54 protein-coding genes and 1 other annotated feature (2 of these 55 cut by a window edge) are annotated in these 57,671 nt (G+C 50.7%); of the genes, 24 read left to right on the top strand and 30 right to left on the bottom strand.

The window, feature by feature from the left end; all coding sequences use genetic code 11:
• The 3 genes from LCH85_11170 to LCH85_11160 form a co-directional block, all read right to left on the bottom strand.
• On the bottom strand, positions 1-909 hold the 5' portion of the coding sequence (locus LCH85_11170; protein ID MCA0352544.1) for an RtcB family protein. Its footprint begins 414 nt before the window's first position; 909 of the gene's 1,323 nt are visible here — the first part of the coding sequence; the start codon lies at positions 907-909; the stop codon falls past the left edge of the window.
• A gap of 154 nt (positions 910-1,063) precedes the next feature.
• Positions 1,064-1,435: a response regulator gene (locus LCH85_11165; protein ID MCA0352543.1), complete on the bottom strand. Its 372-nt coding sequence runs from the start codon at positions 1,433-1,435 to the stop codon at positions 1,064-1,066.
• 34 nt (positions 1,436-1,469) lie between these two features.
• Positions 1,470-2,723, bottom strand: coding sequence for a DUF3095 domain-containing protein (locus tag LCH85_11160; protein ID MCA0352542.1), 1,254 nt, complete (start codon positions 2,721-2,723; stop codon positions 1,470-1,472).
• A gap of 137 nt (positions 2,724-2,860) precedes the next feature.
• Here LCH85_11160 and LCH85_11155 point away from each other — a divergent pair, with 137 nt between their 5' ends.
• The 7 genes from LCH85_11155 to LCH85_11125 all read left to right on the top strand — a co-directional run bounded on the left by LCH85_11155 (position 2,861) and on the right by LCH85_11125 (position 8,796).
• Positions 2,861-3,607: a sortase gene (locus tag LCH85_11155; protein ID MCA0352541.1), complete on the top strand. Its 747-nt coding sequence runs from the start codon at positions 2,861-2,863 to the stop codon at positions 3,605-3,607.
• A gap of 10 nt (positions 3,608-3,617) precedes the next feature.
• On the top strand, positions 3,618-4,286 hold the full coding sequence (locus LCH85_11150; GenBank protein MCA0352540.1) for a hypothetical protein: 669 nt from the start codon (positions 3,618-3,620) through the stop codon (positions 4,284-4,286).
• A gap of 29 nt (positions 4,287-4,315) precedes the next feature.
• Complete coding sequence (locus LCH85_11145; GenBank protein MCA0352539.1) at positions 4,316-4,987, top strand: hypothetical protein; 672 nt, start codon at positions 4,316-4,318, stop codon at positions 4,985-4,987.
• A gap of 29 nt (positions 4,988-5,016) precedes the next feature.
• Positions 5,017-6,336 carry a YvcK family protein gene (locus LCH85_11140; protein ID MCA0352538.1) on the top strand — a complete coding sequence of 440 codons (1,320 nt, stop codon included), beginning with the start codon at positions 5,017-5,019 and terminating at the stop codon, positions 6,334-6,336.
• Between the two features lie 117 nt (positions 6,337-6,453).
• Positions 6,454-7,632 (top strand): DNA double-strand break repair nuclease NurA, encoded by a 1,179-nt coding sequence (locus tag LCH85_11135; GenBank protein ID MCA0352537.1) that lies wholly within the window; start codon positions 6,454-6,456, stop codon positions 7,630-7,632.
• Positions 7,633-7,701: 69 nt separating this feature from the next.
• Positions 7,702-8,286 (top strand): hypothetical protein, encoded by a 585-nt coding sequence (locus LCH85_11130; GenBank protein ID MCA0352536.1) that lies wholly within the window; start codon positions 7,702-7,704, stop codon positions 8,284-8,286.
• 9 nt (positions 8,287-8,295) lie between these two features.
• Positions 8,296-8,796, top strand: a complete 501-nt coding sequence (locus tag LCH85_11125; protein ID MCA0352535.1) for a hypothetical protein — start codon at positions 8,296-8,298, stop codon at positions 8,794-8,796.
• 59 nt (positions 8,797-8,855) lie between these two features.
• Here the strand turns inward: LCH85_11125 and LCH85_11120 are convergent, their stop codons facing one another.
• From LCH85_11120 to LCH85_11110, 3 genes are all read right to left on the bottom strand, one after another.
• Complete coding sequence (locus LCH85_11120) at positions 8,856-9,929, bottom strand: adenylate/guanylate cyclase domain-containing protein (GenBank protein ID MCA0352534.1); 1,074 nt, start codon at positions 9,927-9,929, stop codon at positions 8,856-8,858.
• A gap of 74 nt (positions 9,930-10,003) precedes the next feature.
• A complete protein-coding gene (locus LCH85_11115; protein MCA0352533.1) occupies positions 10,004-11,815 on the bottom strand; it encodes an ABC transporter ATP-binding protein/permease in 1,812 nt (603 codons plus the stop codon).
• Between the two features lie 188 nt (positions 11,816-12,003).
• Entirely contained in the window at positions 12,004-13,752 is a 1,749-nt protein-coding gene (locus tag LCH85_11110; protein ID MCA0352532.1) for an ABC transporter ATP-binding protein/permease, read from the bottom strand.
• 348 nt (positions 13,753-14,100) lie between these two features.
• Positions 14,101-14,344 (top strand) — a binding site (T-box leader).
• Between the two features lie 46 nt (positions 14,345-14,390).
• Here LCH85_11110 and trpS point away from each other — a divergent pair.
• A complete protein-coding gene (gene trpS, locus LCH85_11105) occupies positions 14,391-15,377 on the top strand; it encodes a tryptophan--tRNA ligase (GenBank protein MCA0352531.1) in 987 nt (328 codons plus the stop codon).
• 188 nt (positions 15,378-15,565) lie between these two features.
• Here the strand turns inward: trpS and LCH85_11100 are convergent, their stop codons facing one another.
• The 8 genes from LCH85_11100 to cdaA all read right to left on the bottom strand — a co-directional run bounded on the left by LCH85_11100 (position 15,566) and on the right by cdaA (position 23,200).
• Entirely contained in the window at positions 15,566-17,179 is a 1,614-nt protein-coding gene (locus LCH85_11100) for a hypothetical protein (GenBank protein ID MCA0352530.1), read from the bottom strand.
• Positions 17,180-17,219: 40 nt separating this feature from the next.
• A complete protein-coding gene (gene trpB, locus LCH85_11095; GenBank protein ID MCA0352529.1) occupies positions 17,220-18,419 on the bottom strand; it encodes a tryptophan synthase subunit beta in 1,200 nt (399 codons plus the stop codon).
• Between the two features lie 10 nt (positions 18,420-18,429).
• On the bottom strand, positions 18,430-18,972 hold the full coding sequence (locus LCH85_11090) for an SH3 domain-containing protein (GenBank protein MCA0352528.1): 543 nt from the start codon (positions 18,970-18,972) through the stop codon (positions 18,430-18,432).
• Between the two features lie 55 nt (positions 18,973-19,027).
• Positions 19,028-19,651, bottom strand: coding sequence for a ribonuclease HII (locus LCH85_11085; protein ID MCA0352527.1), 624 nt, complete (start codon positions 19,649-19,651; stop codon positions 19,028-19,030).
• Positions 19,652-19,726: 75 nt separating this feature from the next.
• A complete protein-coding gene (locus LCH85_11080; GenBank protein MCA0352526.1) occupies positions 19,727-20,377 on the bottom strand; it encodes a methyltransferase domain-containing protein in 651 nt (216 codons plus the stop codon).
• Positions 20,378-20,458: 81 nt separating this feature from the next.
• Positions 20,459-20,815 carry a 50S ribosomal protein L19 gene (gene rplS / locus LCH85_11075; GenBank protein MCA0352525.1) on the bottom strand — a complete coding sequence of 119 codons (357 nt, stop codon included), beginning with the start codon at positions 20,813-20,815 and terminating at the stop codon, positions 20,459-20,461.
• A gap of 205 nt (positions 20,816-21,020) precedes the next feature.
• Positions 21,021-22,400: a hypothetical protein gene (locus tag LCH85_11070; GenBank protein ID MCA0352524.1), complete on the bottom strand. Its 1,380-nt coding sequence runs from the start codon at positions 22,398-22,400 to the stop codon at positions 21,021-21,023.
• Positions 22,397-23,200, bottom strand: coding sequence for a diadenylate cyclase CdaA (gene cdaA / locus LCH85_11065; protein MCA0352523.1), 804 nt, complete (start codon positions 23,198-23,200; stop codon positions 22,397-22,399). Before cdaA ends, LCH85_11070 begins: the two co-directional genes overlap by 4 nt.
• Positions 23,201-23,455: 255 nt before the next feature.
• Between cdaA and LCH85_11060 the strand changes: the two genes are divergently transcribed.
• The 4 genes from LCH85_11060 (at position 23,456) to LCH85_11045 (ending at position 27,926) form a co-directional block, all read left to right on the top strand.
• Positions 23,456-24,898, top strand: a complete 1,443-nt coding sequence (locus LCH85_11060; GenBank protein MCA0352522.1) for a circularly permuted type 2 ATP-grasp protein — start codon at positions 23,456-23,458, stop codon at positions 24,896-24,898.
• Positions 24,899-25,068: 170 nt separating this feature from the next.
• A complete protein-coding gene (locus LCH85_11055) occupies positions 25,069-26,013 on the top strand; it encodes an alpha-E domain-containing protein (GenBank protein MCA0352521.1) in 945 nt (314 codons plus the stop codon).
• 8 nt (positions 26,014-26,021) lie between these two features.
• The gene (locus LCH85_11050; protein MCA0352520.1) at positions 26,022-26,942 is read left to right on the top strand and encodes an ADP-ribosylglycohydrolase family protein; all 921 of its coding nucleotides are present in this window, start codon (positions 26,022-26,024) and stop codon (positions 26,940-26,942) included.
• Positions 26,943-26,969: 27 nt separating this feature from the next.
• On the top strand, positions 26,970-27,926 hold the full coding sequence (locus LCH85_11045) for a transglutaminase family protein (protein MCA0352519.1): 957 nt from the start codon (positions 26,970-26,972) through the stop codon (positions 27,924-27,926).
• A 43-nt stretch (positions 27,927-27,969) separates the two neighbouring features.
• Here LCH85_11045 and LCH85_11040 read toward each other — a convergent pair whose 3' ends face one another.
• Both LCH85_11040 and LCH85_11035 read right to left on the bottom strand, forming a co-directional pair.
• Positions 27,970-28,599: a hypothetical protein gene (locus LCH85_11040; protein MCA0352518.1), complete on the bottom strand. Its 630-nt coding sequence runs from the start codon at positions 28,597-28,599 to the stop codon at positions 27,970-27,972.
• A gap of 111 nt (positions 28,600-28,710) precedes the next feature.
• Positions 28,711-29,625, bottom strand: a complete 915-nt coding sequence (locus LCH85_11035; protein ID MCA0352517.1) for an ADP-ribosylglycohydrolase family protein — start codon at positions 29,623-29,625, stop codon at positions 28,711-28,713.
• 167 nt (positions 29,626-29,792) lie between these two features.
• On the opposite strand from LCH85_11035, the gene LCH85_11030 reads away from it, so the two are divergent.
• The 7 genes from LCH85_11030 to LCH85_11000 all read left to right on the top strand — a co-directional run bounded on the left by LCH85_11030 (position 29,793) and on the right by LCH85_11000 (position 40,028).
• Complete coding sequence (locus LCH85_11030) at positions 29,793-30,272, top strand: hypothetical protein (GenBank protein ID MCA0352516.1); 480 nt, start codon at positions 29,793-29,795, stop codon at positions 30,270-30,272.
• On the top strand, positions 30,272-31,609 hold the full coding sequence (locus LCH85_11025) for a hypothetical protein (GenBank protein ID MCA0352515.1): 1,338 nt from the start codon (positions 30,272-30,274) through the stop codon (positions 31,607-31,609). Before LCH85_11030 ends, LCH85_11025 begins: the two co-directional genes overlap by 1 nt.
• Positions 31,606-32,988: a VWA domain-containing protein gene (locus tag LCH85_11020; protein ID MCA0352514.1), complete on the top strand. Its 1,383-nt coding sequence runs from the start codon at positions 31,606-31,608 to the stop codon at positions 32,986-32,988. Before LCH85_11025 ends, LCH85_11020 begins: the two co-directional genes overlap by 4 nt.
• Positions 32,989-33,004: 16 nt before the next feature.
• Positions 33,005-34,123 carry an AAA family ATPase gene (locus tag LCH85_11015; protein ID MCA0352513.1) on the top strand — a complete coding sequence of 373 codons (1,119 nt, stop codon included), beginning with the start codon at positions 33,005-33,007 and terminating at the stop codon, positions 34,121-34,123.
• Between the two features lie 4 nt (positions 34,124-34,127).
• Positions 34,128-36,809 carry a DUF5682 family protein gene (locus LCH85_11010; protein ID MCA0352512.1) on the top strand — a complete coding sequence of 894 codons (2,682 nt, stop codon included), beginning with the start codon at positions 34,128-34,130 and terminating at the stop codon, positions 36,807-36,809.
• Positions 36,810-37,056: 247 nt separating this feature from the next.
• Positions 37,057-38,727: an acyl-CoA dehydrogenase family protein gene (locus LCH85_11005; GenBank protein MCA0352511.1), complete on the top strand. Its 1,671-nt coding sequence runs from the start codon at positions 37,057-37,059 to the stop codon at positions 38,725-38,727.
• A 215-nt stretch (positions 38,728-38,942) separates the two neighbouring features.
• Positions 38,943-40,028, top strand: coding sequence for an STAS domain-containing protein (locus LCH85_11000; GenBank protein ID MCA0352510.1), 1,086 nt, complete (start codon positions 38,943-38,945; stop codon positions 40,026-40,028).
• Here the strand turns inward: LCH85_11000 and LCH85_10995 are convergent.
• The 4 genes from LCH85_10995 to LCH85_10980 form a co-directional block, all read right to left on the bottom strand.
• A complete protein-coding gene (locus LCH85_10995; GenBank protein ID MCA0352509.1) occupies positions 40,025-40,822 on the bottom strand; it encodes a nitroreductase family protein in 798 nt (265 codons plus the stop codon). The two genes, LCH85_11000 and LCH85_10995, sit on opposite strands and share 4 nt — an antisense overlap.
• Before the next feature lie 15 nt (positions 40,823-40,837).
• Positions 40,838-41,593: an SCO1664 family protein gene (locus tag LCH85_10990; GenBank protein ID MCA0352508.1), complete on the bottom strand. Its 756-nt coding sequence runs from the start codon at positions 41,591-41,593 to the stop codon at positions 40,838-40,840.
• A 172-nt stretch (positions 41,594-41,765) separates the two neighbouring features.
• The gene (locus LCH85_10985) at positions 41,766-42,368 is read right to left on the bottom strand and encodes a DUF3090 domain-containing protein (GenBank protein ID MCA0352507.1); all 603 of its coding nucleotides are present in this window, start codon (positions 42,366-42,368) and stop codon (positions 41,766-41,768) included.
• Between the two features lie 37 nt (positions 42,369-42,405).
• Positions 42,406-43,077: an MSMEG_4193 family putative phosphomutase gene (locus LCH85_10980; protein ID MCA0352506.1), complete on the bottom strand. Its 672-nt coding sequence runs from the start codon at positions 43,075-43,077 to the stop codon at positions 42,406-42,408.
• 264 nt (positions 43,078-43,341) lie between these two features.
• On the opposite strand from LCH85_10980, the gene LCH85_10975 reads away from it, so the two are divergent.
• The 3 genes from LCH85_10975 (at position 43,342) to LCH85_10965 (ending at position 47,023) form a co-directional block, all read left to right on the top strand.
• Positions 43,342-45,942 carry a lipid transporter gene (locus tag LCH85_10975; protein ID MCA0352505.1) on the top strand — a complete coding sequence of 867 codons (2,601 nt, stop codon included), beginning with the start codon at positions 43,342-43,344 and terminating at the stop codon, positions 45,940-45,942.
• A 220-nt stretch (positions 45,943-46,162) separates the two neighbouring features.
• Positions 46,163-46,441 carry an HU family DNA-binding protein gene (locus LCH85_10970; protein ID MCA0352504.1) on the top strand — a complete coding sequence of 93 codons (279 nt, stop codon included), beginning with the start codon at positions 46,163-46,165 and terminating at the stop codon, positions 46,439-46,441.
• Positions 46,442-46,558: 117 nt separating this feature from the next.
• Positions 46,559-47,023, top strand: coding sequence for a GyrI-like domain-containing protein (locus LCH85_10965; protein ID MCA0352503.1), 465 nt, complete (start codon positions 46,559-46,561; stop codon positions 47,021-47,023).
• A gap of 129 nt (positions 47,024-47,152) precedes the next feature.
• Here LCH85_10965 and LCH85_10960 read toward each other — a convergent pair whose 3' ends face one another.
• Entirely contained in the window at positions 47,153-47,659 is a 507-nt protein-coding gene (locus LCH85_10960; protein MCA0352502.1) for a hypothetical protein, read from the bottom strand.
• A 73-nt stretch (positions 47,660-47,732) separates the two neighbouring features.
• Between LCH85_10960 and LCH85_10955 the strand changes: the two genes are divergently transcribed.
• A complete protein-coding gene (locus LCH85_10955; GenBank protein MCA0352501.1) occupies positions 47,733-48,188 on the top strand; it encodes a redoxin domain-containing protein in 456 nt (151 codons plus the stop codon).
• 38 nt (positions 48,189-48,226) lie between these two features.
• On the opposite strand, the gene LCH85_10950 is transcribed toward LCH85_10955, so the two are convergent.
• From LCH85_10950 to LCH85_10910, 9 genes are all read right to left on the bottom strand, one after another.
• Positions 48,227-48,547, bottom strand: coding sequence for a hypothetical protein (locus LCH85_10950; GenBank protein ID MCA0352500.1), 321 nt, complete (start codon positions 48,545-48,547; stop codon positions 48,227-48,229).
• Positions 48,548-48,573: 26 nt separating this feature from the next.
• Positions 48,574-48,906, bottom strand: coding sequence for a hypothetical protein (locus LCH85_10945; GenBank protein ID MCA0352499.1), 333 nt, complete (start codon positions 48,904-48,906; stop codon positions 48,574-48,576).
• Positions 48,907-48,963: 57 nt separating this feature from the next.
• Positions 48,964-49,647, bottom strand: a complete 684-nt coding sequence (locus tag LCH85_10940) for a response regulator transcription factor (GenBank protein ID MCA0352498.1) — start codon at positions 49,645-49,647, stop codon at positions 48,964-48,966.
• A complete protein-coding gene (locus tag LCH85_10935) occupies positions 49,628-51,676 on the bottom strand; it encodes a HAMP domain-containing protein (GenBank protein MCA0352497.1) in 2,049 nt (682 codons plus the stop codon). Before LCH85_10935 ends, LCH85_10940 begins: the two co-directional genes overlap by 20 nt.
• A gap of 181 nt (positions 51,677-51,857) precedes the next feature.
• A complete protein-coding gene (locus LCH85_10930; protein MCA0352496.1) occupies positions 51,858-52,667 on the bottom strand; it encodes a sulfate ABC transporter permease subunit in 810 nt (269 codons plus the stop codon).
• A complete protein-coding gene (gene cysT, locus LCH85_10925) occupies positions 52,664-53,503 on the bottom strand; it encodes a sulfate ABC transporter permease subunit CysT (protein ID MCA0352495.1) in 840 nt (279 codons plus the stop codon). Before cysT ends, LCH85_10930 begins: the two co-directional genes overlap by 4 nt.
• The gene (locus LCH85_10920; protein ID MCA0352494.1) at positions 53,500-54,537 is read right to left on the bottom strand and encodes a sulfate ABC transporter substrate-binding protein; all 1,038 of its coding nucleotides are present in this window, start codon (positions 54,535-54,537) and stop codon (positions 53,500-53,502) included. The genes cysT and LCH85_10920 overlap by 4 nt, the downstream gene beginning before the upstream one ends.
• Positions 54,534-56,432: an ATP-binding cassette domain-containing protein gene (locus LCH85_10915; GenBank protein MCA0352493.1), complete on the bottom strand. Its 1,899-nt coding sequence runs from the start codon at positions 56,430-56,432 to the stop codon at positions 54,534-54,536. The genes LCH85_10920 and LCH85_10915 overlap by 4 nt, the downstream gene beginning before the upstream one ends.
• A gap of 398 nt (positions 56,433-56,830) precedes the next feature.
• A complete protein-coding gene (locus LCH85_10910; GenBank protein ID MCA0352492.1) occupies positions 56,831-57,400 on the bottom strand; it encodes a DinB family protein in 570 nt (189 codons plus the stop codon).
• Positions 57,401-57,580: 180 nt separating this feature from the next.
• Between LCH85_10910 and LCH85_10905 the strand changes: the two genes are divergently transcribed.
• On the top strand, positions 57,581-57,671 hold the 5' end (the start) of the coding sequence (locus LCH85_10905; GenBank protein ID MCA0352491.1) for a glycosyltransferase family 2 protein. Its footprint extends 647 nt past the window's final position; the window shows 91 of its 738 coding nt (coding positions 1-91); it begins with the start codon at positions 57,581-57,583; its stop codon lies off the right edge, out of view.

Here is a 57,671-nt window from a genome sequence, read left to right as displayed (position 1 = left end):
GGCGATTGGTTGGAGTTTGGTGCGTTGGGCAAATAAGCGGTGGATAACCTCATGATTAGCTTGGGCAAAGGCTCCGGCTAATTCCATCGCGGCCCAATATTCCTGGCCTGCCTCGCTATCCAAATCAAGCCATTCATACATTTTGGGCACGTTGGCTTGGCGTGCAGTTTCTTGCACGGCGATGTTGCTATAGTGCTTGGCGATCGCATAGCCAACCCCGCGTGAACCGCTATGGGTCAGCAAGCCGATAAATTGGCGCGGCAAATCGTTTTCGCCAATTCGTTCGCCAACGACGATATTGGCAAAGTGGTTGCCGCTGCCGCTCGTGCCAAGTTGCGCGATGGCTTTTTCGCGCAGGCTGCGGGTTTGAGCGGTGATATTCCAGTGTTTAATGCCCAAAATAGGGTGATCTGGCCCGCGTTTGCGACTTGCGCCTGAGCCAAACACCGTCACGTCAGCCAAATCACGAAATAATTGCTCGCGCTGGCGTTGGATTTCCATGGGTGCTTCAGCAAAAATCGTGAGATGCATGCGGCAGCCGATATCGACCCCAACCATCATGGGCGAGACGGCGTTGTGAGCGGCAAAAACCCCGCCAATTGGCAAGGCAAAGCCTGGGTGAGCGTCGGGCATCAACGCTCCTTGGGCGGCAATTGGCAGGCGCAAGGCCAACAGCAATTGCTCCAAAGCAGCGGCTTCAATATCAACCCCAATTTGGCCATAGGCCTTGTAGGGTTGTGGTTGCTCGTTGATTCGAGCTAATTCGGTGGGCTTGCCAAATTCGGCCTCGACTTGGGCCACAATTTGCAAATCCTTGGAGCCGCTTTTTTTCAGGGCGGCGGCATACTTGGCAATGGCCGTAAAGCGTTTATCGCCACGCCATGGCTTGAGCAAAACGTTGAGTTTCATAAATTTGAGGCTCAGTTCTAGGCCAGCGCGTTAGGCTACCGGCGATTATTCAATCTACAACCACTATACTGAAAAGCGACATGCTCAAGCATCAGGCCGAATGTTGACCTAGGCTCAGTCTAAATCCTGAGAGCCAGCCAGCCCATAGCCTTGGTTAGTGGGTTTTGCCATAGCGCAAACGCAGCATGGTGTTGAGGTATTCGATGAAAACGGGGATGTCAAAGGGTTTCGAGAGGTAGGCATCTGCGCCAGCATCGGCTCCACGCTGAAAATCAACCTGTTCAGAGCGCACGGTCAGCATCATCACCGGAATGCTATAGCTCATTTTGATGCGGCGGCAAACTTCGGTGCCTTCGAGCATGGGCATATTCACATCAAGAATTACTGCATCGGGGCGTTGGCTCACAACTTTTTGCAATGCTTCCAACCCGTCACGCGCAATCGAAACCCGATGGCCTTCCAGTGCCAACACCTGTTGAACTAAACGAATAATATCTTGATTGTCATCAACCAATAAAATGTGCATACGGCCTCCAAAAAGTGCAATGGAGCCATTATACTCAGCATGTCCCCCACGATGGTGATGAAGTATCCCCCAAAAGTCCTGTTTTTGGCTGTGACACAGTTTTGGTTGTAACAGGTGGTTCGAGATAATGGCTTTGCTGTTTGAGTTGATCAGCAGCTTTGGCATAGCCGCCGTTGTTGCCATCGATAAAATGTACTTGGCGACCCATCCGTTCAAACACGATACAGGTCATCAAGGCACTATCGGAAACATGCAGGCCATAGTTGAGCCGCCCAGCCGCCCGTTCAGCATTCAGAAATTGTTCAAGCTGCTGGCGTTGCTGAGGCGTTCCAGCAATTACCATGCGCAGCATCGCATCGTATTTGCGATAATCGGTGCTGGCTTGCAAAATCTGCGGATATTCGGCCCAATCAGTTAATTCGGTTTTGGCTCCGGTTGCCAGTAGCAATTTGCCCAGCACATTTAGCCACCAAATATTATTGAGATAGCGCAATTGTTGGAGTTTGCTGGAACCACCACGCAAGCGGGCTTCGCCCCACAGATCTTGAATCCGCAAGGTTAAGCTTAGCTGTTGCACATCGACAGGGTGATGCGAATCGTCAGCTCCGTAGATGGCCTCAATCTGCTCGATAACTTGGCGATTGATCGCATTACGCTGGTCGGTGGTATTGGCTTCGGCCCGAACTAAGAGCGAAACCGTTTCGCCATAACGGCTTGGAATTTCTTGCCAGCGACATTCGAGTCCATCGAGCAAGCCTGGCTGATCGCTTGGCTGGGCTGCTAGCAAATATTTCGCACCAGCTACGGGATCTTTGATCGTTTGTTCGACGAAGGTCAAACCATCGCCGTTGATCATCGCTTGAGCATAATTGTCCGAGGCGGCGAATTTGGCAATTTCCAGCTGATAGCGATGGGCATAGACCTCGCTGACTGGCATAATGCCCACCCGCAAATGTAAATTGTAAATCGATTCGCTCAGATGTTGGACTGCTTGCAGCGCTGGTTTGGCTTGCTCAACTAACCAAGGTGGCAATAACACGGTTGCCCCATCGCCGCCGAACACAAACGGGATATCGAGGTTGGGTTGCAAATTGAGCAAGGCCACAATCGTGCTAGCGCCAATAAAATTCACATCTTTGTAGCGCCCCTCGCCAATCGCCTTGGTCGATTGCTCAATATCACTCACCACAATAACCCAATCGTCAGGGACGCGATGGTAGCAATTGGCATCGGTAATTTGGACAAAATCGGTGATAATGGGTAAGGTTGCATAGAAGTTGTGCGGCATCGATAACCTCGATTATGAAAGGGTTTCCAACTGGATTTGGCCGTTCGCTAAAGCATCATATTACATAATAAACATTACAATAGAGTTTACGCAATCTACGCCAATTGGATGGATTGTTGAGCAAGGAGTTTTCTGGCATGCGTTGGATGTTGTTAATTTTCGTCGGATGGAGCTTAGTCGCCTGTGGTGGTACGACCAACAATCCCAGTGCAACGGCGGTTGCTAGCCTTGAGCCAACTACCCAAGCGGTGGTGGCAAGTGTTGTGCCAACAAATACAATTGCAGCAACGCCAGCTGCTACGCCAACTCGTTTGCCCACTCAAACCGTTGCGCCCGAAGTTACCAGCAAGCCAGTTGAGCTAGATACGCCAACCTTGAGCGATCAAAATGCTCCGCCAACCGCTGCGCCGCAGCCAACCGCCGATGCTAGCAGCGCTCCGAGCCAACCTGTGCGCATGGTGATCGACGCGATTGGGCTGGACCTTGCGCCAATTTCGGTGGGCTTGGATCAACGCAATGTGCCGATTGTGCCCAAACACGATGCAGGCTGGTATAACCTGAGTGCCCAGCCGGGGCAAGGCGAAAATGTGGTGTTTTGGGGTCATGTGCTGCGCTGGAAGGATGCACCGAATGTTCCAGCACCCTTTGCGCGGGTCAAAGATGTGGCAATTGGTGAGACAATCACGGTTTATAGTGCTGATGGGAGTGAATATCGCTATCGGGTAATTGAACAAGTGTGGGTCACGCCTGATCAAGTTCAATATATTTTGCCAGTTGGCTCCGAGCGCCTAACTCTTGTTTCATGCATTGGCGATCAAGTGATTGTTGAAGGCAATTTAGAAATGAGCCATCGCTTGATTACGATCGCCGAGCCAATTCGCTGAGGTTGTGCCTATGTCTGAGAGCCTGCCAAATCTGCATGTGCCAGCAGTTCAAACGCTGGGCGAGCGCTATAGCAAACTGCGGTTATGGTGGTTTATGTTTGCCGTGGTGTTCGTCGGCGATTTTTGGGCCATGATGGCAATCTTCCTGATCGACAAATTGACTGAGCAATCAAGCCTTCCGGTGCTTTGGCAACTTGGCTCACAACGGCTGAGCTTCGATAGTATTGCTTTGGCCTGTTTGCTATTTGCAGGTTTAGGCTGGCTCATGGGCTGGATGTTGCGCAAAGTTGCGGTGTGCCAAGTGCGGTCCGTCGTTTTGGCGGCGTTGATTGGCTATTGGGCGGCCTATATTTTGTTTAATTGGCCGCCCAGCCAACACCTGATAACTAATATTCCCCATACGACCTATTATCGGCATATGCTGATGGCCATGCTCACGCCAATTGGTTGTATTGCTGGGCCAATTGCCTTGGTGATGCGACCAACCCGTTGGGCTTGGGTTTGGCTGCTCAGTCAATTGGCGCTGGGGTTTTTAATTGCCAGCCTTAGCTATCTTCTAATGCGTTATGCTTTTGAGCATTCAATTCCCTTTTTCGGCGTTAGCATCATGGCGGGCTATCCACTTGTTCTGAGCATTTGGTTTAGCTATTATTTACGTCGCCAAATTGTGCCCTTCTAGCAGCCATTTGGGCTACCAAGGTTGTGCCGATGTCAGAAAACCGGTCAAACTTTCATGTGCCCTCAATTCAGACCTTGGGCGAGCGCTATGGCAAGGAGCGGCTCTGGTGGTATATGTTTGTGGTGTTATTTGTTGGCGGGTTTTGTGGCCTAATGGCCATGGTGGCACTTACCGCGCTCAATCATTCCACGCGAACAGGGGTGCTCTGGCGCTTAGGCGATCAACGAATTAGCCTCTTTGGCATTGGAGTTGGCTCCACTATTTTTATCAGTTTTGGCAGCTTGATTGGCTGGCTGTTACAGCGGGTTGCGCGTTGCCAGATTCGCTGGATTATCGTGGCTAGCCTCTTGGGCTATTGGCTAATCTTTATCCTCTTTAATTGGCCACCAAGTGGGCGTTGGATCACGAATCTGGGTCATACGACCTATTATCGGCATATGCTTAGCACAATCTTGATTCCGATTGGTTGTATAGCTGGACCAATTAGCCTGCTGATGCGCCCAATTCGTTGGTCAGGGGTTTGGTTAGGCAGTCAACTTGGAGCTGGGTTTGTGATTGCCAGCGTTAGCCATTTGCTGGTGATTAATGATTTGGATGGGCTTGGATTGACGTTTTTTATGCTTTCGTTACTGTTTATCTATCCAATTGGTTTGGGGTGGTGGTTTAGCTATTATTTGCGTCGCCAAATCGTGCCCTTCTAGCCGTCATTTGGGTCTATAATTGGAAAACTATGAAACAATCTGTACCTGCATCTGCCCGCAAATTATTAGATAGTCGTTGGCTCAAAGTTGGAATTGGGGTCAAGCGTTGGCTGGCGCTCATGCTGTTTGGCCTGATGTTCTCGGCGCTGGGCTTGGCTTTTGGCCTGCGCGAACTCTATACCACGGTTGAGTTACCAGCGATTTTCTATTATGTGACCCTGCAATTTTGGCCGCGCACCATTCGCATGATCATTTTGTGTTTGGTGGGAATTTCAGCCACTGGCTTTGCTTTTCGCCATCTTAATCGGGTGTTGCTCAGCGCTGCCTTGCCGCGTAACACCGCCCCAATCGATTTGGCTGAAACCTTGATTGGCCGTAGCCGCACTCGGCATGGCCCCAAAGTCGTGGCACTCGGCGGCGGTCATGGCCTTTCGACCTTGCTCAGTGGCCTCAAGCAATATACCGATAATATTACGGCGATTGTGGCGGTTGCCGATGATGGTGGCTCTTCAGGCCGCATTCGCCAAGAATTTGGCATTCTACCGCCAGGCGATATTCGGCGTTGTTTGGCAGCCTTGGCCGAAGCCGAACCGTTGATGACCCGTTTGTTCGAGCATCGTTTTCAGGCTGGTAGCCTCGAAGGCCATACCTTTGGCAATTTGTTTATCACCGCCTTGGCCGAGGTAACTGGCTCGTTTGGCGAAGGCGTGCGCGAGGCCAATCGCGTCTTAGCGGTGCGCGGCCAAATTGTGCCAGCTACACTTGATGATGTGGTGCTGTGGGCCGAATTGGAAAATGGCGAGCATATCAGCGGTGAATCACGCATCGCCAAAAGTGGCCAGCGGATCAAACGGGTTTATCTCCAACCCCATGGTGCGCTGGCGGTACGCGCCGCGATCAAAGCGATCGAAGAGGCCGATTTGATTATTGTTGGGCCTGGCAGTTTGTACACGAGCCTGCTTTCGAGCTTGATGATCAGCGAAATCAACCAAGCGATGCGCGAGGCGGTGCAGGCAGTGCGCGTTTATGTCTGCAATGTGGCGACCGAGCCAGGCGAAACCGACCATTTTGGCGTGCGCGACCACTTGCAGGCATTGGTTGAGCATGTTGGCCCCGATGTATTCGATGTGGCTTTGGCCAATAGCGATGATCGCCAAACCCATCGCTTTGCGCCCGAATGGCAAGGTCGCACCACAATTGTGCCACTCGATCAAACCCAAGATTTGCCAATTCGCGTGCGCACCGCCAACGTGATCAATCCGGCCAATCCACTGCGCCACGATCCGGTACGCTTGGCGCGGGAGTTGATGCGGGTGCTCGAAAAAGAACGCCAAATGGGCCGCTTGTGACAACTATTGACACATTGTTATGCTAGGGTCGGAGTTAGGGGCTAGGGTTCAGGGGTCGGGGATTGGGGTGAGGGAACCTACATATTTTGATCAAGCCAACTACCAGAGGAGCACCGCATGCCACTCGATTTTAATCAAGTTGGCCAACAAATTAAGCAAATGGGCGGCGATTTGCGTCAAACTGCCAATCACCATGATCAGTTGGTTGCTCATGCATGGGCCAAATTAGAGGAGCAAAGCCCACGTTGGGAGCATTGGGCACGCCATGCTGAAGATAATTATTTGCGGAGCCCATGGCTTTTGGCAGCTCCAGCCGAGCCGATTATCAACCGCTATCAACTACCAAAATTTCCACCAAATTATTGTTTAGCCGCAGTCGATGGCTCGCAGATCGATCTTGATCGCCATTGGGCGGTCGAGTGCTATTTGATTAATCTCGGCTTGGTGACGATTCAATATGGTCAACAGCCCTATTCCAAATTGCATTCAGTGCCAGCATTGCACTACAACGATCAGGAATTGTTGCTGCGCGATAAGGATGGCCGTAGTTATAAAATGGCTGGCGCTTTGGTTCATGCCGAACGCGATACCCGTGAAGGCATTGCCCTAGCTCGTTTAGCCCAAGAAATTCTAGAACAGAGCACCACGCCTTTAGTTGCGATGCAAGATGGCACGCTGATTCGTTGGTCGTTGAGTGGGCTTGATCCATGGGTGCGGGCACATTTTTTGCAGCGCTATCTTGATGAAGGCTTGGCGGCGTTACGCGCTGCTGATGTGCCGACCTGCTCCTACATTAGCCACCCCAAAGCCCCCGAAGTAACCGGAATTGCCCGTTTAATCGTCAATCCAACCCTGAACAATACCAGCAAAGCTGAAGGTCTTGTTGATCCTTATCCTGGGATCAACGATACCAAATTGTTTGGCAATGGTTGGTTGGGCGATGGCGAACGCAGTGCGCTTTTCAAAAGCCTCTCTAAAATCAACGTAGAAGAATATCGCGACCATGCGATTTATTTCTTCTATTTAAATGTTGGTGCTGAATTGGCGCGGATCGAAATGCCCGAATGGGTGGCGCAACGCCCCGAATGGGTTGATTTGATTCACGCAGTAGCGTATGATCAAGCGCATCGTGGTGGTGGCTATCCGGTGGCGTTAGCGCGGGCGCATGAGCAAGCCGTCGTGCGCGAAAGCGATCGTCGGGTGTTTCGCCAGATGATCGAGCAAGCGCTGTGGCATGCCCGTTTGAACAATGGCTCATCATTAAAACAAGATGCCAAAGCCCAAGTGCGGGTTTAACTCTTTTAGCTATAGCCTATCCTTGATAGCCTATACCCAACGCATATGATAGAACAACGAATTGGCGAAGTGATCGAAGCAAGTTCCACTCAGTGGACAACCGGAGCCTATGAATTATTGAATGCACCGCCATTTGGCTCGTTGATCAAAGCTGGTTGCTATGATAACGATTTATGCATTTATGGCTTAGTCTATGATATTCGCACTGGCAGCCGTGATCTTGGTGGCAAGGCCATGGTGCGTGGCGGGCGGCGCTATGATGGTAGCGAGTTCTACGACGGCCAAATTTATAGCGAACACCCTGATCTGGCGGCGGTGCTACAAACCGAGTGGAGCGCTTTAGTGATTGGCTACGAGCGAGCAGGTCGGATTATTCACTATTTGCCGCCGCAACCGCCAACCGTGCACTACAGTGTCCATTTATGCGATGATGATACAGTAGAGCGGTTTACCCAGCATTGCGATTTCTTTCGCATGGTGTTGCATGCCAATTTGCCGATTGCTGATGAATTGCTAGGCACGGCGATTCGCCATGCGGCGGCGCTGCAAGCCAATCGGCGCGAATATGAATTGTATGCAGGCCGCGAATTAGCACGGTTGCTGCGCGACGATTATGATCGGTTGCGTGTGTTGGTGCGAATGTTGACTAGTTAGGAGCCTATTATGCCAAACTTGATTGTCAATGGTCGTGAGTATCGCAGTGTTGATGAAATGCCCGCTGAGGATCGCCAACTCTATCAACAAACGCTGGGCTTATTGGGCGATCACGATGGCGATGGCGTGCCCGATATTTTCAATCAAACTGGCAAGGTCCAATCAGTCAATCTCAATCAACAACAGATTGATCTGACGAATGGCGCAAACGATCAGCTCAAGCAGGTGTTTGTTGATCGTGATGGCAATGGCATTCCCGATATTCTTGAAGGCCAAAATAATTTCGGCAATCCTCAAAATAATTTCGGTAGCCCTCAAAGCAATTTTGGTAACCCTCAAACAACAACCAGTTCGACCACTTGGAAAACTTCTGCCCCAACCGCCGATCCGCTTGGTGGCTCCCCCTTGCCTTGGAACCAACCGCAACAAAGCAATGGTTTTATGCTTGGTTTAGTGGTTGGCGGAGTTGTAATTGGGGCAGCGTTATTGATTTGGTTATTGTTTATGTAGCGATGTTAAACGAGCAACCATCCCTAAATTGCTGAGGATGGTTGCTGATCAAACGCAATTTAGTTATGGAAGCGCACGACGTTGAAGGGTAAATCATCAAGGCCACGCAAAATCAGGGTTTCGTTGGCCAAATCGCTGGGGAGAATTTCGGCCACGCCTGGCGCTTCGAGCACTTGCTGGGTTACCACCAACTCGGCATAATTGGCGCTTGATTGCACGCGGGCAGCGGCATTCACCGTTGTACCAAAGTAATCAAGCCGATCGTTTAAGGTCACGGCCAGCGTTGGCCCAGCATGCACGCCAACTTTGAGCGTCAAGCGTTCATCATCGCCTAATTCACGGTCGATATTAAATTGCTCAATTGCCGCCAAGGCATTTTGGCCAGCCTTGACTGCCGCCGCGCCATCAACAAACACCGCCATAATTGCATCGCCAATGGTTTTGACCACCGCGCCACCTGCTTGATCGACCACAGCAAACAAGATGTTGAAGTGTTCGCGCACCAAGCTGTAGGCCCGTGGATCGCCTTTACGCGCATATAAGGCGGTTGACCCACCAAGATCGGTGAACATCAAGGCAGCCCATTTGATTTGGAAGCTTTCGCCATCGGGCAATGGTTCGTCGATAAACAAATCGCGGAAGGCTTGGACGGTCAATAATTCGTGCGAGGTTGTTACGCCTAAACGTTGATCGATTGCTTCGCGCCATGGGTCGTTGTCGATGCCTGCTGGCAAACTGCGCACCTGCGCCGCCACCGTGAAGGTCACATGAATGCCTTCATCAAGCGTGGCAGGGAAATCATCACGGCACATGGCACAATATTGTTGCGAATGGGCTTGGGTCAATTTATCAAAAGCATGGGCTTGGTAGCCACAATAAATGCAACGAGCTTCCCAATTCAGGTCGAACAAGCCAACGCGCACTGCTGCGGCCATCAATTGTAAGCCCGCCCGCCGCGAAAGCCCTAATTCTTCGGCCAAATACGCTGGATTAAAGCGATAGAGCATCGCACCTGGTGCTGTATCCAATATGCTGGTGAGCGCAGTGCGAACCGTTGCGGCTACGCCATAGTTAGCCAATTCTGCGACCAACGTGCTACTTGATGTTGAATGTTGTTCTTCGTTCAAAGCCATACCATAGCCTCCTAGATACCTATGAAATTGTAGCACTGTCTTGCTATTATGGGCAGCCCAAATCGAAATATTTGCTAAACGCTGCGCACTGCCCCGCGCGATTCGATGTAGCTCAGCGATTGATGGCGGAAGTAGGTATCATACAAATCGGCATAATGCCCGCCTTGCTGCATCAGCTGATCGTGGTTGCCTTCTTCGATAATTTGGCCTTGATTCAGCACAATAATCCGATCTGCCGAGCGCACGGTTGAAAGGCGATGGGCAATTAAAATTGCCGTCGAGCGCGAAAGAATCAAATCCATGGCTTGTTGAATTTGGGTTTCAGTAAATGGGTCGATGCTGGCAGTTGCTTCATCGAGAATGAAAATCGCTGGTTGCGCCGCCAACACCCGCGTCAAGGCCACCAACTGGCGTTGCCCAAGCGAAAGTTTATTGCCGCGCTCGCCAACTTGCGATTGCAAGCCTTGGGGCAAGGTTTCCAGCCATTCGCCACCGCCAATTTGGTTGGCAACTGCTTCAAGTTCGGCATCGCTCAGTTGGGGCGCTGCATAGCGAATGTTATCGGCAACTGTGCCATCAAATAAAAATGGCGTTTGGGTCACAATTCCCAATTGCTGGCGATAACTACGCAAATCCAAGCTGCGAATATCATGACCATCGACGGTAATCTTGCCTGATTGAAATTCATAAAAGCGGGTGATCAATTTGGCGATACTCGATTTGCCAGCGCCCGTATGCCCGACCAAGGCAATGCTTTCGCCTGGCGCGATCGTCAGGCTAAAATCGTTGAGCACAGGCTCTTTGCGCCCATAACGAAACTCAACATGATCAAACACGATTTCACCGCGCAGACGTTTGGTGGTTTGCTGATCGTGTTGTTTGACGCTATGTTCGGCATCAATCAAAGCAAAAATGCGCTCAGCCGCTGCCAAGCCAGCCTGAAATTGGCTCCAAAAAGCCGAGATGTTTAGCAAGGGAAACCAAAAGAGATCAACCGAGCGCACGAAAACATACCAAGCTGCCAAACTAATTGTAAGATCGATCACCGACAAGCCGCCCCAATAAATTAAGGCCGCTGTGCCAAAACCAGAAACAATGTTCAAGGTTGGGAACACATTCGAGAGCACAAAACCACGTCGCAGGTTAACCCCATACGATTGTTGGTTGATCTCGCTGAATTCACCATAAATTCGCGCTTCTTGGCGAAAATTCTTGGCGATGCTAATCCCCGTTACTGCTTCTTGAATTGAGCTATTAACTTCGCCCAGCACCTGAAAGCCTTTACGCGTGACGAAACGTGCCAAACGCCGAAAGCCCAAGGCCAATCCAATCACAATCGGGGTGAAGCCAATAATCCCCAAGCTGAGCGGTACTGAAACGCTAAGCAAATAGACCAATAGCGCAATCACCGTGAGTACTTGGCTAACGATTTCGATGATCAAGCGTGAAACTTGGGCAAATTCTTGGGTATCCGAGGTGATGCGACTAATAATCCGCCCTGAACGCAGTTCATCAAAAAACGATAAATCATGGCTGATAGCCGCGTTAAAGGCATCATTGCGTAGAGCGCTAATCACATCGGCCACAATTTGCGCGGTCATGCGTTGGCGCAACCAGCCCATAGCCCATTGCAGCACCCCAAAAACCACCCCACCGCTGGCAAGCAACCAGATAAAATTCCAATCGGGGTTGGCTTCGCCAATCCGCTGAACGGCTTGGGCGACCAAAAATGGCGGTACAGTATTGAGTAAGCCCAAGCCACAAATCAGGGCTATCGTCCAAAATGCGGTGCGCCGATGAGCACGAAAATAGCTCAACATACGCCCCATTAATTCGCGGTCGCCATACTGACGATCATAATTTTCGGTATCTAATCCTGCAAACATAAGCACCCTTTTGGAAAGGATGAAGGATGAGGGATGAGGGATGAAAGCTTAAACCCCATATTCATCCTTCATAATTCATTCTTCGTAATTCATAATTTGGCAAAGATTGCCCGATAGGCTTTTTTGGAAAGGATGAGGGATGAGGGATGAAAGCTTAAACCCCATATTCATCCTTCATAATTCATCCTTCATAATTTAGCGAAGATTGCCCGATAGGCTTCGGATTGCTGCATGAGATCTTCGTGTGTGCCAACAGCGCTAATTGTGCCTTTGCGAATCACGATGATCAGGTCGGCCCAGCGAATTTGCGAAAGCCGATGGGTAATCAAAATTGTGGTGCGATCTTGCGAGGCTTGTTCAATCGCTTGTTGAATTCGATCTTCAGTCGCGCTGTCGATCGCGCTGGTCGAATCATCAAGCACCAAAATTGTGGGATCGGTCAAGAAGGCCCGTGCCAAGGCTAGGCGTTGGCGTTGCCCACCAGAGAGCGTCACGCCACGTTCGCCGATGATCGTATCGTAGCCATCGGCGAGTCGCCCGATAAAATCGTGGGCTTGGGCTGCTTTGGCGGCCTCGATAATTTGCTCACGGGTAGCGTTGGGCACACCAAAGCCAATATTATCGGCAATTGAGCGCGAAAATAAGAAAATGTCTTGCTCGATGATTGAGATTTGGCGGCGCAAAGCTGCTAAATTCCAATCGCGCACATCAACGCCATCGATCAAAATGCGACCTTCGCGGGTATCGTAGGTGCGGTTGAGCAATTTGGTCAGCGTTGTTTTGCCTGCGCCAGTTTGACCAACTAAGGCCACTGTTTGGCCCGGCTCAATTCGAAAACTGACTTTTTGCACTGCATCAACCTCGCTATGATAGCCAAAGGCTACGTTCTCAAAGACAATTTCGCCGCGCATTGGCTCGGCATAACCTTGGGCATTTTCGTCAAGCTCAGTTTCTGTCGTAATTAATTCTAAAATACGTCGCCCGCCTGCAAGGCCGCTCGAAAGCTGCGAGTAGGCAAATTGGGCGGTAAAAGTTGGGAAGCCAAACAACAGCAATAGGCCATTGAATGAAACGACATCGCCAACATTAATCAGGCCATTGCGAAACAGGATGAGGCTATGGATAAAGCCCAAGCCTTGGCCTAAACCAAGCAATAAGACTGGTAAAAAGACCGCTTCCACATTGCCTTGGGCCACAAATGCATTGCGCCATTTGCTGACGGCTGCCCGAAATCGATTGCGCTCCCGCTCTTCTTGAGCGGTGGCTTTGACCGTTTCTACGCCGTCGATTGCTTCGGCTAAGGTGGCGTTGAGTTCACCAAAACTTTGGCGTACTGCCGTGGTGACAGGCTTGAGTTGGCGTAAATAGTGCCAAACCAACAGCCCATAAAACACCAAATATAGAATTGGCACAACCAACAGTTGTGGGTGAGGCGAGGCGATCAGCGGCATAATCAAAAACATCGCCGAGCCAACCACCAAGTTGACCCCAGGATTGAGCATCAGGTTCATTTCGCGCACATCATTGGTGGCGCGGGCCATCACATCACCCGTTGGTTGGCTATCGTGGAAGGCCATACTTTTGCCCAATAAACTGGTGTAGAGTTCATCGCGCACATCGCGTTCGAGCCGTTGACCGATCACTTCTGAGGAGAAATTGCGCAATAGCTGGACAAATGCCCGCAAAAATTGCCCGCCAACAATCAGTAAAGCCGCCCACCACAAACCATTTTTATCGCCAGCTTTAACCGCCTCGAAGGCTTGGCCCGTGACGACTGGCACTTGAGCGGCGAATAATGCGTTGCCAAATGCCCCAATAAACAGCCCAATAATCCACCAAAGATTGCGCCGCGCATGCGACCAAACCCAGCGCAACGGCGTTGAACGATTGATCTTCCACGATCGTTCAACTACAAATTCACTATTCGAAAGCGCCATGAAATCCCTTTCCAGTTGGAAGCGTCTGCTGGATATTTTACCATTGAAACACCTTTGCTACCGCCATACTTATGACTGATTGCACATAAGCAGATAGATTTTTTACGAGGGGTCAGGGTTCAGTTGTCAGGGGCTGGTATGATAGAGCATAGAACATATGAGGGCTACTAGGGTCGAGGTTCGGGATCAGGTGTTGAGCATAGCAAGCTAATCAAATAAATCTGTGGCAAAAAACAGCTTCGCGTCCTTCGCGGTTTCAAACTAACCCCTGAATTCTGGCCCCTAACCCGCTCAATCGTTGGGCGGATTGACAAGCACGCACAGGCTGAATAGAATAGCCAACAATTGAAAACGACGTTGACGCGGAAGAGTAAGCAAAAGCGCACTTGTTCAGAGAGTTATCCCTTGGCTGCGAGGATAATCAAGCTGTCTTTGCTGAATGGCCCGCTGAGTTGCTCACCGAATCTGGGTTGCTACCTAGTAGTAGGCTGAGCCGTGATTGCCTCCGTTAGCGGGCTGCGAGCGCGTAACCATGATGATGGTTGCGAATTCGGGTGGTACCGCGAGAATCAAGCCGTCTCTCGTCCCGTATGTGGATTCGAGAGACGGCCTTGTTTTAGTTAGACGGAGTAGCCATTATGGGTTCGTTACCACGGGTTTTTTCGGGCATTCAACCATCGGGCAATTTGCACCTTGGCAATTATTTGGGGGCGATTCATACCTGGGTCCAAGAGCAAAATCAATACGATAATTTCTTCTGTATTGTCGATCTGCATGCGATCACTGTGCCACAAGATCCAGCCGAGTTGCGCAAAAATGTGCGTGATTTGGCCGCATTGTATTTGGCCGCAGGCATTAGCCTTGAGCATGCCACGATTTTTGTCCAATCGCATGTGCCAGCTCACGTTGAGCTAGGCTGGATTTTAAATTGCCAAACACCCTTGGGCTGGTTGAATCGCATGACCCAATTTAAGGATAAATCGCAAAAGCAAGAAACCGTAGCGGCTGGCTTGATGAATTATCCAACGCTGATGGCTGCCGATATTTTGCTCTACGACACCCAAGTTGTGCCAGTGGGCGATGATCAACGTCAGCATATTGAGCTAACTCGCGATATTGCCGAACGTTTTAATCATCTTTATGGCGAAACCTTTGTGATTCCCGAGGCTTTGATTCGACCTGTGGCGGCGCGGGTGATGGGCCTCGACGACCCAACCCAGAAAATGAGCAAGAGCAACAAAGCTGCCAATCATTCAATTCCTTTATTGGGCGATTTGAAGGCGACGCGCAAGGCCATGATGCGGGCGGTCACCGATTCGGGCAGCGAAATCAAATTCGACGAAACCCGACCTGGGGTCAACAATCTTTTGGGGATTTACCAAGCCTTGACTGGCAAAGATAAAGCCACGATTGAGGCTGAATTTGAAGGCCAAGGCTATGGCAAGCTCAAAGGTGCAGTCGCTGATGTGGTGATTGCAACCTTGGAGCCATTGCAACAACGCTACAATCAGCTCACCGCTGATCCAGCTGAACTCGATGGGATTCTCAAGCGCGGCGCTGAACGCGCTGCTGAAGTTGCCAATGCTACCTTGTTACGGGCCTATCAACAACTTGGGCTGCGCTAATTTTTAAGGGGTCAGGGAGCAGGAGTACAGTAACCGCGAAGGACACGAAGTGCACGAAGATTGCTTTTTAGCCACAGAAGAGCACAGATCTATCGGATTAGCCTACTGTATGTCTAAACAAGCCATGATCCTTAAACAAACTTAGCGTTCTTCGTGTCCTTCGCGGTTAAAATTTCCTTCATCCCTAATTACGGCAGCCATTCAATGATTGAGCCATTGACGAAAGGTGCGGCGGCTTGGCCCGAGCCAATTTCATAGATAAACGTGCCTTGGCCAATCGTTTCATAAGTTACATAACGGCGATCAGGTGACCACTTGCCCCACACCCGAATTTCATATGAGCCGCCGCTGCTTGGTGGTGCAACTAATTCTTTATCGCCAGTATCGGCATTGATCAGCAACAACGAGCCATCATTATAATTATCGAGCATATACCAATTGGCATCGGGCGAAATTCCGCTCAGGTAAAAATCGCCAATTTTTTGCAATGTTTCAACTTCGCCCGTGGCTGGGTCGAGCAAACAAACTCCCCGATCAAAGTTTGAACGATCGCAAAAATCGTCGTAGATGATTTTGCTATCCTTGGTCCACCATGCATCAGAAGTAAACACATCGGCGAGTTTGGCCTGATTACTGCCATCAGCATTAATCACACTGAATTCGATGCCATCCTGACCAGCAGCAAACAAAATCGTTTGATTATCAGGCGACCAACTCAAGGGCTCAAAATCGATCAAGCCCGTGGTTGTCAATTGTTTTTCACTATTGCTGGTCAGATCAAAAACATAGAGATTTTGATCTTCCTTGGTTTCAAAATCGATGTCGCTAGTGACAAAGGCAAATTTGCTACTATCAGGCGACCAGCTCAAGCTTTGGGGAGCCACATCCTGCAATTCAATCACGCTACGGATATTCGCGCCATCACCATCAGCTAAATAAATATTGGTTTTTGCGCCATCGCGGACAAAAAAGGCCATAGTTTTGCCATCAGGCGACCAACTCAATAAATCGTTGTAATAGGCTTGTCCGCCAAGATCAAGCGGGCTGACTGAGCCAGTGCTCATGGTTTGGCGCACCAATTCAAAGCTATCATCAAGATAAATCAGCTCGCCAGTGAGATCAGTTGGGGCGCTACCACCAGCCGCTTGAGTTGGCAAATCGTTGGATTCATTGGTTGGTGTTGGTTGATCAACTGGATCGCTTTGGCCTTGGGTTGGCTCGACAGTTGGCTCGTTGGTTGGCTCAACCAATGGATCGCCTACGGCTTGTTCGGTTGGCTCAGCGATTTTGGTTGGAATCGGAGTCCAGGTTGGGCCAGTCGCAACATTGCCACTACCGCCATTGTTTGAATCGTTGTTGCCGAGGAAATAATATGCCCCTGCGCCGCCCGCTACCAATAGCAAAGCCAAACCGCCGCCAATCAACCAACGCCCAAGCTTATTCGATTTTGCAGTAGGTTGGGCATAGTTGGGTGGGGTCGGTGGGGTATATTGAGGCAACGGAAAATTAGGTTGAGTTGATGGTCCTTGCCCAAAGCCACCAAAATTGCTGGTTGAGCTAGGGCTTTGGTAGTTGTTGACGACTTGGGTTGGTGGATCATTCAGCGGTTGCGTGCCGCTCCGCCGTGGTGCATATGGCGAATCATCATGATCGCTGCCGCTTGGTAGGGGCTGCGACCCAAAAACCCCGCTACCCAGTACTTGGGTTGATTGACCTGCGGCGGGCTGCCGCGAGCCACATTCAGAACAATAGACCGAGCCATCGGCAAGCGCGGCTCGACAAACGACACACGATTGAGCCATAACTACTCCTTACACATTGGCTTCGCTCGAAGCCATTCCGCTACATTTGTACTCCCAATACATCTGCAACGGTGAAAATATCTTTATCGCCACGCCCCGACAGGTTGACCAAAATAATGCTTTCATTGCTCATGGTTGGGGCTAAACGTACAGCTTCGGCAATCGCATGCGACGATTCTAAGGCTGGGATAATGCCTTCAGTTCGACAGAGCATTTGAAAACCATTCAAGGCCTCTTCGTCGGTGGCATAGGTATAGAAAGCCCGTTCTTCGTCGTGGAGCCAAGCGTGCTCTGGGCCTACAGCAGCATAATCGAGGCCAGCAGAAATGCTATGGGTATTGGCAATTTGACCATCGCTATTTTGCAGCACATACGAACGGGTGCCTTGGAAAACGCCCAAGCGCCCGCCTGCAAACCGCGCTGCATGGCGACCAAGTTCAATTCCATGACCCCCAGCTTCAACCCCTCGCAAATCAACATGTTCATCGTTGATAAAGGCGTGGAACATACCGATAGCGTTCGAGCCACCACCAACACAGGCAATAATCGTGTTGGGCAATTTGCCAGTTGCTGCTAAAATTTGCTCGCGGGCTTCAATCCCGATGATGCTTTGAAATTCGCGAACCATCAATGGGTAGGGATGTGGACCAAGCGCCGAGCCAAGCAAATAGTACGAATCGGGGTTGCTGACCCAATCGCGCATGGCTTCGTTAACTGCATCCTTGAGGGTTTTCGAGCCAGTGCTAACTCCACGTACATCGGCTCCTAGCAAGCGCATGCGAAAGACATTGGGCTTTTGGCGCTCCATATCTTCGGTGCCCATATAGACCACACATTGCAACCCAAGCAGCGCACAAACGGCGGCGGTGGCAACGCCATGCTGACCAGCGCCAGTTTCAGCGATGATCCGCTGCTTGCCCATGCGTTTGGCCAACAAGCCTTGACCCAGGGCATTATTGATTTTATGTGCGCCAGTGTGGGTCAGATCTTCGCGTTTGAGCCAAATTTGAGCACCACCCAATTCCTCGGTCAAGCGGCGGGCATAGGTTAGGGCAGTTGGTCGGCCCGTATAGGTCTGGTGCAAATGTTGGAGTTCGGCCTGAAACTCAGGGTCGGTGCGAATCCGAAAAAAGGCTTCGGTTAATTCTTCGATCGCGGCCATCAAGGTTTCAGGCACATAGCGTCCACCGAAATCCCCATAGCGGCCATTTAATTCATCAAGAACAGCGTGATCGGTCATAATTGTTCCTTTAGCGTGCTTGAATAAAATCTTCAGCAACCCAACCTTGGCCAATTGCCGATTCGATCAGCCACCAGGTGTAATCATCGCCTTGGCGTGGCCCATCGATGATCGTAATCAGCTCGCCTGGATCAAGCGCCCCAATCGGCTCACCTTGAATGCTGGGATCAGGCCGGATGCGCACTTGTTCGAGGGTGATCGCCTCGCCCCCAATTTCAATCACCAGTTGAGTTGGGGTTGGTGGGGCAGGAGTGGCAATCGCAAATGGTGGGAAGGTCGGCGAAGCAGTGACTGGCGTTACCGTCACCATCACAACCAGCGGAGTTGGTGGCGTGCTCAAAACGCCGCGATCGCGTAGAAACCAACCGCCAGCCAGCCCCACCAGCAGTAGCGCCGGAATCAAGAAAAAGAGGAAATTTGGCTTTGGTTTGGGTGGGCCATTCACAATTTCATCATAGCCACGTTTATAATCGTGGTAGGTGTGATAAAACAATTGATTCAGCGTGCCATTTTCCGCATCACGCCGTCCCTGATCATAATATGGCGAAGGCATATCAACACTCCATAAAAGCCATGTTTGACCTTAGTATCATTCTCTGGCGATTTTGTCAATCAACGAAGGCTGCTAGTGGCTTGAACGAGCGTCGATGCAAGCCCGATGGGCCGTGGGCTGCCAAGGCTCGTTGATGTTGGGCTGTGCCATAGCCTTTATGCGCGGCCCAGCCATAACGCGGGTCACGTTGGTCGTATTCATGCATCAAGTTGTCGCGATAGACTTTGGCAATAATCGAGGCCGCTGCCACCGAAATGCTGATTGCATCACCCTTAGGCAGCGAGCGTTGTAATAATGGCAATTCGGGCAATTTAACCCAATCGATCACTAAGCCATCGGGCAAGCTTGGCAGGCTCAAAACCGCATGCATCATAGCCCATTTGGTAGCTTCAGCAATCCCAAATAAATCGATCAGATGGGCCGAAACCACGCCAAGGCCAATCCCGCTGGCCAAGTGGCGAATCTGTTGGGCCATTGCCTGACGAGCTTCGGCACTCAAGGTTTTCGAATCGTTGATGCCTGCCAAGGCCACAGGGTCGTTGAGCAAATGACTTGGGAAGCTGACGGCAGCGGCGACAACTGGGCCAGCCCAGCAGCCGCGACCAACTTCATCGACTCCGGCGACGATTTGCGCACCCTTGTGCCAAAGTTGTTGTTCTTCGTAAATTCCAATTGTCATAATTATTGAGGGGTTAGCGGCCAGGGGCTAGGGATCAGGCTTGATCTGAATAAGCCTATGGCCAAAAGGATTAATTTATAAGTGATTGGATTTTTCGGCGATAAAAATTTGGACTTGCGAGCGCCCAACCTGTTTGATTTGGCTGCTGACGCGAAAGCCTTCTTCTTGTAAACGCTGGATGCGCGGGTCAAGTTGGCTGGTTAGCGCTTCAGGGTTACTGTGTCGCCCAAACACCAGCCGATAAATTAACCCGATGATCAGTGCATATAGGCCATTGGGAATGCTGCCGCCATCGACGATATACAATTTGCCATCGCTGGTTAGGATTCGTTGCAATTCGGCCAAAGTGCGTCGATCAAATAGATAAGGTGCTGGAAAGGTCGAAAGCACCGCTGACCAACTGGCATCAGCATAGGGTAAGGCTTGGGCAACTGCCCGAACCAGCGTGGCTTGGGGCGCTCGGCGGCGGCTCAAACCCAACATTTGGCGCGATTCATCAAGGCCAATTGTAAGGTTTGGTTGATGTTGGCGAGCTTGTTGGACATAGCCCGTGCCACAGCCAAGCTCCAGCAAGCGCTGATCGGCAACCTCAGGCAAGGCTGCCAATACCCATTGGCTCCAATAGCCCTGTGACATGAGCCATGCAACCAGATCATAAGTAAAGGCCGCTTCGTGATAAAAACGCTCAAAAGCCCAAATAACCAACGCTTGCATTCGTTGCAGCATCGTCAATGCTCCCAAAAATACAAACGCGAGTGCAGGCTTGGCCCACACCCGCGCAGGGTTTTGCAGCTATAACGAAAACGATTAACCGCGACGTTCTTTGATCCGAGCGGCTTTACCAGTGCGACCGCGCAGGTAGTACAGGTTGGCTTGGCGAACTTTACCAGTCCGTACCAATTTCACGCCGTCGATCCGGGGTGAGTGCAGCAAGAATGTCCGCTCAACACCAATACCGTGTGAGGCAATCCGGCGCACGGTAAAGTTTTCGTTGACACCCATGCGGCGGCGGCGAATTACGACACCTTCAAAGTCTTGAATCCGTTCGCGAGTACCTTCAACAACTTTGACGCTAACGCGAACCGTGTCGCCAACGCGGAATTCTGGCACATCTTTGCGCAGATATTCGTTTTCAATTTCGTGAATAACGGGAGCCTGTTGCATTGCTCTGCCTTTATTTCTAGTGCGTAGAGCCGTATCTCTCGGCGCTGATTAATCGCTAAAGTTCATTGGCATACAGCGGATACGGTCGCTGGACAAACAACAAGCGTGTGAACTTCACACGCCGTTTCTTTTCGTGCCAATCAATTGACCGCGCGATTATAGCATAGCTCACCCCTTATGGCAACTATGATCATCATTTAAATCGCTAGGGCGTTAATGTTGGCGAGATTGGCTCGGTCGGGCTAATTGGTTCGGTTGGGCTAATTGGCTCGGTCACGGTTGGGGTGGCGATTGGCGTAGTTGCTGGCTCAGTCGGTTCAATCGGGCTGGTTGGCTCAGCTGTGGGTACGATAATCGCACTTAGAGTTACTGAAATTGCAGTCAATGGTTTGGCTAATGTGATGCCCGTTGGCAGATTAAGGCTGGGCTGAATGCTGTAACTGCCAGCATTCCGTCCAGCTAAATCCAACACTAACGCCAAATTATTGAGGTTTTGCAGGTTTTGAGCGTTGCCACGCAAGGTTACTTCAAGCTGTTTGGGTTGGTAACTCAACTCGAGGCCAGCAGGCAAATTGCGCGGGACGAGCGGCAGGTTGAGCACAATTTCGGTGCTAATTGGCACAAAGCGAATCGTGGCGATCGTGCTATCGGCGGCTTGGGCATCGCGCGGAGTTACCCCAATCGGAAAGCGCAATTTAATCGTTGCAGTGTAACTTTGAGTGCTATTGGGCAAATTGAGCGGCTGGGTTTCAACAAATTCAACTTCGGTTAAGCGCTGCGCACTACCAATTAATGTTACGAAGGCTGGTTCAAGCACTACCTCAGCACGGTAGCCCGCTGGTGGACTGTTGAGGGTTGTGTAAATAATTGGCACACGTTTGATCCCGCTGCTGGATAAAATCCGCACTTCGATATCAGCTAACTCAGGGCTAACTGTCACGCCTTCAACATCTCGCCCAGCAATATCGACAGCGATAATATTGCGGCGAGTACGCAAGTTACTGGTTTGCGACGAAAGATCAAGCGTAATTTCGCCACCAACGACCTTATTAACTTGGCTGGCTGGCCCAGTTATTGTCACCTGTTTGATCATCTCGCCATTAACGCTGGCAATTGGCAAACTGGCTTCATAGCTGGTTGGTGGCTGACCAACCGTGGTGATGGTCAATGGCAGCGAGGCCGTGATGATCTGCTCGATCTGGACTAAAACTGTGGCGGGCTGAAAGCTCTGAAAATCGAGATCGGAGCGGCTAGGAATGCTGCGAGCTTGCACTGCAACTTCATGTGAGCCTGGCTCTAGCCCTGCGATATTAATAAATGGTTGGACATTTTGCTTAGTGATGCGGGTGATTGTATCTTGGGGGCCAGAAACATTCAGGTTAACAACATCATCGGGCACGGGAATTGGCCGACCTTCGCCATCAACTAAGGTTAAATTGCTGCTCAGCCCCTCGGCGCGAATTGGCAAATTGGTAAATGGCGTAACCTGCTGCGGATTTTCGGTGAAACTGACAAACACCCAAATGATGCTGGCCAAGACTGCGGCAACGAAGGCGCGTAATGGGCTACCTGCAAGCTTACTCATACTTCTTCTTCCTCGCTTAGTTCGACGCGCAATAAGCCAGCCAGCAGTTTGCGTAAACGACCTTCAGTTAAATGGCGTACCATGCGGCCATCGTGAGTAATCGAAATGCTGCCAGTTTCTTCTGAAACGATCACTGAAATTGCATCAGATTGTTCGCTGATGCCTAAAGCGGCACGATGGCGCGTGCCATAGCGCGTGCTACCAACCACATTTTCGCTGAGTGGTAGCACACAGTTGGCGGCCAAAATGCGGTTGCGCCGAAAAATCACCGCCATATCGTGGAGCGGCGCGTTGGGGAAGAAAATATTAACCAGCAAGGGCACGGAGATGCGCGAATCGACGATCACGCCACGGTCGGCATATTCTTGCAAGCCAGTGTCGCGTTCGATCACCATTAATGCGCCGATGCCTTGTTGTGATAATTGTTTGGCTGCCCGCGAAATGGTGTTAATCATCTCCTCAACATCGGAGCGATTGGTGCTGCCAAAGCGATTAAACCATTCGCCAGTGCGTCCCAACGACTCAAGGGCGCGGCGTAATTCCGGCTGAAATAGAATCGGAATTGCCACAAAGAGAGCTGGGCTGAGGGCTTCGCGAATGATCCAGCGCAACGTGGTAAGCGGCAAGGTTGAGCCAGCCAGCAGCGCTACGACGACTAAAATGCCGACCCCGCGTAATAATTGCACTGCACGAGTGCCGCGAATGACTCCGAGCAGCCAAAAAATCAAGGCAGCAACAAGCAGAATATCTAGGGCTGCTAAGAAAGAAACTCGTTCCCAAATCTGCTGGAAGCTTGGCACAGTTGAAACCCTCGACACCGCCAGCCAACGCACCTGGGCTGGACATCGCGCCTGTACCTTACACTGATCAGGCTATCTATGCAAGTTTTAATCTACGCGGTTTTGGGCCAACCAAGCCGCTCAACGAGCCTAGTACGTAGCTAGGTGCTTGACGAAATCTGTGGAGATCGGTACTATAGGCCATCTTCTTTCCCCCCAACGCGGCGATGTTGCCTCAAATCCCTTCAATGCTGAACAGACTGCAAGGAGCACGCTATGCCCGATGTAGCCCCTTTTCGTCAGTATCAACTCGAAACCGCTTACGATGAGTTGTTTCTTGGCCCAAACACGCCTCGTCCACACTATCGGCTGCTCTCGGAACGGCTGCGCGAGTTGCCGCCTGATGAGTTGGCTCGTCGCCAGCAAGCAGCAGATTTGGCCTTTCTCAATCAAGGAATTACCTTTACAGTCTATGGTCGCGATGAAGGCACTGAGCGCATTTTCCCCTATGATTTGCTGCCACGGCTGTTGACGGCTAAAGAGTGGGATACGATTGAGCGTGGGTTGGCGCAGCGGGTTACTGCATTAAATTTGTTTTTGCGCGATATTTACCACGAGGAAACAATTCTAAAAGCGGGAGTTGTGCCGCGCGAATTGGTCTATAGCTGTCGCCATTTCTCGCGCCAAATGCGAGGGGTTAGCGTGCCACGCGATCGTTATGTTTCGATCGTTGGAACCGATTTGATCCGTTTGCCAAGCGGCCAATTTGCGGTGCTAGAAGATAATTTGCGGGTTCCCAGTGGCGTGTCGTATATGCTGGCCAATCGTTTGGTGATGAAACGGGTGTTTCCGCAGTTGTTTTCGAGCTATGGGGTGCGCTCGATCGACCATTATGGTCAAGCCTTGTTGGCAACGTTGCGATCGTTAGCGCCGCAAGGCCGCAGCGACCCAACGATTGTGCTGCTTACGCCTGGGGTCTTTAATTCAGCCTATTACGAACATACCTTTTTGGCCCGCCAGATGGGGGTTGAGCTGGTCGAAGGCCGCGATTTAATTGTTCACGATAATGTGGTGTATATGCGGACTACCGCTGGTTTGCGCCGTGTTGATGTGATTTATCGGCGAGTCGATGATGAATTTATCGATCCTTTAGCCTTTCGACCTGATTCAGTGCTGGGCGTGGCAGGCTTGTTGAATGCCTATCGTGCTGGCAATGTGGCCTTGGCCAATGCCTTGGGCACAGGCGTTGCCGATGATAAAGCGATTTATGCCTATGTGCCAGCGATGATTAAATTTTATCTTGATGAAGACCCGATTTTGCCCAATGTTGAAACCTTCTTGCTCAGCGATGATCGCCAACGCCAGCATGTGTTGAATAATTTGGATTCATTGGTGGTTAAGGCGGTCGGTGAATCGGGCGGCTACGATATGCTGATTGGGCCACATAGCACAATCGAGCAACGCGCTCAGTTTCGCGATCGCATTATTGCCAACCCACGCAACTACATTGCCCAACCAACCCTTGCGCTTTCCAAAGCTCCCTGTTTTATTGATGGCAAACTCGAATCGCGCCACGTCGATTTGCGTCCCTACATTTTGTTTGGCGATCAAATTAGCATTGTGCCTGGCGGCCTGACGCGGGTAGCCTTGCGGCGTGGCTCGTTGGTAGTCAATTCATCGCAAGGTGGCGGCAGCAAAGATACATGGGTGCTTTATTAAGGATGAAGTATGAGGGATGAAAAGAGCGTAGAACATAGAGCATAGAACATAGAACATATGGCTATAGGCTATCAGGATATTTTTGAGGGTGCAATGGCTTCTCTAGCCAAAAGCCAATAGCCAATAGCCCTATCTCCTTCGTGGATCATCATTAAAACAGGGGGTTGCTGATGTTATCGCGGGTTGCTGATAGTTTATATTGGATTGGCCGCTACCTTGAGCGAACCGAGCATACCGCCCGTTTGCTTGATGTGAATTTATCGTTGATGCTCGACCAAACGCCGGCTGCTGCCGAACGTCGCTGGGAGCGCATGCAAACCTACTTGGCTTGGAATTACGAGGGTATTCCCCAAACTTATGCGTTGGTGCAGGCCTTGACCTTTGATGTGAGCAATGCTAGCTCATTGGTCAGTGGAATTGGCGCTGCCCGCGAGAATGCCCGCCAAGTGCGCGAACAAATTAGCTCGGAAATGTGGGAACAACTCAATCGGGTCTATTTGCAGGTCAAACGCACAACGATGGATCAGATGTGGCAGGAGCCACATGAATTTCTGCATAATGTGTTGAAAGAGGGCATTCATCTATTTCAAGGCATTACGACTGCGACATTGAGCCATGGCGAATGCTGGCATTGGCTGCGTTTAGGCCAATTTATGGAGCGGGCCATGGCCACGGCGATTTTGCTCGATGTGCATTTTGCTGAAACTGGGGGCAAACCCGATGATCAAACCAATTATTTAGATTGGGTTGGGTTGCTAAAGTCCTGTACATCATTCGAGGCCTATTGTAATGTATATACTGCTGATATTCGGCCAGAACGAATTGCTGAATTTTTGTTGTTGAACGCTGAATCGCCGCGTTCGGTGCGTTTTGCCGCCGACCAAGTTGCGGCCTCGATTCAAGCAATTGCCGCCAATACAGTCGGACGGCGTGGCGATCGGGTCAAACGCTTGGCGGGACGCTTACAAGCAAGCTTGGATTATGGACAAGTTGACGAGATTATGGCCGATGGCTTGAGCGGCTATTTAGCGACCATTCAACAGCAATGCCAACAAATTCATACCAACGTCTATCAGACCTTTATTAGTTATCCGGTGGAGACAGCATTGGTATAAGGATGATCATGACAGCAGCACAACAGCGCATGTTGGCGGCCTTAACGGGCTTATCGGTGGGCGAGGCCTATGGTCAACAGCTTTGGCAGCAAGTTCAAACTGGGCTTGCCGTTGCCGACCAGCCCAGCCTTTTGCCAGCACCATGGCTGTGGACAGACGCAACCTTGATGGCATGTTCGTTGGTTGATCAATTATGGCATTATGGCGCGGTGCATAGTGCGGCGTTGGCCGCCGATTTGGCCTTGCGCTACACCCCAGTTCGTGATTATGGCAGCTCGATGCATCAATTGTTGGCCAAGCCGCGTGATGGCGCAGCCGTGATGAGCGATGCTCAAAACTTATTCGATGGCCAAGGCTCGTTTGGCGTTGGCGCGGCTATGCGGGTGGCTCCGTTGGGCTTATTTTTGGCTGATGCTCCGCTGAGCGAGGTTGCCCAACAAGCTCAACTTTCAGCGCTCACCACCCATACCCATCCTGAGGCGGTGGCGGGAGCGGTGGCGGTGGCGGTGGCAGGCGCAATTCTCTGGCGCGAACGTGATCAACCGCTGCGCCAGCCCTCGGCAATCTTGGCCGAGATTGGGCAATATGTGCCAAGTAGCAGCCTTGAGCATCGTTTGGTCTTAGCTGCGGCGATGAATGATCGCCAAATGTGGCATCACATTGCTTTACGTTTGAGCAATGGCTATCAGCATAGCGCCCAGGCTACCGTACCGTGGTGCTTGTGGTGTGCTGTGCATTATCGCGATGATTATGCTGCGGCGATCGAGCAGGTGTGTGCAGCTGGCGGCAATTTTACTTCAATGGCCGCGATTGTCGGTGGCTTGTTGGCGGGAACTTTGGGCCGCGATTGTATTCCACCGCCATGGCTGCATGCCCGCGAACCTTTGCCAAGCTGGTTTTTGGCCAGCCTTGGCCTCGAAACTATTTGATTTCACGCTTGAAGTTTGGCAGGTGCTATGTACTACACCATTCGCCACGTTACCCGCTTTCGCTATAGCAACCCAATTAGCGAAAGTATGATGGAAGTTCGTAAACAACCGCGCACCGAGGGCGATCAACGCTGCTTATCGTTTGACATAACCACCAAGCCAAAATCGAAAGTCTTGGTGTATTACGATTCGCAAGGCAATACGGTGCATCATTTTGGAATTCCACGGGCGCATACTCAGCTTGAAATTATCACCCAAGCCTATGTCGAAAATCGGATTCAAGCGCCAGCCGATGATTTCACGCTTGATCTTAGTACCTGGCAAGTTTTGGAAGATCATGCCTTGAACGGCCACGAGTGGGATTATCTCAACCCTAGCCAATTTGTGCGCTCAACCGATTTGCTCCAAGCCTTCGCTAGCGAAATTGGCCTGAGCAAACAGCTCGACCCACTCACGTTGATTCGCCAAATTACCCAAGCAATCTATGATAGATTCGAGTATGTTCCACAGAGTACCCGCGCTGATTCGCCAATCGACGAGGCTTTAGCCACACGTCGCGGCGTTTGCCAAGATTACACCCATATTATGCTCAGTTTGTTGCGCTGGTTGCAAATTCCGGCGCGGTATGTGAGTGGCTATCTGTTTCATCGCACCGACGATAGCGTGCGTTCGGCGGCTGATGCCTCGCATGCTTGGGTCGAGGCGTGGTTGCCAAGCCTTGGCTGGGTTGGCTTTGATCCAACCAACAATGTGGTGGTAGCCGATCGGCATATTCGGGTGGCGCTTGGCCGTGATTATGCTGATGTGCCGCCGACCCATGGCATTTTCAAGGGCGAAACCCAAAGCACACTTGAAGTAGCTGTCCAAGTGTGCCTTGCCGACGAGCCATTACAAGCCGATCAACCATCGCAACTAGAAGGCTGGTCGGTGGTTGAGGGCGGCGACGTGGCGGCGGTGTTGCAACAAATGCAGCAACAACAGTAAGCTTTATCTAAATCAAAAGCATGGGTAATTAATTGCCCATGCTTTAACTTGTCAGTTTGTAACTGATCTTCGTATCATTGACCTGAATGATTCCGCGAATTTTTAGCTGGTTGATCAGCGATGCGATTTCTAACTCCGATAGTTTTTTTGCGAAGATCGAGCTGATCGTGCTACTTAGAGTTTTTACAGTCGCAGGCTTTGAACTACCACGCTGTTTGAGATTTGTAACAATTAATGTAATTTGTTCAGGCTGCGCTGAGGTTTGGACTATCTGTTGTTTAGGTGGTTTTACAGCTTGCGCTAGCTGTGCTGTGGGAATATCGCTGATGCTTTGAACCCGCTTTACCGATATTTTTTTAGTTTTGAGGTGCTGGATCAAAGGGTCAAAGCCCGTATCCTTGGAAACAATATGAAAATGGGCCTTCGGTTCTTGAGCCGTTAATTGGCCAATATAAAATGCAATGTGGAAATCGAGCGCGTTACTGCCATTACCAGAGATTTGGATGTAGCTGGCGCGTGAGCCTAACTGCTGAAGCGCGACCGCAATCTCAATCGGCACTTTGGTCTGATTTGCTCCCACGAAGATTAGCAGTTTAATATGCTCGTGGTTTAATGATTCGATCGTGGCTGGTTGCACATTTTCATAGTCGATCAACACAAAATTGGTTCTCAAATATGCCCCCTTGGATGACCATCAGCGATTCTACACCACACTTGTTGCGCATTCACGCTTAAACTAGCTGTATCTTTATGATAATTCGTTTTTTGAATTTAACCAATGGATTTAGCTTAACTGCTCAGCAAAAGCCCAAGCTGGCAATGCTTCCCTTGCTTCACGCCACGCAGCAGGTATGCCCTCAATTCCAGTATAGGTAGCTACGATGCCCCCAACGATCGCACATGTGGTATCGCAATCGCCCATGCCTTCTAAGGTCAACCAGATTGCTTGCTCAAAATCGGCTAAATGCTGGGCCGTACACCACAAGGCAAATGGTACGGTATCTTGGGCTGAAATCTTGCTACCATTGCCTAACCTAGCAGTAACTGTCGCAATTGGCGTTGCCGAATCAAGCTGAATTGCCGCAGCTAAGCCCTCGGCGACTTGGCTTGTCGGAACCCACGGCTGAATGAGTTGCAAAAATTTGGTAGGGTTTGGCTGTGTGGTTTGTCGCATTTGCCAAGCCAAAGCGGCAGCAATCGCCACGGCAATTGCTCCTGCCTGCGCTTCGGGATGGGCATGGGTAATTTCAGCAGAGGCCGCCGCTTGCTGCACCACGAGCGGCAGATTATCAGCCCAAAATGCTCCAATTGGCGCTACTCGCATCGCTCCACCATTGCCAAATGAACCTTGGCCCTGATGCAAACTAGGTGCTTCCTCGCGCCAATTTCGACCACGCTGAATTCGGCCTAAGATGGCTCTGGTAGCTGGGCCATAGCCGCGTGAACGTTCATAATGCAGCGTAAAACTTTGGGCTAATAAGTCTTGATCAATAGTTGCGGTTTGGCGTAATATTGAAAATACTGAAGCCGCCATTTGAGTATCATCAGTCCAATGCCATGGGCCTTGGGGCACTTGGCGCAATCGTACCCGCGCCGGCAATGTCGAATGGGCGAACTCGAAAAAGCCTCCCAATGCGTCACCAACCGCTAAGCCTTCGAGCGCAATTTGAGCACGCAGCAATGCAGAATCAGCATTCATTCAAGCAACCTCACACACATATTGCTGGCATGATAGGCTATTTTAGGCTAGGCCGCTTGCCTTAACTGTGACTGCGACTGTCACAGGAACTTGGTATGCTAGGCTTGCGCTGAAATAAAGAGTTGATACAGCATTAATCGAGTGTTGCATAGCGCAAAGGAGGCTTGATGATTCCCTCATCACTAAACCCGCCCCAAATCTTCCGCCAAACCGATAAACGCAATGTCCAAGAAGTGCCCTTTGTGGAGCTTGCCGATGGACGTTTGCAAGGCGTGGTTTCGAGTGGCTCGGATATTCAGCGGGTGTATGTGGCATATTTCGAGGCTCGCAGCCTCAATTTTTACTGTAGCACCAACAATAATCGCCCCTGTGGTGGTTTGCGTGGCAGCCCTTGCAAACATCTCACCAATTTGCTGGGCGAAGGCATTAAGCAATTTGGCATCGAAGGCATTTTGAAATATCTGCAATCTGCTCACGATCCAGCCCAAATCAACCATTTGGGCGATTTCTTGCGGATTGTTGGCCATAATACCAATCAAGCTCATGGTGCAATTTTTAGCCGTTTTCTTGGCTCACTCCAATTGCTCGAAATTCCGCTCAGCTCAATGCCACTGCCCGAGATGGATTGGTTTGCAGGGGGCGTGTGATGCTATCAGCGGAATTTAGCGCGAGCAACGATCTCATCCAAGCGATCGATCAACTGTTGTTGGCAGGCTTTACCAATCTCAATCATAGCCATCAAACCAGTTTGCAACGGCTGGCTCAAGTTTACCGCAATACGCCATTTGAGCAGGCGATGCTCAGTGCTGTGACTGATTTGAGTAATGGTGTGTTTCAACCAGCTGCGTTTATGTTGCTGGCGGTTGCCCGTGCAGCGCTGCAAGCCGCCCAGCATGATCAACTTTCGCAGCAAATTCGGGTGCAACTTGGTCGCCCAATCAATGATCAATCAACATCAAAAGCCGTGGTGCTTGCCGCAACTCCGCCCTTGTTGGGTAGCGTGCAGCATTGGCTGACCGATTTAGCAGTAATGGGCTTTTCGCGGCTGGAGCCAGCGATGATCAACGCCTTTACGCCAACCCTCGCCCAACTGCAAACTAACCCCGATTATCTGCGTACTTCGGCGATTCTCTCTGGTTGGCTGCATGAATTGCAACTTCAGCCTGAACAATTGCCATTGTTTCGTTGGAGCGATTTGTGGACGCGAGCCATGCTTTCGACCCTCAGCCTGAATTCAACCCCACCAACTCAACCTGTCAGTGGTACGCTGTACCCCTTGGGCATCGAATGGCGACAACATTCCACACTGGTTAGTCTGGTGGTCTATGCTGTGCTTGAGGCCGATTCTAAGGCTAGTTTGGCTACAATCAGCCAATCGGCCTATAAAGTTGCGGCAATTCAGCAGGATCAATTGTGGTTGCTGTTTCCTGAGTTGAGCCTGTTGTTCGATAGCCTGAGCAGCGCCAAAGCCTTAGTGTTGCGCGATGCAGCGAGCTTGCCGACAGGCCAATTGCTGTGGGATGCGCAGAGCGCTAGTTTGGGTGCTAAATATGATTTGCTGGATGTGGCCGAACGCTATTTTGGCCTGGACCCCAAACAAGCGATTGCCCAAACCCAACTTGCAGCCCAACAACGCCACCCAGTCCATGTGGCCGAGCCAGTTGTTTTGAGCAACTATCAACTCAATCAAACTACCGAAGCTTGCACAATAACCGCTGGCGAACACAGTTTCAAGTTTGAACTTGGTCTAATCAACGGCACTGAAATCGATTTGGCGGTGCTTGAATCGGCTCAGCGTTTGTTTGGTTTGGTGCGCTACGATGCTGGCGAATGGCTGCTGCGACCTTTGGCAACCAGCTTGAAAAAAGGCAAGCCACTATTTATTGGGCTAGAAAACGGCAAAGTTTTCAAGAAAGCGCCCAAAAATAATGCTGTTGGCATTCTCAAAGAGCGTGCTAGCCGCTTGCTCAGGGAGAAATCATGAACCAATCCGAGCTATTAAATCGTCGCCAAGTGCTCTATTGGCGCATGCTCAGCACTATGTTTGGCTACGACCAGCAGGGCGAAAATTTCGACAGCATGAGCCATGAAATTGCCCAAGATTTGGCCTTGCCTGAGTCGATTTTGCATCCAACGCTCTCGCTGGATCAATTGTTTCAACGTTACCCTGAGCTTGAGCCAGAGTTCAACCTGACCGAGCTTGATGATCGCCAAGATCCTACAACTTTGCGCCGTTCGTTAATTATTTCGAAGTTGTTGCTGAATGTCTTTGGACCCCAAACCCAAAAACGCTCGATCAGCGCTGCCGAGTATGCCCAATGGCTCAAAGATGTGGCGCATCTTGAGCGTTGTTTGGGGTTTCAGCCTGGAGCGTTGCGCCAAAGCCAGCCTGGTCAAGGCCAAGCCAGCCAACCTGGTGGTTTGCAAGGTGGGCAGGGCGTTGGCTCAGGCTTCGATCTCTCCGAAGAAGAGTTGCGCCAAGTTATCCAAGGGCTGGAAAAAGATTTGATCAAGCGCATGGCCTTGCGCGAAGTGCTACAAGATAATCGGCTTGCCGCCCAGCTTACGCCTTCGATGGCGGTGGTTGAGCAATTGCTGCGCGATAAAAGCCATCTTTCGGGCAATGCCTTAATCAATGCCAAACGTTTAATCAAGCAATATGTCGATGAATTGGCTGATGTGTTGCGTTTGCAGGTGATGCAAGCCGTTTCAGCCAAAATTGATCGTTCAGTACCACCCAAGCGGGTGTTTCGCAACCTCGATTTGAAACGCACAATTTGGCGCAATCTGACCAATTGGAATTCCAATGAAGGTCGCTTGTATGTCGATCGCTTGTACTATCGCCAAACTGCCAAAAAACGCACACCAATGCGCATGATCGTGGTCGTCGATCAATCTGGCTCAATGGTTGATGCCATGGTGCAATGCACCATTCTGGCTTCGATTTTTGCTGGCTTGCCGCATGTCGATATGCATTTGATTGCTTTCGACACGCGCATGCTTGATCTCACGCCGTGGGTGCACGACCCGTTTGAGGTGTTGCTGCGCACTCAGCTTGGTGGCGGTACAAGCATCAACGAAGCGTTGCTCTTTGCTAGCGAAAAAATTCAAGAGCCACGCAAAACTGCTGTGGTGCTGATCACCGATTTTTACGAAGGTGGTTCGGATCAAGTGCTGTTGGATTCAATCAAATCCATGATCGAATCGGGTGTGCATTTTATTCCAGTCGGGGCGGTCACCAGTTCAGGCTATTTCAGCGTCAACGATTGGTTCCGCACCAAGCTCAAAGAGATGGGTCGGCCAATTTTTGCTGGCAGCCCTCGCAAGCTGATCGAACAAATTAAGCAATTTATTACCTTGTAATGAAGGAGTTGTCATAATGTCTGATACCGTTTTGCGCTTGCCCGCTGAACTCAAATATGCCGAAGAATTGCGCTATTTGGCCGAACGGGATAACGGTCAACGCCCTGCTCGCTGGCAACTTTCGCCCCAGATGGTGCGCACCTTCGTGCTTGGCAGTACCCCTGCTCAAAAGCTTGATCGCGAGATTGCCCAAAAATGGTATGGCGACCCCAGCATTGCCGAGCGGGCGATTGTCACCTTGGCCTCGGATCGCGGTTTGTTGTTGATTGGCGATCCTGGCACGGGCAAAAGCTGGTTGGCCGAATTGCTGGCGGCAGCAGTTTGTGGCGATTCAACCTACGTTGTGCAAGGCACAGCGGGCACAACCGAAGATCAAATTAAATATTCGTGGAATATTGCTATGGTGATTGCCGCTGGCCAATCGCGTGATTCGATGATTCCCTCGCCAATTATGACTAGCATGCAACTTGGTGCGATGGGTCGCTTTGAAGAATTAACCCGTTGTACCAGCGATGTCCAAGATGCGCTGATCTCGATTTTGAGTGAAAAATATATTTCGATTCCTGAATTGCGCAACGATAATGTGGTGTTTGCTAAGCAAGGCTTTAACATCATTGCCACTGCCAACAGCCGTGATCGCGGGGTTAACGACCTTTCGTCGGCACTCAAGCGGCGTTTCAATTTTGTGCATATTCCGGTTGTCACCAACAAAAAGCAAGAACGCGAAATTATTCTGTTTCGCACGACCGAGCTTTTGGAGCGCCAACAAGTGCGAATCGACGTTGCCCCAACCTTGCTCGATGTTTTGCTGCAAACCTTCGCCGATTTGCGCGAAGCCAGTGCCAGTGCTAGCTCCGATGATGCCAAACTTGAATCAGCGCTCTCGACCGCTGAACAAATTGGCGTGCTGGAAGATGCAGTGCTCTATTCGACTTACTTTGGCGAGCAACGCCTCACCCCAGAAATTCTTGGACGCTCGTTGGTAGGCACATTGGTTCGTCGCCGCCCCGAAGATATCGCCGTGATGAACAAATTTTGGCATAGCGTGGTGGCCAAACACAGCGAAAAACACCAAGGTGAATGGCGTGATTTCATGGCTGGCGGTCAGGATGCAATGAAGGTCATCGAGGGGTAAACCCATGCTTGATTCACTAACCCAACAATTAAAGGCCACAGCGGCAGCCTTCAGCGAAGATGCTGAGGCACTGCAACGCTTGCTCCAACGCATGGCCCATGATGTTGAGCGAGCTGAACACGAGCCGCTTGATCTGTTTCCGGTGGCGCATCATTCGCCTGCTTCGGCCTTGCAACTGGTACGCCGCTTGCATCAAAAGCAGCCAAAAGTTATTTATATTGAACTTTGCGAGGATATGCTCGAATTAGTGGGGCATTTGCGCGATTGTAAATTGCCGGTGGCGTTTCAGGCGTTTGCCGCCGAAAGCGAGCTGGTTCCAGCCGAGGCGTTGCCAATTAGCGTGGTTGCCCCGCTGACTGAATCGTCGGCTGAATATCAAGCGATTGCCTATGCCTTAACCCACCCCGAAACCCAATTGGTTTTTGTTGATCGGCCAGTTGATTATGTGTTTCAATGGCAACCCTTGCCAACAATCGACGAAGATGCAACTGATGACGATGATGAGGCTGCCCAACTGCATGGCAAGTCGATTGGGGTGACGATTGGCTCTTTAGAACCGACATTTGACGATTTTCTACATTATTTGCTGCAAAACTCCAACGCACGCCATTTTACCGAGTGGTGGGAGCAATATGTTGAGCGGGTGATTTTGCACGCCGATTATGCCATTTATCGCCAGGTAATGACCTTGGTTGGCAGCTTAATTCACCAACTTGGCCGCAAACCACAGGATGTGATCAACGATCGTTTGCGTGAACGCTATATGTGGACACGCATCAAACAACATTTAGCCGAACATGCGATTGAGCCAAATGAGGCTTTGTATATTTGTGGAGCAGCGCATTTGGCCAGCGATGTGGCCGAATTTGGCACTAACACTGCTGAGCAATGGGCTGAAATGCCCGCCAAAAGCAATACTCAATGGCTGTTTGGGCTGATTCCATCAAGTTTTGTGGCAATTGAGCAACAGTTCAATCATCCACCAGGCACAATTGCCTTGGCCGAATCGACTTGGCGCAAAAGCCTCAAAGCTGTTGATATTAAGCAGTTTCAGCTGAGCAAGGAGCAAAAACCACCCAAAGCTAGTCGCAACAAAGCACCAGCCGTTGCCAGCCAACAACCCCACAATCCGCAGGCCTTGGTCAATTTTCTGGGCATGCCGCCCGAAGTGGCCGAAGCCGATCATGAGCAATTGATCGATTGGTGTGCGCGAATTGTGGGGTTGGCGCGAGAAAATGGCTATCTGGCGAGCACCGCCGACTCAATTGCCATCTATGAAACCGCCTATCTTTTGGCCAATATTCGTAATCGCCGCCAGCCCTCGCCCTACGATTTTCAAGATGCGGCGATCACCTGTTTGGAGAAAGATCGCACGCCACGCAAACGCAATATCAGCCAATTGTGTCGGGTATTGTTGGGCGGCGATCGAGTTGGTACGGTTGGTTATGAATCGCTGCCGCCATTAGCCAAAAATATCTATGATCGATTAGCGCCGTTGAATATCAATCTGTATGCCAAAACCAACCAACGTGCCTTAATGGATTTTAGCCAACGCCCCGATTTGCTTGATAGCTCAGAGTTGCTTTGGCGCTTGAATTATTTGTTGGGTAATTATGTGGTTCAGCCAATCATTGGCGAGCGCAAACTTGGCAGCAAACCACTGCAAGAATCGTGGGAAATTCGAATTGGCAAATACCAACGCGATGTGATTCAACTGGGCTACGAGGGCATTACCTTGGAGCAAGTGCTAGAGCAGCGCATGCGCCAACGCGCTTTTGGCGATGATGCCACTGCGGCCAAAGCGCTGCATACCGCCGAAGCGAGCTTGATGTATTTGCATAGCCCACGCTTTACCGAGGAACTTGGGTTTCACAGCCGTGCCTTGTTGATTCAAGAAACTGGTGTGCAAGATGCCCCCGATATTTTCGACCGTGCTCGCCATTTGGTGCAATATTATCGCACCACGCCTCAAGGCTTGGCGGTTTGGCTCGAATCGTTTGTAGCAACTGGTTATAGCCATTATGCCTCGCTGCTGCCGCAGGCTATCGCTGATCGCGGCACTACGCCCGAAGCCGTGGCAGGCATGTTGGGCTTTATCTTTTCGCTCGAAAGTTTGGCCTTATCGGTTGGCTGCCAGCGCAGCGAATTGCTGATTAGCGTTGAACTGGCTGGCAAGGGCGAGGTTGCCCCCGATAAACTTGGCTTGTTGTGGGTGGCCGAGTGGCTGCTCAATCGGCGCAGTATTCAATCAATGCGTGAATTTTTCGAACATCTCACCGAAGATTCACTAAGTTTGCAAGGGCTGCCAGCCTATCTGAATGGCTTTATTTTGGCCTTGAAATTTGCCCCACGGATTTCGTTGTTCGTGGTTGAACTTTTGAGCCATATCTTCCGAATTGTGCCCGATTCGGTGCTGATTCCATGGTTGCCGGGCTTTATTTTGCAATTACGGCGCAACGCCACAATTCTGGAGCCGTTGATCAAAGAAGCGGCCTTGGTTTTTCCCAGCGATTTGGCTGGCCTTGGTGCGTGGCAACCCAATTGGATGCACGATCAACAACGGCTGCCTGAGGGTGAAATTGCAATCAGCACCGAATTAAGCCCTGACGATCAATTGGCCCATGACTTGCTTTTGGCTCACCCAGCCGGAATGCAGGCCTTGGCTGTGCTGTTGAATATCGGCTAAGGTTTCGAGGATCGGTTGTTGGTGGTCGGGGATCGGGATTTAACGCAGAGGAGAGAGTCTTCAGGGGCTAGGGATCAGGTAATGGGCATAGGATTCTAATCAACTAAATCTGGGGCTAAAAACAAATTTCATGGTTCCAAACTAACCCCTAACTCCTGATCCCTTATCCCTAGCCCCTTCGTGAAGCTACTTTGAGCGCTATAATACAGGCATTCGTTGGTTTTATTAATATTTGGGAGTTGCAACGATGCCACCCTTTAATCAACCAGCCCCACAACTTGGCAATCAATATAGCAATGATCGCCTGCTCCAGTTGTATCTCCGCCGCCGCTTACCCGCCGAAATCCTCACCCAAATCGAACCTGCGCTACAAACAATCGGCGATTTAGCTGGCAACGAGCTGTATCAGTTGCAATTGGCTGATCGTTTGAACGAGCCGCAATTAACTCAATGGGATGCCTGGGGCGAGCGGATTGATCAGATTGTATTGACCCCGCTCTGGCAACGTGCTCAGCAGATCGCCGCCAGTTATGGCCTGATTGCCACAGGCTACGAGCAAACTTTCCATGAATATTCGCGCACTTGTCAATTTGCCTTAGCCTATCTCTTGCATCCATCGAGCGATGTTTATAGTTGCCCCTTGGCGATGACCGACGGTGCTGCCCGAACCTTGCTCCAAGCGGGCAATCAGGCCTTGATCGAACGAGCCATACCGCATTTAACTAGCCGCGATCCTGACCAATTTTGGACGAGCGGCCAGTGGATGACCGAATCGACTGGTGGCTCAGATGTTGGGCTTTCGGAAACGATCGCCCGCCAAGCCGAGGATGGAACTTGGCGTTTGTATGGCCGCAAGTGGTTTAGCTCGGCCACAACCTCGCAAATGGCCTTGACGTTGGCGCGACCAGAGGGCAATCCCGCTGGCGGGCGTGGCTTGGCTTTGTTCTACGTTGAAACCCGTGATCAACGCGGGCGGCTCAATCAGATCGAAGTTAATCGGCTCAAAGATAAATTGGGTACGCGCAAAGTACCAACGGCTGAGCTGAATCTGCTTGGCACGCCAGCAATTCCGGTGCAAGGCTTGCGTGATGGCGTGCGTGCGATTGTGCCGATGTTGCAAATTACCCGCACGTGGAACAGCGTTTCGGCGGTGGGCTTTATGCGGCGTGGCATGGCGCTCGCCCAAGATTATGCCCAAAAACGCTGGGCTTTTGGCTCGTTGCTCAATCAAAAACCCCTGCATGTCGATACCTTGGCTGGTTTGCAGGCCGAGTATGCTGGCGCGTTTTTGCTGACCTTCTATTTAATTGAATTGTTGGGTTTAGATGAAACTGGCCGGAGCACGCCCCAACAGCGACAATTATTAAGATTATTAACATCTATTACCAAATTGACCACCGCTCGCCAAGCAGTAAACCATACCAGCGAGATTATTGAGAGTTTTGGTGGGGCGGGCTATGTTGAGGATACAGGCTTGCCTAGCCTGTTGCGCGATGCGCAAGTGCTTTCGATTTGGGAAGGTACAACCAATGTTTTAGCGCTCGATAGCCTACGAGCACTTAGCGAAGACCCAAGTATTTGGCCCGCATTGCGTGAACAAGTTAATCTGTGGCTGAGCAATGCCCATGAGCCAAGCCTGAGCCAAGCGATTGTGGTGGCGCAAACCGCGCTTGATCAATGCGAACAATGGCTTGCTGAAAGCAGCCTTGATCGACATTTGGCTGAAATGGGGGCACGGCGTTGGGCATTAACCCTTGGGCGAGCATTGGAATTGGCGTTGTTAATCGAACATGCCCAAGCCGCCTTGATTGCCCCGAATGATCGTTGGTTGGTGGCAGCGGCCCGCCGGTTTAGTTGTAGCGCGATTAATTTAATTGCCCCGAGTGATGCTAACGATAACCAAATGTTGCTTAGTTGAGGGCGATAGCTGTAAGAATAATACCTAACATTTTATAACAACCGTATTTCAATAAATGGCGCTAGTACTATGAAAAAGCAGGCTAGCCCTAGTACTGTTGGCTGTTTGCGTGCAACTACAGGCTAGGGTATAGTAGGGCAACTTGTTATTCTTCCCAATCTGCGGCGATGCAAATACTGGTTGTTTTAGCCCATTGAGCCAAAAAGGGTTTTTTCATGAAGGCACTACTTGCGTGGTTAGCTCAGGTTGATCATCCGCTTGAAGATGTGCGGCGACGTGGCCAAATTATTATCAGCGTGATGTGTGCGATCCTTGTTATTGTTGTAATTGCCATTCCTTCCTTGCTCTTTAACCCGAAACCATTGACCTCGGCTGTGGCTTTGGGCTTAGGCTTGGTTTTAGCGGTGGTGGTGATTCCGTTGGCGCGGCGGGGCAAAGTGGCTTTTGCTGGCTGGATTGTGGTGATTACTACCGCCGTGATCGTCTCGATTCCGATGTTTTTACGTGGTGAGACGAGTTATACCTTAGCCTATTTGCTGGTTCCAGTGCTGATTGCTGGAGTTGTGCTGCGGCCTTGGCAAATTTTGATGGTTTTGGTAGGGGCGTGGGTTATTATTGGTGGATTAGCATTTGCCTATCCCACAACTGATCAGGTTGCAACAACTGGCGGTGTCGTAACGCATGCTATCTTAATTACGATGATTGGCTCGGTGATTAGCTTTGTGAATAGCCGGATTACGGTTAATGCGTTTGCTGCGGTTTCTCAAGGTCAGCGCACCATTGAGCAAAATGCCAAGCAATTGGCCGAATTAAATTCCTCGTTAGAAGCCCAAGTCCATGAGCGGACTGCTGACCTTGAAAACGCTCTCATGAAATTGCAAGATCGGGCTAGCACCCAAGAACGCTTGCTTGATGAGATTGAACAGCAGCGTGAAGTGATTCGCGAGATGAGCGTGCCAGTTTTGCCAGTGGCAGCCAAAGTCTTGGTGATGCCATTGATTGGGGCGCTCGACAGTGAACGCCTGACCCGCCTGCAAGAGAATGCCTTACAAGCGGTGCAGCGTCAGTCGATCAAACATTTGGTGCTGGATATTACCGGGGTTGTGGTGGTTGATAGTCAAGTTGCCCAAGGCTTTATTAGCGTGGTGCGCTCAGTTCGCTTGCTTGGCGCTGAAACTATGTTGGTCGGGATTCGACCAGAAGTTGCCCAAGCTATGGTTTCCTTAGGGCTTGAATTGGATTCAATTAGCACTTCAGCAACCTTACAAGAAGGCTTGCAACGCATTCCCAACTATAATTAATCGGGCTTGGCTGCTGGCTCAAACGGTTGGTCCCAACGATTGGCATAGGCTAAAGCCGCTGTGCGTTTGCGCTGCGATGAAGTCCAATCGATCGTTGGGCGGTCGGCGGCCTGCGGGATATAGCCCAAGCGATAGAGCACCATCAAGCTATGTTCATCAGGTATTTGTAACAGCTTGGTGATTTTCTCCCATTGTCCCTCAACTTCCATCGGGGTCGAGATAAATTGCATGCCAATGCCCAACGATGTTGCAGTCAGCCAAATCGTTTGCATCACCGCGCCCAAGGAAAGTAGCGAGTACATGCCCGATAAATCATCAGGTTTGTATTCGCTTTTATCGAGCGTAATCCCTAAAATCAAGGGCGAACCAGCGACTAATTTACGGGCATCTTTGCCGAGCACTTTGGGCACTTGAAATTTGGCCATCAACTCGCCACCACGCTCAGTAAAGATATATTTAGCAAATGGTTTTAAAATTGCTGGCATATTGTCGATCAAGATCCCATCGCCCCGTTGATCAACTTCTTGTTTGGAGAAACGAAAATATTTGCGATAGCGTTGCCAGAAGCGACCCCCAGCCATTAATTTTTGCATCGATTCGCCAGCAATCTCGGCCAATTGCATGCGCGTCGTTTGATCTTGAATCACCACGAAACGCCAAGGCTGCGAATTGAAGTGCGAGGGAGCACAAGCCGCCATCTCCAAAATGGTTTGGACATGGGTGGGGTCGAGTGGGCGATCTTCAAATGGGCCGTTGGTGGTGCGGCGCGAACGAATTGCATCAAGCAAATCCATAGACGACTTCCTTGTCTAAACGGGCGGCCATGGAATTGAGCGCTGCCCATACGAGGCGGGAAATTTGGCACTACTGATTAGGCGGCTAAGTCGTTGGCGTATAGCCTTGATTTCACGCGGATAGAGCAAATTATTCAGTGCGATGGTCAGACTGGTTTCTGGCTCTAAATCTTGATCGAGTTGCTTGAGGTCGGCCAAATCGGCTTCAGCAATTTCCTGCCCAACCCAATCCCAAATTACGGTACGCAACTTATATTCATCGTGAAAGCAGATGCCATGATCAATCGCCCAAATCCGTTGATCATCGTCAACCAACACATGGCCACCCTTGCGATCAGCGTTGTTGATCACAATATCGAACAAGGCCATGCGCTGAAACTCGCGTTCATGGCCTTCTTTCAAGGTAAAAAAATGCTGTTCATAATCGGCATGAATCAGCAATTGCACTGAGCCAACGCCGTGTGGGCCTTCGCGGGTGACGGTTGGCGGCACTAAATGCCAACCCAAGGCATGGCTAATCAAAAATGCAGCAGCCTCGCGTTTGTACAACGTGCCCTGAGGAAAATCCCAGAGCGGGTTTTCGCCACGCTGTGGTTTATAGACAGCCCCAAGCACGAGCTCGCTCTGATCGTCGGCATGGACTTCAACCAAAAACGTATAGTTACTGCTCCATGGCAATAATCCCTGCAATTCCATCCGGCCATCGCGCAGCACTTGCAAGATCGTTGCCAATTCGAGCGCTTGGGGTTGCTCTGATTCGTGATCGCTCATGGGCTACCTCAGTGTTGGGCAAAATGAGGGGTCGGGGGTCAGGGGTTGGGGATCGGGCGTTGGCTAATCCCCATGGCCTGCCCCTAACCCAAACCAGTCTGACCCCTGATCCCTAGCCTCTGATCCCTTTGCTTAAACCTGACCCCTGATCCCCATCCCCCGACCCCTACTTTTACATTTCCGAGGCTTTTTTATTGCCGTGGCCATTTTTCTTGACGCACAGATGGCCTTCATCTTCCATTGGCTGCAAACATTGAGGGCAAATTGGCCGCCCGCCAGTGGTGATAATGTCCATGGCATTGCGACTGAGTGCCTGCATTTGCGCCCGCGTTGCCGAAATCCGCACTCGTCGTGGGTCGTTTTTGCTTTCCTCGGCCTCAGTATTTTGCTGCAAAATTGGGTCGATTTCCTCATCGTCCTCATCATCGGCCAATTGAAATTCTTCGACCTCGATCACCAACAAATCGCTGGTTGGGTCGTAGGCCAACGACATTTGAGCGATGCGAAAGAAGGGATTTAATGGTGGGCGCAGCAGCAATTCGGCGGGTGTTGGCTCCTCGGAAGCATCAGGTCGAGCAACCCCACGCTTATCCAACTCTTCCAAAATATCGTCAATGCGCAAGCAGAGTGCCCGAACCAGCTCTTTTTCGGTGATTAATGAAACCAGATCGCTACCTTTTTGAGCTTGTAAATAAAAGGTGCGTTGGCCTGGTTGACCAACTGCTGCTGCCGTAATATGGCTAACGCGCCGTAAATCGTAGACGAAATCTGACATGCCGAACCTTTCAATTCAGTGCAAGAGAGAGTTTAGTTTAGCCCACAGGCCGTTCAGTTTCTGGCGTAACGTCGTTCGAATCGCTTGAAGCAGGTTTGGCTTCAGGAAAGCTAGGCATTTCGCCAGTGTGATTGACACATAGCACATGTGGCCCGCTATCGTTGACCGAGACAATCGTGACTGAGGCTGGGCTGATAATAATCCGTTGGAATAAATCTAAATGAACCCCCAAATAGTGGGCGATCATCGCTTTGACCACATCGGCATGGGCAAAAACGGCGATCAGATCATCGGGGTGTTGGTGGCGCAAGGCTTCGAGCGCATCGACGACCCGATTTTGCATCTCGCGCAGGGTTTCGCCGCCTGGAATGCGGGTGCCCGATGGAAAGCGCTGAATATTGGCCCAAGTTGGCGTATCAGCTAATTCTTTAATCGTGCGGCCTGTCCACTCGCCAAACTGAATTTCGCCAACACCCGCCAAGATTTGAATGTCGAGGCCGAGCTGCTGGGCAATTGGTTGGGCGGTTTCGACGGCTCGCTCAAGCGGGCTGCTATAGATTGCTTTGATCGGAGCTTTGGCTAAATGTTCAGCCAAGCGTTGGGCTTGATCCTGACCTTCAGCATTCAGATGGACGTTGGGAGTCCAGCCAGCCAAGGCTTTGCCAACCATATCGTTGGTGGCATGGCGAATTAACAAAAACGTCGTCATTGGTATCGATTCCTCCGCTACGACGCACAATACATCGTATTATACGGCGATTTTAAGCCCAATGGAAACCGATATTTTAGCAATGGCACATTTACAACCACAGGATTCTGGCTAGTGATATAGCTAGCTGTATCGGTTGTATATCGCTTTAAGGATCGCTTAAGAACTAGTGTTGAATTATTGAATATGATGAAATAGAGCCAGACAACAAACTCCTACTTCGAAAAACCACCACCCATTATTTATACACATTTGGAGGAAACCATGGCTCATCCACGTCTGGTTCGATTGTTTTCGCTGATTCTCCTGACCGCCTTGACCGTCCAGTTGGTACTGATTCCAAGTGGCGCTGCTGCCCAACGCCAAGGCAAGCAAGCGACACCTGCAAGTGAATTGCCTGCTACCGTGCCAGGTGAAAACTATTACTATCCAGCAAACAGTATCTATCAATATTACTGGTCAACAGTGGTTGATACGGTTTCAACCACTCAAGAGCAAAGCAGTGGTATTCGCAACGATAGCAACAGTTTCAATCTTCAAGGCTATTTGCAAGTCGAACGCTATGCCTACGATAGCTACAGTGCTTACCTACGTGCTCAAGTTGTTAGCCCAGTGATGTACAACAAAACTGAAGCTGGCTGGCAACAGGTCACTGATCCTGAAGTAATTGGGCCAGCTACCGATGCTGAATTAGCCCGCCCCTTCTACTTCCAACAAGATCGCAATGGCACGATCTATGGCCTGTATTTCGATGGTGCTGATACTGAAGATGTGCAAAATATCAAGCGAGCAGCACTTTCGCAGTTGCAAATGTACCTCTTCTACGATCCAAATCCAATCGGCGAGTGCTCATCTGACCCTACCCAAATTCAGTGCTTGCAACCGTATAGCATTGGTGAAAGCGATGTTTCAGGTGTATATACTGCCGATTACACCAGCCGCATGATCGATGCCCAAACGGTTGAAATTACCAAAAAACGTACCGAAAAATCCTACAAGAGCTTCGCTGATCGTTCAATTGCCAATGCTGAAGCAACCAAAATTGAAAGCACCAGCGTTGCAGTCTACGATTTGCGAGCGGGAATCTTGCTCAAAAATACCACGACCCAACGGATTCGCAGCGGCTTCAGCACCGAAAATAGCTTGAATAACTACGAAGGATCGGGCTACGGTATCGAATCGGGAGCTGATTCTGACGATTCAATTCGCTATGACGGCACGATTCCTGGCTTCTTAGAGCCACAATCATTTGAAGGCAAGGCCAGCACCAAATCAATTACCAACCTGATTCGCACAATCGAAGGCAAAGAATACAAATCAGCCGATATTGTCGCCAGCGTAACCAGCAATAAAGCTGATGCTGACCGTGGTTTGGCGGCTGTCGATTTGATGACTGCCTTGAAAGACCTTGCGGCTGCACCTGGCGACCCCAACGCCGTGACCCGCCTCCGCGCAACCTTGAACACCGTTGATGGCGCTTTGACCCAGCTTGATCAACAATTGAGCGGTCGTACCAACCCAGCCTTGCACGAAGGCATCATCGGTGCCTTGACTGGCGTGGTTGATAGCCAAGCTCAAGCCTTGATCGTCAAGCACTTTGTCAATAACCAAAGCCTGAATCAAACCACTCGTACCCAAGCCTTGACTGCTTTGACGGTGGTTGCCGAACCAAGTGCTGAAACCATCAGCGCAGTGCGCAAGTTGGTGCAAGCCAATGGCAGTGATGCCAAGCAAGCCTTGCTGGTTTTGGGCGCAATTGCCAATAATGTGCAGGCCAAACAACCGCAATTGGCTCAAGAACTCAGCCAAATTATCGAAACCAAATTGGCCAAAGCCAAAACCGACCTCGACCGCGACCTAGCCTTGCGAGCCTTGGGCAATGCTGGCCCAGCGACCAACTTGAGCGTTATCAGTGGCTACTTGAGCCATAGCAACGAAATCGTGCGCACCTCGGCAATTGATGCCTTGCGCAAGTTCCCAGCAGCTGAAACCGAAGCCTTGTTGCTGCAAGCCTACACCAGCGAAACCAGCGCTGTTGCTCGCCACACGGCCCGCGAATTGCTCTACGCCAATGGCGATGTTCCAAGCTTGAACGCCTTCGATTGGAACTGGCAAAAGTTTGTTGGTGGCGGCGACCTCAAGGGCGAATTGAAAGCTCGCTTGTACCTGAGCGATGGCCCAGATATTACCGCCCTCGCCCACGGTGAAGCCAAAGCCCATGCCTGGTCGTGGAGCTACAGCTTAGCCGAAGCCAAAGCCACTTCATATGTGCAAACCGAAAATGGCACCAAGTATCGCTACTTTGAAGCCTATGTCAAAGTCTTAGGCAACAACGTCTTTACTCCAATCAAGGAACGGATCGCTTGTGGCATTCAACGCACTGGCAATTTGTATCAAACAACCATCACCTTCTTCTCGCTCACCAAGACCTTTATGGTTGGTCCGATTCCGATTCAGTTGGGCTTGTCGGCCAGTGGCAGCATCTCAATTCCTTGGAAGATTGTTGCAACCGCTTGTGATGTGCCAATCTCAGCTAGCGCTAATGTTTCGATTACGCCAACGGTTTGGGCTTCGGCTAGTGCAACCGCCGCAGTAACTCTGTTCATCGTTCGCGGTGGGGTAGGCATCAACGCCGACTTCCTCAAGACCTCGCTCGAAGCTAAGGCTAGCGCGACCTATCACATTACCAATGGTTTCCACGGCAACTTAGGCCTGAATGTTTCGGTACAACCGTTGGCAGTGCGCATTTTCCTCTGGTATCAATGGCGCAAATGGACGGGTGGCTGGAAGAGCCGCAACGAATGGACGATTTGGAATTGGAGTGCCGCAACCCAAACCTGGCCAATTTGGAACACGAATTTCTAAAGAAGCTTAATGAATGGCCCAAATGCAGTGCTCATGGCACTGCATTTGCTTTTTATCAGGGCAAAAACCTACTCCCTGAGCCAAAAAACCACTTGCATTCTTGGCACGGGTGATATAAGGTAGGTGATATCGCGAATGCTTGTGGTATTACGAGGATACTAAAGCCATGCGGCTGTCTTTCAATTCTGGTGAAGACAGGTAGTGTAAGGAGTAACTCCAAATGCATCAATCGGATTTGATCAAGGCCATTGCGGAAAAATCAGGTTTGAGCCAAGCCCAAGCTGGCAAAGCAGTTAACGCCTTGCTCGAAAGCATCACCGAAGCGTTGGCTGCTGGCGATCGGGTCGTCTTGACTGGCTTTGGGACGTTTGAAGTCCGCGAACGCCAAGCTCGTACTGGCTTCAACCCCAAAACCCGTGAGCCATTGGAAATTCCTGCTACCCGCGCCCCAGCATTCTCGGCTGGTAGCAACTTGAAAAAGGCTGTGACCGAGAAATAAACTTGGTCACCCCCTAAAAACCACGGCTAGGCCAAGCGCTTAGCTGTGGTTTTTTATGCTTGAAAATAGCACAAATGTTTTATATAATCAGCTGTTGTGTTTGTATGAGGAATCTGTATGCAAGTCTATGAACGTGCTGGTTTGACGATTGCAGGCTTGGCGACGCGCACCACCAATCAGGCTGAGGCTGATCCGCGCACGGGCTTGATTGGCCCGCTCTATCAGCGCTTTTTTGGCGAAAATATTAGCCAACAACTGGCTAACGCCGATTTAACCAGCCGCTATGGGGTGTATACCAACTATGCCAGCGATCATCAAGGCGAATATGATCTGATCGTTGGTCATGCTGTGAGTGGCGATCAAACCCTTGGCGATGGCTTAAGTCAGGTTACAATTCCACCCCAACGCTATCTTCGTTGGCAGGGCACAATTACCCAACCGAGCGATGTGATTGGGCTGTGGCTGCAAATTTGGGAGTATTTTAGTCAACCCCAGCCACATCAACGCAGCTATACCGCCGATTTTGAATACTATGATTTTGCCCAGCCTGATCAGGCCGAAATTTGGATTGCAATTCAATAAATCATCCCAGCTTTTGAGTAAAGCTTAGAACCGCAAGCATCCGAAAATTCTCCTTTAGGGGGTGCAGGGGGATGAAAACACCCTGCGTTCCCCGCCTTGAGGCGGGGCAGAGGGGTGGTGATTCCAAACTTATAAAGCTTTAATCATTTGTGTTTTACAATCAATTGTGTAAGAAGCTACTTCAGGCTGAGTCAAGGCTTGTTTGATCGTCTCAAGCATTTGGCCAATAAACTCAGGATTTTCATGGATCACTATAATTGCGGCATCTTTTTCAGTAGCGAAATCCGTCATCGGCATAATCAGCAACCCCGCCTGATCGCGCCAGCCTAAATAATCGTAAAAGAGATAGACGATCCGCAAAATCAGGCCAGCCGATAAGATATTTTGGGCTGGCTCAATCAAGATCGGTTGCTTTAGCCCCATAAGCATGGTTAAAACTGCGCTTGAAATTAGCAATTGCTTGGTCGGAAAAGCCTTGTAAACGGTGACTTGGGCGATTTTAACGAGGCTCACCCACATAAAGATCGCCTGATCGACTAACAAATAGGCTGCGTGTAGCTCAATTTGCTCAGCCCTTAAGGTTTTGAGATTGCCATGGGCAACCTGTTCAATAATTGTTGATATTGGACTTGTCATAATTCCTCTCACCTAACTCCAATGCGGAGTATAATGTAAGCCTTAGAGTGTGTCATTTTAAGGAGCGCTGCGCGTGGATAGTACCACCCTCAAAGTGGGCGATCAAGCCCCCGATTGGACATTAACGGGCACTGAAGGCGATGTACACTTGGCCGACTTCCAAAGCCAAAAAAACGTTGTGCTTTTGTTTTATCCATTAGATTTCAGCCCTGTTTGTTCGTTGCAATTGCCCAGCTATCAAGCTCGCAAGCCTGAGTTTGATCAACGCGATACCGAGATTTTTGGCATTAGCACCGATAGCAAGTGGTCGCATAAAGCCTTTTCCGAGCAACTTGGGCTAGAATATCAGTTGCTGAGCGATTATCAGCGCCATGTTTCCGAGGCCTATGGCGTGTTGCGACCTGAAGGGTTTACCAATCGGGCGGTCTTTGTCATTGATAAAGCTGGCATTATTCGCCATGTTTCGGTGACTAACCCCGGCCAACAGCCCGACCAAAATGAGGTCATTCGGGTTTTAGAAACGTTGTAACAAACTTGCGCGATACAATGTCGTATCGCGCAACGGGCTTATTTGATGATTGATAGACTAATAATCAACAAGCCTTGTACTAATGCCAAGCCCGCCAAGGTTTTAAAAGCATAATCTGGTAGCCAATCGGGCCAAAGCCCACCAGCTTGCTTGATTGGCTGGCGATCTTGGCGATAGCGCGGGTGATAGCGGGCATGCACATAGCTGGCAAATATCAACATCACGCCTGGCAAACTATCAATTAGCATTCTCAGGCCAGCAGTTAACTCACCATTTTGCCAAAATGAACTGCTGGTCAGCGCTAAAGTTATGCCGAAAAATCCAACCAAGCCAAATAGAATGTGCTTTAAATATTTCATCGTTTTCTCCAAATGCTGCGGTTATTTTAGAGCAACCACTTACTCAATAACCACAACATCCCAAATCCAACCGAGCTAGCCTGCAATATAATCAAAACCCGTTGCTGGGTAGGGTTGAGCCATGAGTTAAATCGTTCAAGGGTTGGCCGTGGTTCGGTTTCTGTGGCTCTATATTGGCGCATGAAAAGCCAGTAGTAGCCGATATGGCTCGTAACCCATAAGCTCCAACCAAGCATGGCAACCCCAAACAAAGCTACCTCAAGCGAGCTACTATTGAAAAGATTGATTGAGCGCTCGATGACCATACCTGCACCACCAAGCGCAACAGCTGCGTACATCAATGTCTGACTACGTTTCATTGTTCTCTCCCAAATAGTCGCAGCTTGTACGTTGGTTGGCTGGGGTTTGATGCAGCTCTAGCTTGCGCCGTTGGGCTGCAATATATAGCCAACACTGGGGATCGTAACCAAATATTGGGGTTCGGCGGGGTTTGGCTCGATTTTTTGGCGTAAACGATGCACCAATTGTTTCAATAAGGTGCGATCGCCAATTCCATGATGGCCCCAAACGTGGATTGTGACTTGCTCGTTGCTAACGACCCGCCCAGCATTGGCCAATAAATATTGCAGCAAACGAAATTCACGATTGGTCAAGGCGACAAAGCCCAAGCCTTCGCGGCTAACGCTTTGGCGCTCGGTATCGAGCACTAAATCGCCTTGTTGCAACGGTGTTGGCCGTTCGCCGCCAACGCGCCGCAACAGCGCACGCACTCGCGCCGTCAGAGTGCGCGGGCTAAACGGCTTGTTGAGATAATCATCAGCGCCACCATCCAAGCCGCGAATCAGATCATCTTCGCTGTTGCGCACAGTTAGGAGCATGACCGGCACTGCCGACTGGGCACGGATGCGCCGACAAACTTCAAATCCATCCAAACCAGGCATATTCACATCGAGAATTACTAATTCAGGTTGTTCAGCAGCAAATTGGGTTAATGCTTGCGTGCCATCAGCTGCTTGCACTACCGCATAACCTGCTTGGCTCAAGGCAAAACCAATTAATCCGCGCAATTCAGCATCATCATCAACGACTAAAATCTTCATCAGTTCCTCTGGGTAATTCAATCACAATTCGCGTGCCAAGGCTGCGGGCTGGTACATGAATCTGGCCATTGTGGCGCTCAATAATTGATTGAACAATCCACAAGCCCAAGCCTGCACCGCTTTGCTCTGGCTCGTTGCGCCCGCGCACAAACAAGCGAAACGGCGATTCGCTGGGCGATGGCGGCATGCCTGGCCCTTCATCCTCGACCCATACCAGCAAATGGTCGCTGGTTACTTCGCCGCCAATCGCAATTGTCGTATCAGGTGGCGAGAATTTGCTGGCATTGGCTAGCAAATTAACAAATACTTGAGTTAATCGGGTGGCATCGCCAGCGACATTCGGTAGCGGATAAGGCAAATCGACCTCGACCTGCTGGCGGCGCTGTTCGATCAAGGGCAACATCAATTCGACGGCGGCCTCAACTACGCCATCAAGCGCAATTTCGCTGCGCCGAATCGTCAATTGGCCTGCTTCAATCCGCGCACTTTCCAGTAAATTATCGATCAAATAGGTTAAACGCAAGGCTCCACGCTGTAGTGATACGATTAATTGGCGAATCTGGGCAGTCGATAGTTGCGGCAATTGATCAAGCAGCAATTCCAACGAGGCTAATTGGGCTGATAACGGGGTGCGAAATTCGTGCGAGATTGTGGCGAGAATTGTGTCACGCAAGCGCCGTGAGGTTTCAATATCGGTTTCATCGCGCATCACTTGCACATGGTTTTGCTCAGCATCGCCAGCGCTGGTAATAATCACGGTGCGGCGGCGGCCATCAAGCAATTGTAAATGTTCGGTGGCTTGGGCTTGGCCGCGAAACCGCGCATGAATAATTGGACAAGCCTGCTCGCAGGGACGCACGCCATCGACTAATTGTGGTTGCAATACATCGCCACAAAAGCGGCCAATTGCCTGCTCTGGCTCGATGCCAAGCATGCTGGCGGCTTGTTGGTTCAAATAGCGAATCCGCCGATCACGATCCACCGTGAATACACCTTCGACGATACCAGCCAAAATCGCGTTGGCCTCGGCTTGCTGGCGTTGTAAATCGGCGGTCAGGCCACGCAAACGCTGGCGCATATCCTCCAATGTGCCCGCCAACATGCCCACTTCAACGCCTTTGGCTGGAGCAACTGGCGTGGTTAAGTCGCCTCGCCCGATTTGAGCGGCGGCCATGGTTAAACGGCGTAACGGCCAACCAACATAGCGCCCAACCAACAAATTTAAGCCAAATGCCAAAACTCCGCCAACTAATGCAATGGTGAGCAGCACTTCACTAAGCCGCTGAGCCGAATTACGAATTTGGGTATCAGGCAAGGTTACGCTAACCACGCCAATTGGCTGACCAGTGCTGGCCAATAATGGGGCGCTAGCGATGTAGTGATGTTGTTCGCGCAAGTAGCTATCGGTAATGGTGTTGGTCGTCAAGGCGGCAGCTTGGGTTGCAGTCAAGGGGTCGTTAGGGTTAGTCAGGCGTTGTTGGGGCACAATCGCCACGGGTAAACTCAAAATAGTCGATAATTCAGTTTGATATTGCTGATCAAGCTCAATCCAGACTGCAACGATCACACTGGGATCGGTGGCAAGTGGCACGCGGGCGGCTAAACCTAACAACGCTCCATCAAGCAATAATGCGCGATTATCGAGCGCAGGCATGGCTGGAATTTCCGTGCCAACCGCAATCAATAATTGACCATCTTGATAAATTGCACAGCCAGCCAGTTCGCTGGTGGCCTGAAATTGGCCCAGAAAATCTTCAAGGGCAACCTGATCGTTGGTTTGCAGTAAGCGGGCGAGGGTTGGGCGTTCGGCCAACAGTTGGGCGGTGGTTAATACCTCGTTACCAGAGCGTTGTACATCGTTTTGGGCGATTGCTACCCCTTGGCGTACCCGCGCCAAGCCTTGATCATCGCCCAGTTCCAATAACAAACCAATTGCCACCGTAGCAATACCTACGATGGCAATGATCAAAACTGCCAAATTTACGCCGATTAGCAGCGTTGGTAAGCGAATTTTAGGCCGTAACTGCATGAGCAAGCCATCTACCAAATTGATCCACGAAGAGCACGAAGAGCACGAAGCGATAGGCTATTGACTATTGGAATCGTTGCAATCCCACGCCATGTTCCGATAGCCCAAAGCCTTCGGCCAATAGTCATACCTTAAAATCCTGATTCCTAGCCCCTGATCCCTAGCCACTAACCCCTGATCCCTAGCGTTGCTCTATACTCTTTTGTGAACGCCGATGAAACACATCGATGACTAATACTAACACTAATGAGATGGCCCCAAGTAGCAAGGCCGCACTATAGGCTCCAGCATATTGACGATCATCAAGGGCGCGGAAAATATAGACCGTGGCGGTTTCGGTGCGTCCTTGAATCCCACCGCTGATTACTAACACCGCTCCAAATTCACCCAAGGCGCGGGCACACGTCAGGCCTAAACCATATAAAAAAGCCCAACGCAAGGCTGGAAATGTGACTAAGCGGAAGGTTTGCCAGCCACTGGCACCCAAGGTTGCGGCAGCCTCTTCTTGCTTGCGCCCAAATGCTTCTAGCACAGGCATCAACTCGCGCACCATAAACGGCAAAGTTACAAACAAGGTCGCCAAAATCATACCAGGCAAAGCAAAGGCAATTTGCCAATCCAGCGCTTCGGTTAGTGGCTTGAGCACACCATTACGCCCAAACAGCACAATTAAGGTGAAACCGACGATCACTGGCGACATAGCAAATGGCAAATCGAGCAACCGATTGACGAATGCCTTGCCGATAAATTGATGCCGCACCAACACCCAAGCCACTAGCGTGCCAAAGATGCCGTGAATTGCTACTACTACCAAACAGATGATCAAGGTTAGACCAAACGAGCGCAATACATGGGGATGTTGCAACGCTGTTAGCATTGCAGCTGTGCCTTCGCGAAAGGCACCAAACACAATTGCACCTAGCGGGGCGATGATCAAAATGCCCATGTAGCCTACGACAATGCTGATCAACAGCCATTTGCGCCAGTTCATGCTTGCACCTCCCGCCGTCGGCTGAGCCAATCGACCAAGCTCATCGTGCCAAGGGCAATTGCCAACATCACCAACGACATCGCGCTTGCATCACGTTGGCTGCCCGATTCGATCTCGCCATAAACATAGACAGCCGCAGTTTGCGAACGCAGCGGAATATTGCCAGCAACCACGACAATCGCGCCAAATTCGCCAATGGCTCGCGCAAAACTGAGCAATGTGCCCGAAACCAAGGCTGGTAACAACGCTGGCAAGGTCACGCGCCAAAAAATTTGCCAAGCAGGTGCGCCAAGCGTTGCCGCAGCCTCTTCGCTTGAACGATCAAGGTTGATCAAGACTGGCTGAACCGAGCGCACCACAAATGGAAACGAGGTAAACAGCAAGGCCAAAATGATGCCTGAGGGCGCGAAAATCACTTGCCAACCCAACTGTTGATTGAGCCAGCCGCCGATTGCCGCTTGTGGCCCATACAAAATCACCAGCATCACGCCTGTGACCAAGGTGGGGATGGCAAACGGCAAATCAACGACTGCATTCAATAAGGTTTTGCCCGGAAACTCATAACGCACCAAAACGAATGCGGTCAATAAGCCCATTACTGCATTGATCAACGACATCACGAGGCCAGTCCAAATCGTCAACCAAATTGCATGGCGGGCAATTGGCGAGCTAACCACACTGGTGATCGATTCAACGCCAGCGCCCAATCCATCAACGACTACCACAATTAACGGCAATACCAAAAACACTGCCAAATAGGTTAAGGCAGCGCCACGGATACTCCAACGACCCCACGGTAAACGTGGGGTCGCGCGTTCAATTGTTTGAGTCGTCATTGTTGCACCTGTGCTAGCACTTTGGCATAGACACCATCATCGCCAAAGTATTCAGGCGTGGCTTTGCTCCAACCACCAAATTCGTTGATCGTAAATAGATCGTTGATGGCGGGATAGCGCTCAGCAGTGGCTTTAGCAACATCGGCATCAACCGAGCGCAAGCCGAATTCAGCAAAGACTTCTTGCGCTTCGCGGCTATGCAAGAAGGTGATAAAAGCTTCGACTGCTTGACGATTGCCATGTTTTTCAACTGATTTATCGATTAGGGCAATCGGGTTTTCGATCAAAATCGTGGACGTTGGGATGACCATTTGATAGGTTTGGCCGCCTTTTTGCCCAACCAAAATTTCGTTTTCATAGGTGATTGCCACATCGCCAACGCCTTTTTCAAAGTTGGTGATGCTTTCGCGTGCACCCTTATCAAACACCACGACATTTTTAAGCACACTAGCCAAAAAGGCTTGGGCTGCTGCTTCGTCGTTGGCGGGCACGCCTGTAATCTGACCACGTTTGGCGGCCCCATACAACGCTAAAATGTTCCATTGTGCGCCGCCGCTGGTGCGTGGGTCGGGCGTTAAAATTTGCACTCCAGGCTTGGCCAAATCGGCCCAATTTTGAATACCTTTGGGGTTACCTTCGCGTACCGCAAACACCACAATTGAGGTACTGACCATGCCCGAATGTGTGCCAGCTTTCCAATCGTGGGTGATCAGGCCTGCATTGCTAATCCGATTAATATCAGCTTCGAGCGAAAGCGCCGCGATATCGGCTTCGAAGCCTTCAACAATTGCCCGTGATTGCGCCCCTGAACCTTGATATGATTCTTCAAATTTGACTTCACCACCAGTATCGGTTTTCCATTTGGCTTGAAACAGCGGAATCAACTTGGCGTAGGCTTCGCGTGGCGTGGTGTACGCACCCAAGGTGATAGTGGTAACCGTGGCATTGCTGGTGGTAGTTTGGCTGGCCTCGCCACAAGCAGCCAATAATCCGACCAATAACAAGCTCAATAAACTGAAATGCAAGCGTTTCATGCCACTGTCTCCAACACATTCAAAGCCAGCCGTTCAGGCATTGGCTGAAGATAACTAGAACGAATAATTAATACTGGCACGCTGATTTGGCTCAATAATGGGCCAACCACACTGCCAAGGTCATAATTGCTGCTGTAAGCTCCGAGTGGCGCACCGACAATCACCAGATCATAGCCCCCGCGTTTGATCTCGGCGTTGATGCTTTGGGCTACATTGCCAACCAGCACTTTGGTTGCGGTCACAACTTCATGGCGGCGTAAACTTGCCGCGCTGGTTTGTAAAAAGCGCTCTAGGCGTTCAATGTCGTTGCTATGGGTGGCGACTGAAACTAAAGTGGCACTGGCCCCAACCGAACCCAACAAACGCCCAGCGAAGGCCACATCTTCTTTGCTCGGCTCGCCATCGCTGACACAAATTAAGGCTTTGTTGCATGGTTTGGCGCTTGGTGGCACGAGCAATACATGTTGTTGAGCTACGCTCAACAGCTGAGTTGCATCGCGCTCAGCGTTGCGTGCTTCAGTGCCGAGCACGACAATATCGCATGGCTCGTGTTCGGTTTCCTTGCGCACAGTTTCAATCAAGCTAGCCGTCGATAAACGGGTTTGCAGATGCGGCAAGCCCGCCCCAAGTTGTTCGCGCACCGCTTGAATGCGGGCACGCAAGCTGGCTTCGCTGCCATCACGCGCAACCACGGTGGCCCGCGCATGGGCTAGCCGAGCCAAATTACCGCCAATATTCAAGGCAGTTTCAGCCACGGGCTGATTATCGGCGAGCATCAGCACATTCAGTCCACGTTGACTGAGCGCATGCAAACGCCGCACGCCGATCCACAATTGGTCGCCACCCTGAATTGGCAAATTGCGGGCTTCGTCGGGGTTGCGCAGGGCATCGATCAAAATGGCTTGCTCGCCAAAAGGACGTACTGGCGCGATCGAATGCACATCGGGCAAGGCTGGCAGGCGTAGGCGAATTCGTTCAAATGCTCCCACAAAGGTTTGGGTTTCGACCGTCGCTTGACCTAAAGCTGGGCAGCGTAAAGCGGCCTCGGTTCTGGCCAACACCACATCTTCAGGTCGAATAACCACTTGCACCGCCGGATGATGCTCGGCAGGGCTGGATGTTTGCAACGGAAACGTCATCGAGCCAACCTGCACCCCAATATCGTTGCATTGGCCAAGCAGCACGTTGGCGCTACCAAGGAAGGTCGCAACAAATTCGGTTTGTGGGCGTTGATACAGCTCATTCGGCGTACCAACTTCAAGCAAACGCCCCATATTCATCACGCCCAAACGGTCGGCCAATTCAAAGGCTTCTTCTTGATCGTGGGTCACAAAAATCGTTGTGATGCCTAATTCACGTTGAATGCTGCGCAAATTACGCCGTAAATCGGTGCGAATTTTGGCATCGAGCGCCCCAAACGGCTCGTCGAGCAATAAAACTGCTGGATTATGCGCCAAGGCGCGGGCTAAAGCGACCCGTTGTTGTTGGCCGCCCGAAAGTTGGCGCGGCAAACGCTTGCCCAACCCTGCTAAACCAACTAATTCTAATAATTGATCGCGGCGTTCAGTGCGTTGCTTGCGCTCGACCTTGCGAATCCGCAAGGCAAACTCAACGTTTTCGGCCACGGTCATATGTTCAAACAAAGCATAATTTTGAAAAACAAAGCCCACATCACGGGCCTGAGGGTTCAAATCAGTTACATCACGGCCATGCAGCACAATTCGGCCAGTATCGACCGGAGCCAAGCCCGCGATCATGCGTAAAATCGTGCTTTTGCCGCTACCGCTCGGCCCTAGCAGCACAAAAAACTCACCATCGTGAATTTGCAGCGCCACCCGATTAACCACCGCATGATGTTCATAGCGTTTGGTCAGTTGATCAAGCACAATCGACATCGCACCCTCCTTATGGTTCCAAGCATGTTCCAGCTATGTTCCAATTCGGTTCCAAATTGGCTAACTGGCTTATCGTTGGGCTAGTTACTAGTCTGAGCGGGCAACCGAGCGCATCCGTGGGTGATGCTGCCAGGCGGGTTCGCCGTACCGCGTGGGCGTTCCAAATTCGTTCAAACAGATGCTGTATCTAGCTACTCTTATCATCACACTTGATCATTCCAAAGGGCGTTCCAAGCTGTGCTTGACGATTGGTTAGCGGTTGCGATGTGCTTTCAGAACTTGCGGGGAGCACGATGGCACGCTAGGCACAATGAGGTCTAAAGTAGTGAGCACTGATCTTAAGAATTTAAGATCAGTGCTTGTTGTATTTGAGGAGTTGAGAGGGGGCGCGGTAATGCTTAGCTGCGGGCGGCTTTGGCTTGGCGCATTACTTCATGAAATTGCTCAACATGATCGTTTAAATGCTTCAAACCAAGAAAGTAGCGGCCATGAGCGTTGAGTGGCCCCCAAGCTTCATACAACACTTTGCTAATTTCAAGATGCGGTTGGTCGGGCCAGGCATCGAGCATGCTCAGGCACATACGGCGGCTTTCTTCGAGCCGTTGGCGAGCTTGCTCAAGGGTTTGCAAATCGCGCCACGGGGTTTCATAGCGCAAACGTTCATTGGGCAAAATACCCGAAGCCATGGCCAAGGCGGTCAAGGCAGCTTCTTCGTTGCTCGAAGTCACATGGCAAATTAAATGACCAAACGTCCAAGCCATATCCTTTTCTTCCTCGGAAGCTCCTGGATCGTTGGCCTTGGGATCGGATGGCACAAAGACGATATCGGCATCAACCGCATCAGTTAATAAACCGAGCAGGTCACCGATCATCTCGTCGGTTGCATCCCATAGATCTTGCTTGCTCAAGCTTGCCCCAAGCTCTCCCAATGTTAGTTTGCCTTCCTTCAACGGCCCAAAATCGATCATAACACACCACTCCTATTGCCGAGTTGAAACAGTATTAAGTTTACCCCAGCTTCTACACAAATTTAGCGATGTTTATTCACGATTTTTTCACACGGCTAGCCGATAGTAAAGCCAAGCAAACATTCTAGTGCTATGACAAGCACCGACCACCAATCGCTCGTGTGTTTAGGAGGCTCGCCAATGGATTCGCAACCTGATCTTTCGATTGTTTTTCCGGCCTATAACGAGGCCGAAAATATTGAAGCCAGCATTCTCGATGCCATTCAAGTGC

Source organism: Chloroflexota bacterium, from assembly GCA_020161265.1.
In the GTDB taxonomy this organism is placed as follows: Bacteria; Chloroflexota; Chloroflexia; order Chloroflexales; family Herpetosiphonaceae; genus Herpetosiphon.
This window is presented reverse-complemented; position numbering and strand designations above follow the sequence as displayed.

Coding starts and splice junctions, on each gene's coding strand:
- LCH85_11165 (MCA0352543.1), bottom strand. CDS start 1,435: ATGCACATTTTATTGGTTGATGACAATCAAGATATTATTCGTTTAGTT.
- LCH85_11160 (MCA0352542.1), bottom strand. CDS start 2,723: ATGCCGCACAACTTCTATGCAACCTTACCCATTATCACCGATTTTGTC.
- LCH85_11155 (MCA0352541.1), top strand. CDS start 2,861: ATGCGTTGGATGTTGTTAATTTTCGTCGGATGGAGCTTAGTCGCCTGT.
- LCH85_11150 (MCA0352540.1), top strand. CDS start 3,618: ATGTCTGAGAGCCTGCCAAATCTGCATGTGCCAGCAGTTCAAACGCTG.
- LCH85_11145 (MCA0352539.1), top strand. CDS start 4,316: ATGTCAGAAAACCGGTCAAACTTTCATGTGCCCTCAATTCAGACCTTG.
- LCH85_11140 (MCA0352538.1), top strand. CDS start 5,017: ATGAAACAATCTGTACCTGCATCTGCCCGCAAATTATTAGATAGTCGT.
- LCH85_11135 (MCA0352537.1), top strand. CDS start 6,454: ATGCCACTCGATTTTAATCAAGTTGGCCAACAAATTAAGCAAATGGGC.
- LCH85_11125 (MCA0352535.1), top strand. CDS start 8,296: ATGCCAAACTTGATTGTCAATGGTCGTGAGTATCGCAGTGTTGATGAA.
- LCH85_11120 (MCA0352534.1), bottom strand. CDS start 9,929: ATGGCTTTGAACGAAGAACAACATTCAACATCAAGTAGCACGTTGGTC.
- LCH85_11115 (MCA0352533.1), bottom strand. CDS start 11,815: ATGTTTGCAGGATTAGATACCGAAAATTATGATCGTCAGTATGGCGAC.
- LCH85_11110 (MCA0352532.1), bottom strand. CDS start 13,752: ATGGCGCTTTCGAATAGTGAATTTGTAGTTGAACGATCGTGGAAGATC.
- trpS (MCA0352531.1), top strand. CDS start 14,391: ATGGGTTCGTTACCACGGGTTTTTTCGGGCATTCAACCATCGGGCAAT.
- LCH85_11100 (MCA0352530.1), bottom strand. CDS start 17,179: ATGGCTCAATCGTGTGTCGTTTGTCGAGCCGCGCTTGCCGATGGCTCG.
- trpB (MCA0352529.1), bottom strand. CDS start 18,419: ATGACCGATCACGCTGTTCTTGATGAATTAAATGGCCGCTATGGGGAT.
- LCH85_11090 (MCA0352528.1), bottom strand. CDS start 18,972: ATGCCTTCGCCATATTATGATCAGGGACGGCGTGATGCGGAAAATGGC.
- LCH85_11085 (MCA0352527.1), bottom strand. CDS start 19,651: ATGACAATTGGAATTTACGAAGAACAACAACTTTGGCACAAGGGTGCG.
- LCH85_11080 (MCA0352526.1), bottom strand. CDS start 20,377: ATGCTGCAACGAATGCAAGCGTTGGTTATTTGGGCTTTTGAGCGTTTT.
- rplS (MCA0352525.1), bottom strand. CDS start 20,815: ATGCAACAGGCTCCCGTTATTCACGAAATTGAAAACGAATATCTGCGC.
- LCH85_11070 (MCA0352524.1), bottom strand. CDS start 22,400: ATGAGTAAGCTTGCAGGTAGCCCATTACGCGCCTTCGTTGCCGCAGTC.
- LCH85_11060 (MCA0352522.1), top strand. CDS start 23,456: ATGCCCGATGTAGCCCCTTTTCGTCAGTATCAACTCGAAACCGCTTAC.
- LCH85_11055 (MCA0352521.1), top strand. CDS start 25,069: ATGTTATCGCGGGTTGCTGATAGTTTATATTGGATTGGCCGCTACCTT.
- LCH85_11050 (MCA0352520.1), top strand. CDS start 26,022: ATGACAGCAGCACAACAGCGCATGTTGGCGGCCTTAACGGGCTTATCG.
- LCH85_11045 (MCA0352519.1), top strand. CDS start 26,970: ATGTACTACACCATTCGCCACGTTACCCGCTTTCGCTATAGCAACCCA.
- LCH85_11035 (MCA0352517.1), bottom strand. CDS start 29,625: ATGAATGCTGATTCTGCATTGCTGCGTGCTCAAATTGCGCTCGAAGGC.
- LCH85_11030 (MCA0352516.1), top strand. CDS start 29,793: ATGATTCCCTCATCACTAAACCCGCCCCAAATCTTCCGCCAAACCGAT.
- LCH85_11025 (MCA0352515.1), top strand. CDS start 30,272: ATGCTATCAGCGGAATTTAGCGCGAGCAACGATCTCATCCAAGCGATC.
- LCH85_11020 (MCA0352514.1), top strand. CDS start 31,606: ATGAACCAATCCGAGCTATTAAATCGTCGCCAAGTGCTCTATTGGCGC.
- LCH85_11015 (MCA0352513.1), top strand. CDS start 33,005: ATGTCTGATACCGTTTTGCGCTTGCCCGCTGAACTCAAATATGCCGAA.
- LCH85_11010 (MCA0352512.1), top strand. CDS start 34,128: ATGCTTGATTCACTAACCCAACAATTAAAGGCCACAGCGGCAGCCTTC.
- LCH85_11005 (MCA0352511.1), top strand. CDS start 37,057: ATGCCACCCTTTAATCAACCAGCCCCACAACTTGGCAATCAATATAGC.
- LCH85_11000 (MCA0352510.1), top strand. CDS start 38,943: ATGAAGGCACTACTTGCGTGGTTAGCTCAGGTTGATCATCCGCTTGAA.
- LCH85_10995 (MCA0352509.1), bottom strand. CDS start 40,822: ATGGATTTGCTTGATGCAATTCGTTCGCGCCGCACCACCAACGGCCCA.
- LCH85_10990 (MCA0352508.1), bottom strand. CDS start 41,593: ATGAGCGATCACGAATCAGAGCAACCCCAAGCGCTCGAATTGGCAACG.
- LCH85_10985 (MCA0352507.1), bottom strand. CDS start 42,368: ATGTCAGATTTCGTCTACGATTTACGGCGCGTTAGCCATATTACGGCA.
- LCH85_10980 (MCA0352506.1), bottom strand. CDS start 43,077: ATGACGACGTTTTTGTTAATTCGCCATGCCACCAACGATATGGTTGGC.
- LCH85_10975 (MCA0352505.1), top strand. CDS start 43,342: ATGGCTCATCCACGTCTGGTTCGATTGTTTTCGCTGATTCTCCTGACC.
- LCH85_10970 (MCA0352504.1), top strand. CDS start 46,163: ATGCATCAATCGGATTTGATCAAGGCCATTGCGGAAAAATCAGGTTTG.
- LCH85_10965 (MCA0352503.1), top strand. CDS start 46,559: ATGCAAGTCTATGAACGTGCTGGTTTGACGATTGCAGGCTTGGCGACG.
- LCH85_10960 (MCA0352502.1), bottom strand. CDS start 47,659: ATGACAAGTCCAATATCAACAATTATTGAACAGGTTGCCCATGGCAAT.
- LCH85_10950 (MCA0352500.1), bottom strand. CDS start 48,547: ATGAAATATTTAAAGCACATTCTATTTGGCTTGGTTGGATTTTTCGGC.
- LCH85_10945 (MCA0352499.1), bottom strand. CDS start 48,906: ATGAAACGTAGTCAGACATTGATGTACGCAGCTGTTGCGCTTGGTGGT.
- LCH85_10940 (MCA0352498.1), bottom strand. CDS start 49,647: ATGAAGATTTTAGTCGTTGATGATGATGCTGAATTGCGCGGATTAATT.
- LCH85_10935 (MCA0352497.1), bottom strand. CDS start 51,676: ATGCAGTTACGGCCTAAAATTCGCTTACCAACGCTGCTAATCGGCGTA.
- LCH85_10930 (MCA0352496.1), bottom strand. CDS start 52,667: ATGAACTGGCGCAAATGGCTGTTGATCAGCATTGTCGTAGGCTACATG.
- cysT (MCA0352495.1), bottom strand. CDS start 53,503: ATGACGACTCAAACAATTGAACGCGCGACCCCACGTTTACCGTGGGGT.
- LCH85_10920 (MCA0352494.1), bottom strand. CDS start 54,537: ATGAAACGCTTGCATTTCAGTTTATTGAGCTTGTTATTGGTCGGATTA.
- LCH85_10915 (MCA0352493.1), bottom strand. CDS start 56,432: ATGTCGATTGTGCTTGATCAACTGACCAAACGCTATGAACATCATGCG.
- LCH85_10910 (MCA0352492.1), bottom strand. CDS start 57,400: ATGATCGATTTTGGGCCGTTGAAGGAAGGCAAACTAACATTGGGAGAG.